The 56174-nt window shown below is 61.3% G+C and carries 54 protein-coding genes and 1 pseudogene (2 of these 55 only partly in view); 35 read left to right on the top strand and 20 right to left on the bottom strand.

The features are described from left to right. The 13 genes from RLEG4DRAFT_RS63340 to RLEG4DRAFT_RS63280 all read left to right on the top strand — a co-directional run. Positions 1-323, top strand: the 3' portion of a protein-coding gene (locus RLEG4DRAFT_RS63340; RefSeq protein WP_003575677.1) for an Hcp family type VI secretion system effector. 154 nt of this gene lie to the left of the window's left edge; only the last 323 of its 477 coding nucleotides appear in the window; its start codon lies off the left edge, out of view; its stop codon occupies positions 321-323. 77 nt (positions 324-400) lie between these two features. Then, positions 401-994, top strand: coding sequence for a hypothetical protein (locus tag RLEG4DRAFT_RS63335; RefSeq protein WP_003575679.1), 594 nt, complete (start codon positions 401-403; stop codon positions 992-994). 13 nt (positions 995-1007) lie between these two features. After that, on the top strand, positions 1008-3479 hold the full coding sequence (gene tssI / locus RLEG4DRAFT_RS63330; protein ID WP_003575680.1) for a type VI secretion system tip protein TssI/VgrG: 2472 nt from the start codon (positions 1008-1010) through the stop codon (positions 3477-3479). After that, positions 3431-4441 (top strand): DUF4123 domain-containing protein, encoded by a 1011-nt coding sequence (locus tag RLEG4DRAFT_RS63325; protein WP_003575681.1) that lies wholly within the window; start codon positions 3431-3433, stop codon positions 4439-4441. Before tssI ends, RLEG4DRAFT_RS63325 begins: the two co-directional genes overlap by 49 nt. Next, positions 4438-5295 carry a polymorphic toxin type 15 domain-containing protein gene (locus tag RLEG4DRAFT_RS63320; RefSeq protein ID WP_003575682.1) on the top strand — a complete coding sequence of 286 codons (858 nt, stop codon included), beginning with the start codon at positions 4438-4440 and terminating at the stop codon, positions 5293-5295. The genes RLEG4DRAFT_RS63325 and RLEG4DRAFT_RS63320 overlap by 4 nt, the downstream gene beginning before the upstream one ends. Positions 5296-5344: 49 nt before the next feature. Then, on the top strand, positions 5345-6010 hold the full coding sequence (locus tag RLEG4DRAFT_RS63315; protein ID WP_003575683.1) for a GAD-like domain-containing protein: 666 nt from the start codon (positions 5345-5347) through the stop codon (positions 6008-6010). An 85-nt stretch (positions 6011-6095) separates the two neighbouring features. Further along, positions 6096-6398: a PAAR domain-containing protein gene (locus tag RLEG4DRAFT_RS63310; protein ID WP_003575684.1), complete on the top strand. Its 303-nt coding sequence runs from the start codon at positions 6096-6098 to the stop codon at positions 6396-6398. A gap of 366 nt (positions 6399-6764) precedes the next feature. Then, positions 6765-7292: a hypothetical protein gene (locus tag RLEG4DRAFT_RS63305; protein WP_125869617.1), complete on the top strand. Its 528-nt coding sequence runs from the start codon at positions 6765-6767 to the stop codon at positions 7290-7292. 40 nt (positions 7293-7332) lie between these two features. After that, positions 7333-7941 (top strand): hypothetical protein, encoded by a 609-nt coding sequence (locus tag RLEG4DRAFT_RS63300; RefSeq protein WP_003575685.1) that lies wholly within the window; start codon positions 7333-7335, stop codon positions 7939-7941. Between the two features lie 255 nt (positions 7942-8196). Continuing rightward, on the top strand, positions 8197-8700 hold the full coding sequence (locus tag RLEG4DRAFT_RS63295) for a hypothetical protein (protein WP_003575686.1): 504 nt from the start codon (positions 8197-8199) through the stop codon (positions 8698-8700). A gap of 69 nt (positions 8701-8769) precedes the next feature. After that, the gene (locus tag RLEG4DRAFT_RS63290) at positions 8770-9012 is read left to right on the top strand and encodes a PAAR domain-containing protein (protein WP_051040880.1); all 243 of its coding nucleotides are present in this window, start codon (positions 8770-8772) and stop codon (positions 9010-9012) included. A 112-nt stretch (positions 9013-9124) separates the two neighbouring features. Further along, positions 9125-9835, top strand: coding sequence for a GAD-like domain-containing protein (locus RLEG4DRAFT_RS63285; protein ID WP_003575688.1), 711 nt, complete (start codon positions 9125-9127; stop codon positions 9833-9835). A 317-nt stretch (positions 9836-10152) separates the two neighbouring features. Further along, the gene (locus RLEG4DRAFT_RS63280) at positions 10153-10728 is read left to right on the top strand and encodes a methyl-accepting chemotaxis protein (protein ID WP_037093255.1); all 576 of its coding nucleotides are present in this window, start codon (positions 10153-10155) and stop codon (positions 10726-10728) included. Between the two features lie 57 nt (positions 10729-10785). Here RLEG4DRAFT_RS63280 and RLEG4DRAFT_RS63275 read toward each other — a convergent pair whose 3' ends face one another. Genes RLEG4DRAFT_RS63275 through RLEG4DRAFT_RS63240 form a run of 8 tightly spaced genes read right to left on the bottom strand, consistent with a single transcriptional unit; the run spans position 10786 to position 19341 of the window. After that, complete coding sequence (locus RLEG4DRAFT_RS63275) at positions 10786-12231, bottom strand: aldehyde dehydrogenase (RefSeq protein ID WP_003575689.1); 1446 nt, start codon at positions 12229-12231, stop codon at positions 10786-10788. Positions 12232-12254: 23 nt separating this feature from the next. Further along, a complete protein-coding gene (locus tag RLEG4DRAFT_RS63270; RefSeq protein ID WP_003575690.1) occupies positions 12255-13040 on the bottom strand; it encodes a coniferyl-alcohol dehydrogenase in 786 nt (261 codons plus the stop codon). 41 nt (positions 13041-13081) lie between these two features. Next, positions 13082-14107 carry a branched-chain amino acid ABC transporter permease gene (locus tag RLEG4DRAFT_RS63265; protein WP_003575691.1) on the bottom strand — a complete coding sequence of 342 codons (1026 nt, stop codon included), beginning with the start codon at positions 14105-14107 and terminating at the stop codon, positions 13082-13084. Next, entirely contained in the window at positions 14104-15018 is a 915-nt protein-coding gene (locus RLEG4DRAFT_RS63260; protein WP_003575693.1) for a branched-chain amino acid ABC transporter permease, read from the bottom strand. Before RLEG4DRAFT_RS63260 ends, RLEG4DRAFT_RS63265 begins: the two co-directional genes overlap by 4 nt. After that, entirely contained in the window at positions 15015-15743 is a 729-nt protein-coding gene (locus tag RLEG4DRAFT_RS63255; protein ID WP_003575695.1) for an ABC transporter ATP-binding protein, read from the bottom strand. Before RLEG4DRAFT_RS63255 ends, RLEG4DRAFT_RS63260 begins: the two co-directional genes overlap by 4 nt. Further along, on the bottom strand, positions 15740-16492 hold the full coding sequence (locus RLEG4DRAFT_RS63250; RefSeq protein WP_003575697.1) for an ABC transporter ATP-binding protein: 753 nt from the start codon (positions 16490-16492) through the stop codon (positions 15740-15742). The genes RLEG4DRAFT_RS63255 and RLEG4DRAFT_RS63250 overlap by 4 nt, the downstream gene beginning before the upstream one ends. Positions 16493-16497: 5 nt before the next feature. Continuing rightward, complete coding sequence (locus RLEG4DRAFT_RS63245) at positions 16498-17817, bottom strand: ABC transporter substrate-binding protein (RefSeq protein WP_003575699.1); 1320 nt, start codon at positions 17815-17817, stop codon at positions 16498-16500. A gap of 60 nt (positions 17818-17877) precedes the next feature. Continuing rightward, entirely contained in the window at positions 17878-19341 is a 1464-nt protein-coding gene (locus tag RLEG4DRAFT_RS63240; protein WP_171898179.1) for an aldehyde dehydrogenase, read from the bottom strand. Between the two features lie 224 nt (positions 19342-19565). Between RLEG4DRAFT_RS63240 and RLEG4DRAFT_RS63235 the strand changes: the two genes are divergently transcribed. The 3 genes from RLEG4DRAFT_RS63235 to RLEG4DRAFT_RS63225 all read left to right on the top strand — a co-directional run bounded on the left by RLEG4DRAFT_RS63235 (position 19566) and on the right by RLEG4DRAFT_RS63225 (position 21492). Further along, positions 19566-20465 carry a helix-turn-helix transcriptional regulator gene (locus RLEG4DRAFT_RS63235; protein WP_003575703.1) on the top strand — a complete coding sequence of 300 codons (900 nt, stop codon included), beginning with the start codon at positions 19566-19568 and terminating at the stop codon, positions 20463-20465. Positions 20466-20648: 183 nt separating this feature from the next. Further along, complete coding sequence (locus RLEG4DRAFT_RS63230; protein WP_037093439.1) at positions 20649-20996, top strand: ArsR/SmtB family transcription factor; 348 nt, start codon at positions 20649-20651, stop codon at positions 20994-20996. Beyond that, positions 20989-21492 (top strand): SRPBCC family protein, encoded by a 504-nt coding sequence (locus RLEG4DRAFT_RS63225; protein WP_003575707.1) that lies wholly within the window; start codon positions 20989-20991, stop codon positions 21490-21492. The genes RLEG4DRAFT_RS63230 and RLEG4DRAFT_RS63225 overlap by 8 nt, the downstream gene beginning before the upstream one ends. 130 nt (positions 21493-21622) lie before the next feature. Here the strand turns inward: RLEG4DRAFT_RS63225 and RLEG4DRAFT_RS63220 are convergent, their stop codons facing one another. Continuing rightward, positions 21623-23029 (bottom strand): adenylate/guanylate cyclase domain-containing protein, encoded by a 1407-nt coding sequence (locus RLEG4DRAFT_RS63220; protein ID WP_003575710.1) that lies wholly within the window; start codon positions 23027-23029, stop codon positions 21623-21625. Between the two features lie 169 nt (positions 23030-23198). After that, on the bottom strand, positions 23199-23684 hold the full coding sequence (locus tag RLEG4DRAFT_RS63215) for a MarR family winged helix-turn-helix transcriptional regulator (RefSeq protein WP_003575713.1): 486 nt from the start codon (positions 23682-23684) through the stop codon (positions 23199-23201). 198 nt (positions 23685-23882) lie between these two features. Here RLEG4DRAFT_RS63215 and RLEG4DRAFT_RS63210 point away from each other — a divergent pair, with 198 nt between their 5' ends. The 7 genes from RLEG4DRAFT_RS63210 (at position 23883) to RLEG4DRAFT_RS63180 (ending at position 33853) form a co-directional block, all read left to right on the top strand. Beyond that, on the top strand, positions 23883-25466 hold the full coding sequence (locus tag RLEG4DRAFT_RS63210; protein ID WP_003575715.1) for an AMP-binding protein: 1584 nt from the start codon (positions 23883-23885) through the stop codon (positions 25464-25466). Positions 25467-25510: 44 nt separating this feature from the next. Beyond that, the gene (locus tag RLEG4DRAFT_RS63205) at positions 25511-26350 is read left to right on the top strand and encodes a p-hydroxycinnamoyl CoA hydratase/lyase (RefSeq protein ID WP_003575716.1); all 840 of its coding nucleotides are present in this window, start codon (positions 25511-25513) and stop codon (positions 26348-26350) included. A 57-nt stretch (positions 26351-26407) separates the two neighbouring features. Next, positions 26408-27514, top strand: a complete 1107-nt coding sequence (locus RLEG4DRAFT_RS63200; RefSeq protein WP_003575719.1) for an NAD(P)-dependent alcohol dehydrogenase — start codon at positions 26408-26410, stop codon at positions 27512-27514. Between the two features lie 21 nt (positions 27515-27535). Beyond that, on the top strand, positions 27536-28978 hold the full coding sequence (locus RLEG4DRAFT_RS63195) for a coniferyl aldehyde dehydrogenase (RefSeq protein WP_003575721.1): 1443 nt from the start codon (positions 27536-27538) through the stop codon (positions 28976-28978). A gap of 281 nt (positions 28979-29259) precedes the next feature. Further along, a complete protein-coding gene (locus RLEG4DRAFT_RS63190; RefSeq protein ID WP_051040881.1) occupies positions 29260-31188 on the top strand; it encodes a diguanylate cyclase in 1929 nt (642 codons plus the stop codon). A gap of 86 nt (positions 31189-31274) precedes the next feature. After that, the gene (locus tag RLEG4DRAFT_RS63185; protein ID WP_003575725.1) at positions 31275-33572 is read left to right on the top strand and encodes an FdhF/YdeP family oxidoreductase; all 2298 of its coding nucleotides are present in this window, start codon (positions 31275-31277) and stop codon (positions 33570-33572) included. Then, a complete protein-coding gene (locus RLEG4DRAFT_RS63180) occupies positions 33569-33853 on the top strand; it encodes a hypothetical protein (RefSeq protein WP_003575728.1) in 285 nt (94 codons plus the stop codon). The genes RLEG4DRAFT_RS63185 and RLEG4DRAFT_RS63180 overlap by 4 nt, the downstream gene beginning before the upstream one ends. A 68-nt stretch (positions 33854-33921) precedes the next feature. On the opposite strand, the gene RLEG4DRAFT_RS63175 is transcribed toward RLEG4DRAFT_RS63180, so the two are convergent. From RLEG4DRAFT_RS63175 to RLEG4DRAFT_RS63150, 6 genes are all read right to left on the bottom strand, one after another. Continuing rightward, positions 33922-34920, bottom strand: coding sequence for an AraC family transcriptional regulator (locus tag RLEG4DRAFT_RS63175; protein ID WP_003575731.1), 999 nt, complete (start codon positions 34918-34920; stop codon positions 33922-33924). A gap of 1146 nt (positions 34921-36066) precedes the next feature. Then, the gene (locus RLEG4DRAFT_RS63170; protein WP_003575733.1) at positions 36067-37146 is read right to left on the bottom strand and encodes a quaternary amine ABC transporter ATP-binding protein; all 1080 of its coding nucleotides are present in this window, start codon (positions 37144-37146) and stop codon (positions 36067-36069) included. Next, complete coding sequence (locus tag RLEG4DRAFT_RS63165; protein ID WP_003575734.1) at positions 37139-38026, bottom strand: ABC transporter permease; 888 nt, start codon at positions 38024-38026, stop codon at positions 37139-37141. Before RLEG4DRAFT_RS63165 ends, RLEG4DRAFT_RS63170 begins: the two co-directional genes overlap by 8 nt. 92 nt (positions 38027-38118) lie before the next feature. Continuing rightward, on the bottom strand, positions 38119-39120 hold the full coding sequence (locus tag RLEG4DRAFT_RS63160; RefSeq protein WP_003575737.1) for an ABC transporter substrate-binding protein: 1002 nt from the start codon (positions 39118-39120) through the stop codon (positions 38119-38121). Between the two features lie 67 nt (positions 39121-39187). Further along, positions 39188-39982: a pyrroline-5-carboxylate reductase family protein gene (locus tag RLEG4DRAFT_RS63155; protein ID WP_003575739.1), complete on the bottom strand. Its 795-nt coding sequence runs from the start codon at positions 39980-39982 to the stop codon at positions 39188-39190. Positions 39983-39994: 12 nt separating this feature from the next. Then, positions 39995-40624 (bottom strand): TetR/AcrR family transcriptional regulator, encoded by a 630-nt coding sequence (locus tag RLEG4DRAFT_RS63150; protein WP_003575741.1) that lies wholly within the window; start codon positions 40622-40624, stop codon positions 39995-39997. Positions 40625-40770: 146 nt separating this feature from the next. Between RLEG4DRAFT_RS63150 and RLEG4DRAFT_RS63145 the strand changes: the two genes are divergently transcribed. The 11 genes and pseudogenes from RLEG4DRAFT_RS63145 (at position 40771) to RLEG4DRAFT_RS63095 (ending at position 50379) form a co-directional block, all read left to right on the top strand. After that, positions 40771-42807: an NADH:flavin oxidoreductase gene (locus RLEG4DRAFT_RS63145; RefSeq protein WP_003575743.1), complete on the top strand. Its 2037-nt coding sequence runs from the start codon at positions 40771-40773 to the stop codon at positions 42805-42807. A gap of 45 nt (positions 42808-42852) precedes the next feature. Next, complete coding sequence (locus RLEG4DRAFT_RS63140; protein WP_003575746.1) at positions 42853-43458, top strand: dimethylsulfoniopropionate lyase; 606 nt, start codon at positions 42853-42855, stop codon at positions 43456-43458. Positions 43459-43492: 34 nt separating this feature from the next. Further along, on the top strand, positions 43493-44242 hold the full coding sequence (locus RLEG4DRAFT_RS63135; protein ID WP_003575748.1) for an electron transfer flavoprotein subunit beta/FixA family protein: 750 nt from the start codon (positions 43493-43495) through the stop codon (positions 44240-44242). 23 nt (positions 44243-44265) lie between these two features. Continuing rightward, on the top strand, positions 44266-45195 hold the full coding sequence (locus tag RLEG4DRAFT_RS63130; protein ID WP_003575751.1) for an electron transfer flavoprotein subunit alpha/FixB family protein: 930 nt from the start codon (positions 44266-44268) through the stop codon (positions 45193-45195). 15 nt (positions 45196-45210) lie between these two features. Continuing rightward, the gene (locus RLEG4DRAFT_RS63125) at positions 45211-45909 is read left to right on the top strand and encodes a dimethylsulfonioproprionate lyase family protein (RefSeq protein WP_003575754.1); all 699 of its coding nucleotides are present in this window, start codon (positions 45211-45213) and stop codon (positions 45907-45909) included. A 98-nt stretch (positions 45910-46007) separates the two neighbouring features. Further along, positions 46008-47135, top strand: coding sequence for an S-(hydroxymethyl)glutathione dehydrogenase/class III alcohol dehydrogenase (locus RLEG4DRAFT_RS63120; protein ID WP_003575755.1), 1128 nt, complete (start codon positions 46008-46010; stop codon positions 47133-47135). Between the two features lie 3 nt (positions 47136-47138). Continuing rightward, a complete protein-coding gene (fghA, locus tag RLEG4DRAFT_RS63115; RefSeq protein WP_003575757.1) occupies positions 47139-47975 on the top strand; it encodes an S-formylglutathione hydrolase in 837 nt (278 codons plus the stop codon). A 55-nt stretch (positions 47976-48030) separates the two neighbouring features. Further along, on the top strand, positions 48031-48600 hold the full coding sequence (gene gfa / locus RLEG4DRAFT_RS63110) for an S-(hydroxymethyl)glutathione synthase (RefSeq protein WP_003575758.1): 570 nt from the start codon (positions 48031-48033) through the stop codon (positions 48598-48600). A gap of 332 nt (positions 48601-48932) precedes the next feature. After that, a complete protein-coding gene (locus tag RLEG4DRAFT_RS63105) occupies positions 48933-49127 on the top strand; it encodes a hypothetical protein (protein WP_037093259.1) in 195 nt (64 codons plus the stop codon). 59 nt (positions 49128-49186) lie between these two features. After that, positions 49187-49329, top strand: a pseudogene (locus tag RLEG4DRAFT_RS63100) (proline racemase family protein); the annotation flags it as partial. A 36-nt stretch (positions 49330-49365) separates the two neighbouring features. Further along, positions 49366-50379 carry a GlxA family transcriptional regulator gene (locus RLEG4DRAFT_RS63095; RefSeq protein WP_003575760.1) on the top strand — a complete coding sequence of 338 codons (1014 nt, stop codon included), beginning with the start codon at positions 49366-49368 and terminating at the stop codon, positions 50377-50379. A 7-nt stretch (positions 50380-50386) separates the two neighbouring features. Here the strand turns inward: RLEG4DRAFT_RS63095 and RLEG4DRAFT_RS63090 are convergent, their stop codons facing one another. From RLEG4DRAFT_RS63090 to RLEG4DRAFT_RS63080, 3 genes are read right to left on the bottom strand one after another with little or no spacing between them, the layout of a single operon-like run. Next, entirely contained in the window at positions 50387-51667 is a 1281-nt protein-coding gene (locus RLEG4DRAFT_RS63090; protein WP_003575763.1) for a M24 family metallopeptidase, read from the bottom strand. A 39-nt stretch (positions 51668-51706) separates the two neighbouring features. Beyond that, positions 51707-52795: a hybrid-cluster NAD(P)-dependent oxidoreductase gene (locus RLEG4DRAFT_RS63085; RefSeq protein ID WP_003575765.1), complete on the bottom strand. Its 1089-nt coding sequence runs from the start codon at positions 52793-52795 to the stop codon at positions 51707-51709. Further along, positions 52785-54038 (bottom strand): aromatic ring-hydroxylating oxygenase subunit alpha, encoded by a 1254-nt coding sequence (locus RLEG4DRAFT_RS63080; RefSeq protein WP_003575767.1) that lies wholly within the window; start codon positions 54036-54038, stop codon positions 52785-52787. Before RLEG4DRAFT_RS63080 ends, RLEG4DRAFT_RS63085 begins: the two co-directional genes overlap by 11 nt. Before the next feature lie 107 nt (positions 54039-54145). On the opposite strand from RLEG4DRAFT_RS63080, the gene RLEG4DRAFT_RS63075 reads away from it, so the two are divergent. After that, complete coding sequence (locus RLEG4DRAFT_RS63075) at positions 54146-55033, top strand: LysR substrate-binding domain-containing protein (protein ID WP_003575769.1); 888 nt, start codon at positions 54146-54148, stop codon at positions 55031-55033. On the opposite strand, the gene RLEG4DRAFT_RS63070 is transcribed toward RLEG4DRAFT_RS63075, so the two are convergent. Further along, positions 55034-56174 carry the 3' portion of an acyltransferase gene (locus RLEG4DRAFT_RS63070; protein ID WP_003575771.1) on the bottom strand. The gene runs 512 nt beyond the window's last position, so only the last 1141 of its 1653 coding nucleotides appear in the window; its start codon lies beyond the right edge, outside the window; the stop codon is at positions 55034-55036. It lies immediately after the preceding gene.

The raw sequence follows: 56174 nt of genomic DNA, 5'->3' as shown, positions 1-56174 counted from the left end.
CCGTTTCGGAGGTGATCCTCACCAAGGTCAGCGACTCCTCGTCGACCAAGCTTTTCCAGGAGGCCTGCTCGGGCCGCACCGGCAAGCGCTCCGTCATCCATCTGGTCACGACGGGCAATCCCGGCGACACCTATATCGAGTATTCGCTAGAGAACACGCTGATCGCCAGCTACTCGATCGATTCCAACGGCGACCGCCCGGTTGAGACGATCAAGCTGAACTTCACCAAGATGGAAGTGAAGTACACGCCTTACGACGACAAGCACTCGCCGCAGTCGCCGATGATCGCCTCTTACGATCTCGCGACCACCAAGGCCGCCTGATATCCGACTGGAACGGGCGCCAATCGGATGGCGCCCGTTCTCTCCATCCTCGTCGCGAGCTGAAGGAAGTCTTTCCCATGGGCGGATTGGCCATCGATAATGTGAAACTGACGAACTACCATCTCATCGTCGAGGAAGTGTTCGACGAAAGCGTTTTCGGCATGGTCGCGCCCAGTATCAAGATCAAGGGCGTCAAAGGGGTCGGAACCAGCCATCTTCAGGTGATGCGCAGCGTCTATACGATCGCCATCGGCGAAGACGTCTATTTCAAAGGCCGCAAACTGCAGGGCTCGCCGGGGGCGCGTGAGCTGCTTTCGGAATTCTTCGAATCGGGGACGCAATTGACGACCCGTCCGAACGGCCGCACGACGGTCATGCACCGCTATCTCGGCAAGAAGAACATCTTCACGGCCAAGGCGCTGGAGCATTACAAGGCCTCCGTGACGCTGAATTTCCTTCCCATCTACGGCGAGGATCCGGCCCCGACCCGTCTGCTCTACGGCAATCCCGCGGTCACCTTCATCCAGAAGACCGGGGAGCGGCCGATGGCCGCCGCTTATTTCAACAGCAACAACAATCGATTGGAACTGCTGCATTATTTTGATCGCCGCACCCTTGTCGATGGCTTTTTGAAGCGCTTCTCGGAAGCATCCGCCGCGGCCGTAGGCTGAGAGGTCCCGATCGATGAACGATATGTCGTCCGCCGCGGACTTCGTCCAGGCGAACCGTATTCTGAAGATCGTCTCGCCGCTCGGCGAGGACCAGCTTCTGCCGGAGCGGGTGACGATCGAGGAAGGTATTTCCTCGCTCTTCGAGATCAAGCTTTCGGCACGCGCCAAGAAACCGTCCGTCAAGCCGGAGGAGTTGATCGGCCGGCTGATGGATGTCTCCGTCGAGGTGCAGCAAGGCGACGGCGAGGGCGGCTTGCGCCGGCCGTTCAACGGCCTGGTGACCGAACTCAACGAGGGGCCGCCGATTACCCGCGGCCTCCGCTCCTATTCCATGGTGCTCAGGCCGCAGATGTGGCTCCTGTCGCGCCGTTCCGACTGCCGCATTTGGATGGACAAGACCTCGGTCGATATCGTCGAGACCCTGTTTTCCGAGCACGGCATCCCGGCGCCGGATACGTCAGGCGTGATCACGCCGCCGCCGCCGCAGCATTATTCGGTGCAGTGGAACGAAACCGACCTTGCCTTCCTCACCCGCCGCTTTGAGGAGGATGGCCTGTTCTATTGGTTCTCGCACGAGGACGGCAAACACAAGCTGCATGTGGCCGATAGCGCCCGGTCCTGGCTCGGCCCGTCGCCCTCGGCGCAGGGCGAGGGCCAGGTCCGCCTGGCGCAGGGCTCGGCCGACCGCAACCATATCACCGAGTGGAGCCGGCGCTATTCCTATGTGCCCGGCCAGCGGGCAGGGGCCGACTGGAATTTCGAGACGCCGCGCATGGTGCCCAGCACCATGACGCCGTCGTTGGTGCAAATGCCTGAGGCGACCAAGCGCGAGCTTTACGAATACCCGGCGCGGATCTCTTCCGTCGCCGAGGCAGAGCGGGCGGAAAAACTCAGGATGCAGGCCTCCGAGGCCGATCACGACCGGGTCTTCGGCGGCTCGACATCCCGCATATTGGAGGCGGGACGCCGCTTCACCCCCTACGAAGTCGCCCATCCCGACCATGCCTATGAGGAGCACGTGGTGGTCAAGGCGGCGCACATCGTCGTCGACCGTTCCTACGAGACCAACAGCAACGAGCCCGAATACACCAACACCTTCGAGGCGGTGCCATCGCGCGTGGCGATGACGCCGCATCGCGAGACCAAGCGGCCGCGCATCGAAGGCACCCAGGTAGCGATCGTCGCCGGCCCTTCCGGCGAGGAGATCCATCCCGATCAATATGGCCGCATCAAGCTGTGGTTCCCGTGGGATCGCAAGGCGAAGAAGGACGGGTCGGATACCTGCTGGGTACGCGTCAGCCAGGTCTGGGGCGGCGGCACCTGGGGCGCCCAGGTCATTCCGCGCATCGGCATGGAGGTGATGGTCGCCTTCGTCGACGGCGATCCCGACCGGCCCCTGGTGACCGGCGTGGTACCGAACCCTGCCAATACGGTCCCTTACGACCTGCCGGCCAACAAGACCCGCATGGTCATGCGCTCGAACACCCATAAAGGCACCGGCTTCAACGAAATGACCTTCGAAGACGAGGCCGGCCAGGAGAACATGTTCTTCCATGCCCAGAAGGATCAGACGACACGGGTGCTGAACGACCGCACCAAGCGCATCGACCGGCACGAAGTCTCGGCCATCGGCGCCAACCGCACGGTGGAAGTGGGCGGCAACCAGAAACACGAAGTCGGCGGCTCGATGAACACCGTCGTCGGCGGTACGGGGCCGATGGCGATGGCGCTGATGGGGAGCGTGCAGGGAATGGCGGGACAGACCGCTGCTCTTCTCGGTCAGGCGGGGCAAATCGCCGGTGGCGGCGGACCTGGTCTTGCGGCCTTCGCCGGCACGCTCGCCTCATCAGCACTCGGCTTCCTCGGCATAGGCGGCCTCGGAAGCCGTGAAGGCGTGGTGTCCGGACCATCGCCCAGAGCGGATGCGGGCACGGCGTTGGCGGGCTCCGGTACGGGCGTCGGCGAGGCGGCCTCGGGCCTCTTTCCTTTGTCCGGCATCATGAATACCATCGTCGGCTCCTTTCAGTCCACCAGCGTCGGTGTCGCGAAGGCTGAACAGATTGGCGTGAGCAAGGTCACGAATATCGGCCAGACGGAGATGATCAACGTCGGCAAACAGCAGAACCTGACGATCGGCAAGGTGCAGAGCGTCACGATCGGCGAGGAACAGAATACCAATATCGGAAAAGCCCAAGGCACGGTCGTCGGCGAAAAAATCACCGTCAATGTCGGCAAGCTTTACGGCCTTGTAGCGGGTGAAAAATATCGCGGAGAATCAAAGGTCTGGGAAGTCTTTGCGGAAGACAAGATATTCCTGTCCGCTCCCGGCGGGTACATCGAGATTAACAAGACCGGCATCCGCCTCTATGCATTGAAGATCGATATCGAAGGTAATCAGATCAATTTCAAGAAAGGCGGTCCCGGCCAGGAGCCGTCTTGCCTGCGGCAGATGTCGAAGTCGTCCACCCCGTTTGTAAGGATGTGATGATGGAAGCAACCCCGATAATCGATCTGCCGGATCTCGCCGAATCCGCTCGAGTCCTGAGACAAACTGTCGACGAGATGAACGGACCTGTCACCGTCGTGCTGGATGGCGGCGCCTTTGACGATCTCCCGGCCGCATTGGCCGCCGAAGCAATTTCCTGCCGTTCGCTGTTTCTTGAGGGAGTGCCCCTCGATTTTCGTCGTGCAGGACCATGGATGGCCGAAGTTTCGTCGGCATCGATGCGGTCGCATGTCGAATGGCTTGATACGCATCACAATTGCGCAGTCTATTGGTCGTGCCCTGTAGGGCCGGACGCGCTCTATCGCCACCTCAGGACGCTGAACGAGGTTATGATTCCGCGTGAAGACGGCGAGGACAGACAGCAGGGTGGGGCGGAAAAACAGCGCTATGAACGCGTTCTCTTCCGCCATTGGGATCCCAATGTCCTCGGCGCGGTGCTGCCGATCCTGACAAGATCGCAGTTCGCCCGTTTTCTGGGGCCGGCAGATGGCATTGTCTTCAATGGTCCGGATTATGGGGGCGTCCGGCGAGCTCGAAAGGCCGACAACATGCCGGATGCGGCCATCGGTCCGCTTCGGCTGGGGCTGGACCAGATGGAAAGGTTGAAGGCCGCCATGCTGCATTCATCGCGGCTGCGGATTGCGCGTTACCTCAAGAAGAACACGCCGCCTCATTTTTCGGGCGTGGATGACGATTTCGTATGGGGAGCCACGCTGGCCTCCGAAAGAACTGCCGATGAGCTTGGAATTCGGACTGAGCGAGGACGTGCGCGTTGGGCATATGTAATGGTCGTGTCGGACGGCAAGGCGGCGGATCTTCCAGACGTGCGAAGCTTCATCCAAGAAAAGGGAGCCTCGCCGGACGCCCGGGTCAAGGAACTGATCGGCCACACGGTTGACGCGCTACGTTTCGGCAACGCCCTCAATGGTGCGGCATCATGACCTCAGCGGTGGCAGGAACCGTAGGCCAGGTCGGTGGTCAAATTGCGGGCGGCGCTTTAGGCGGAGTTATCGGAGGTGTCTTTGGTGGGCCGGTTGGAGCCTGGATCGGTCGTGCGATCGGATCGAGGGTCGGCGGCATTGCAGGCCGCGCTGCAGCGGAAGCCATTGCGAGCTATATGGAGGACGCGAACGAAGCTGCTGAGACTGAGACCAAAGAACAGGAGGCCGCCAAACCCTGCGTGGACTGTGGCGAGATCGATTGCTTCAATCCGCCGGAGGGATCGACGCCCGAGCAGATCGAGGAGTTCAAGCGCCAGCTCAAAGAGCAGCAGGATGCTATCAACGAGATTCCACCGGATACGCTTGTTAAAAATATGGATACTTATGAGGACCTCGGTCGAGGTGCCAAGGATGCAGTGGATCGGGCGAACGCCCGGGAAGCCTGGATTAAGAACAGAGCTGCAGAAATCGTGAAGCAGGATCCTAGCACGACGGCGAAAGCTGCTAGGGAAGCGGCGGCGAATGATATCAAAACGATGGATGTCATTCACACGCCGGATTTGTCCGCCGGCGGTACGGGACGGCTCTCGACGGAAAACGGCGGCATGGGTCCGAGGTCTGCCAATCGGTCGATCGGGTCGCAGTGGTCCAAAACAGGGCCCAATTCCGACAAGACAAGGTTGCAGCAACTCAAGGAGCATGCGCAAAAGGCCAAGGAAAAAGGCGAGCGTACCAATGCCGACTTGAAAATCTGCGAGGATGGCAAATCTTCCAAATCGGGCAAGAAATCCGGGGACTCCAGCGGCGGCTCAGGTAAGGGACAAGGTGGTCCCGGCAATGTTCCAATGTCATAGTCCGCAGCCACTGGATTTTCTGCGTATATCTGTTTTGATTGGAGGTCGCGTGAACAACTATCAGGCAAGGCTCGATTCTATCGTCCAGGACTTCGGCTCCCCAGAAAGTGGGACTGCGGCGCTCGATCTCGGACACTATCGCGGCAAGGTCCCGGAGGCGATGATTGACTTTTGGCAGCAGAATGGCATCGGTGCCGTTCTCGACGGCTACTTTCAATTCTGCGATCCTGGCCAATATAGCGGCATCTTGAAGCTCGTCTTCGGTGGGGACACCGATATCCGTCCCGAGCAAACCCACGCTCTGGGTTTCGGCGCGTTCGGAACGATCATCGCATGGAATGAAGTTCATCAAGACGTGACCATCGATCTGGTGAAGGGGCAGGTATCATGTTCGGCGCTGGTCAACGGCAAAAGATACGACCCCAATCTTGCGGTTACCGGCCAGTTGATGCTGATCGACGATCCGACTCTCGACGAGTACGACGCCAACGCCAAAAAGCTTTTCAAGCGGGCACGTTCCAAACTCGGCAAGCTCGGAGTGGGGCAAATCTACGGGTTCAGACCGATCCTTGCGCTCGGCGGGAACAGGGCTTTGGCCAATCTGACGGTCTATGAAGCGTTGCCGCATATGGCGATCTTGGCGCAGGCACATGAGATGCAATTGATGGACAACGCTCCTTTCCCGCCGCAGCCGGTACGCGCGATCGGAAGCTGATGCCAGACGCCTGTTTGAGCAGGTTAGAAGCCAAAGGCTTGTGTCTCGGTGCCGGTTAGTTGGCACAAAGAAGAGGAGTTGCAGAATGGTCGGCCGTCCGGTCACGCTCAAGGGCCATATGCATGTCTGCCCAATGGTCGATCCCGGTCCGCGGCCGCATGTTGGAGGGCCGGTGTCTTCGGCATCCCAATCTTTCGTCTGCGTGGACGGCGTGCCAATCGCAACGGTGGGCGACAAGTGCACATGCACGGGCGTTCCAACGACAGCCGGCATTACAAGCGGGTCGTCGGTTGCCAAGATCGGCGGCCAGAAGGTTGCCCGCTTCGGCGATGCCTGCGAGCATGGAGGCCGGCTGGTGCAAGGGGTTCCTTGGCTGACATTCGATTAGCCGACCTCGAAAGATAATCAGAATCAAGTTCGAGAGGCGCGGGCCAGGAGAGGGAGCCTCCGTCTCAGGCAGGCTGCGCAGCAATCTCCACATCTGCGAGCGGTGAGACATGGCTAACAATGCGCAACTGAAACAATTAATTCTAGAGACGCAGCAACCTGTTTCGCCGTGTTGGATGGCGCGCAATTCGAGGATTTACCGCGTGCTTTGTTTGACGCCGATTTCGTGTGCAAGTCGCTTTATCTGGGTCGCGGAGATGGTCATCAGACTCACGTCCTCACGGCGCCGCAACTTGTCTGGCTCGATCGTGACTCCTATAGCGTCGACAAAGACGACACAGGTAGATCTCGCCCAAAGGTTTCCCAAATGGTGGATCGTCTGATCGATATTGTGCGCGATCGCCCAGCACTTGTTTTCTGGATGTGCGGTGAAGGTGGCGACGTTCTCTACCGGCACCTTCGGACGATCAACATGATCCTCATTCCTGCGACATCGCAGATCGATCGAGGCAAAAGCTACGAGCAAAACCCGCTTTCGCAAGAGGTTGATCACGCACAACATAGTGGGGATGAACGGGTTTTGTTTCGTCATGCGGATGCCAATGTCATGGCACAGGTCATGCCCAGTCTTTCTTACGCAAACATGTCTCGTGTTCTCGGTCCTGCGGACCAGATCCTCTACTCTGCCGACGCGGATTGGAGTGAAAAGCCTATGAGTATTCGGCGCGCGAATGACATGCCGCTGCCAAATGCGGCGCCGCTGAAATTGAGTTCTGAAGAGGTAGTAAGGATTGAAAACTATCGGCGCCTTGCCGCTCGCAGGCGTCGAGTTTTCTATCTTCAGGATACCTGCCCCGTGGAAACGGAAGGAGCGATTCCGCAATCGCTCAAATGATGCTGTATGCTCGGTGCCTCCAATCGCATGGGATTATTCGATGAGCAATTTCAATACGCCTATCTGGGAACTGAAACCCAAACTCGGTTTAGGCGAGATAATGTTCGGCATGGAACGCGACGCCGTCAACAAGCTCACAGCCTACGGTGAGGTGGCGGTGTCACGAGACAGTGCTCCTATACCTGATGACGAGGCGACCGCCTTCCTGCGGTCGCTCGGCTTTGCCGATGAGAATATCTCGGGTGCTCTTGGTGCGCAGGCGACATTTGCCAGCTCTGACATCATTACTGACAGTCGTAACAATGGGCTGGTTCTTGAATATGAACGATCTGGGCTGACTGAAATACTGGCGGACGTGAATACGGAACACCTGAACTACAGGGGTGTGCTCGTATTTCAGCACGACCCCCTTGCCTTCATAATGCATATGGCAACCTCTCTTGGAGAAACTCCGGTCATAAATGAAAGCGAAGTTGTCTTTACATCTAACTGCATCTACTTGTTCGAGTTCGTCGTCGAGGCCCGGACTTCGCCTTCTAGCGGGCACGAGTATGCTCAGGGTAACCCGAGGGACCGATCGATTATATGGCGATCCACGCCTCGCAGTGCGGGTGCCGATCTATCGCTCTATAAGCCGATGAGCCTTTAAAGCGACCTTAGTGTTAATCGGCCGCGACAAGGTCTCTCACCTCGATTTTCTTGCTTCTCCGACCTGTGACATTTGCTCGATATTCATTGCGTCAGCTGCGACAGGGTGCTGCTCGTCGGTTGTTTCCAGACCCTTCTGGAGCGAGTTGCTTGGCCGGCTTGCGTTGCAGGAGCTGGAGAAGGATGCGATCCAACGCGGCAAGTTCCATGGCGGAGCCCTGGGGCAGGGCGTTACCAGTTTCGGGTTTGCTATGCGATGATGGATATCGTCGCGGACTGGCTGAAGGCGGACGAGGCCGCGACAATGACCGAGTGGCGCGAGAAGGTTTACGACGAATATGCCGGCGGTTATGGCGGCTGGAGCGAGCTTGTCGAGCACTGGCGGGAGCCGGACGCGGTTGCTTTCCACCGCATCCTCGCCAAGGCGGCCGACTACCACGTGGCACAGAGCAGCGACATGACGACCACCGGCGACAAGCGCAACAAGCGCGAGAAGCATTACGAAATCGAGCCGGACGCCTATTGGGCGTTTCCCGTCCTGCTGCTGATGATCCTGCGCATGCGCGAATGGGAGGGCTTGCAGAACCCCGGCTATCTCAATCACGACCTGTTCCAGATGGGGGTCTTCAAGGAGCTTCCGAAACCGGTCCCATGGCCTGCCGATGCCCTTTTTGACGCAGTGGACAGAAAGTTCCGTCAGGAATTTCCAAACACGCCCTCGACGGCAGATCTACCGAGGCTGCGTGCAGAGCAATCCTAGGCAATCTTTGCGAAACGAGGTGAGCCGGTGACGAATGTTTCGCTCAGGGGCCATAACCATGTTTGTCCGATGGTCGAACCTGGGCCGAAGCCGCATGTGGGCGGCCCGATCTCGGAAACGCAGACACTGGTGACGGTGGAAGGGGTTCCTGTTGCGGTTGTCGGCGACAAATGCACCTGCGTAGTCGCCGGGCCCGACACGATTAGCGGCGGCTCGTCGATAGTCTTTATCGAAGGCAACGCGCTTGCCCGCATCGGCGATGGCGGCCGTGTCGTCGAGGGTCTCGGCTGGTTCACATCCGATTATATTTAGCTGCTCGTGGATCGGGTCGCCGAGATAGCGATAGCGGCTGACGTCACGGTTTCTGGATCGAGCATGTTCGGGCTCGGCGCGACTAGCGACGACTAGCATCGAGATACCGTGAATGGCAATGGACAAGAATTTTTCAGACAGAATTGAACGCATCGGCTCTCCGCGGCGCCGCATTCCTCTGACTGCGGAGCGAGATGCCCGGCTTTCCCTTCACCTGCCCGATAGTTTCCTGGAATTCTTACGAACCTTCGGGTTTGGCGATTATTTCGATCGCAAACTGCAATATTGTGATCCCACCGAGTTCTCACCCGTTCTAGCGCTGGTTTTCGGCAACGACCCAGAATTCAGCCATAAGGATTGTTTTGTAGTTGGCCACTCCGCTTTTGGTCGGCTTGTGTGCTGGTCGAAACGACATGACCATTTCGAGATCGATCTTGTCGATATGCGTCTCTCATCCAGTAAACTGGCGCCAACGCAATTGGTCCTGCCGCCACACCTTGCAAATCGGCAAAGGAGCACGGATCCCAATATTCTGGCTCGCTCGCTCTTGCCGTATGAGAGCAAGGATTATGAGGAGTTCGACGCTCGGGATCAGCCTATGTTTGAACGTTGCCGCGCCATGCACGGCAGTCTTGAACGAACAGATTGTTATGGGTACTTCCCTGCACTCGCAACAGTCGGTCTGGACAGCGCAATGCGGCACGTCGAGAACATTAAACGCGTGGCGGCGCTGGAGCATTTTGCCATCCTGGCCCAGTTGGGCACGTTCCGCTTGATGTGGTTGGAGCGGGGGCAATATACGGCGGTACGCGTGATCGGATGAGATGTGCACTCGTTCGATTTGGCGAATCGTGTGTGACGCGCGGAGAGGGCGTCGCTGCGGCGGCGACAACGGGCCGCCCCGGCATAATCAAAATACGTCGAGCTATCCGTTTCGCGCGCAAAAAATCCGACCGGGGCAGCACCGAAGCACTTTCTTAAGCGTTGGCGCCTTGGATGCAACCGCGCTTGTCACTGTGTGTTGGGCAGCGGCACAGGGTCTAAGGGTACGGGGAATACGACATGGCCCATAGCGGTTGTGCACTTGTGAGCCGCCGCTGGTCTTGCGGTGGCGGTGCATTGCGCTAAGGCCCGGTGTGCATGGTCGAGACAACGAACGGCTCGGGGTGGAATGCGGCGTATCGGGATCGAGTTCCTGACGATCTAGACAGCGTCGAAGCGCCAACCGATCTCAACGATCAGAAAGCCAGATTCTCCGCTGAGATCGCGGCATTGGCGACGGCTGTCCTGGGTGGAGATCTGACGCGGCGGATGAAAGCCGACTACGCCGATCCGGATCTTTCCCGTTCGGCCGCCGTCCTCAATGAGCTGATCATGTCGATCGGCGATAATCTGTCCGATTTCAACGACGCGATGGCCGCTCTCGCCCACGGCGATCTCCATAAAGGCATGCGGGACAAACATCGCGGCGCCTTCGGACAATTGCAGAAGAACTTCAATCTCGCCCTGGTGACGATCCGCACGGTGCTGGGAGAACGGGGTTCAGACCAGTTTGAGGATAAGGCGACGAAATTTCGCCGGATGCTGGCCGGCGTTGGGTGGAACGTCGCTGCTTTCGAAATCCGCGTTTCCGACGAAGAATCGCGGCCAATTCCTTCGCCTCCCCATGATCTATGGCTGAAGCTTGCCGATGCGCTGGATGGGTTTTCGGCCTGAGCACCGGACCGCGCCACAACTGCAATGGCCGTTGTGGCGCGCTGACGCGTTTCGTCGTCAGAAGGGGTAATGCTGGGCGGAATCCTCGACGGTGATCCAGCGAAGGTCGGTGAATTCAGCAATCGCCGCCTTGCCGCCGAAGCGGCCGTAGCCGCTGCCCTTGACGCCGCCGAAGGGCATTTGCGCTTCGTCGTGCACGGTCGGGCCATTGATGTGGCAGATGCCGGATTCGATGCGCGCCGCAACCGCCATCGCCCGCTGGACGTTGCGGCTGAAGACGGCGGATGACAGGCCGTATTCGGTGTCATTGGCGATGCGGATCGCTTCCTCCTCGCCCGAGACGCGAATGATCGGCTTGACCGGGCCGAAGGATTCTTCTGCATAGACGCGCATGTCCGATGTGACGTGATCGAGCAGCGTCGCCTCGACCACGGTGCCGGAGCGCTTGCCGCCGGCCACAAGTTTTGCGCCCTTGGCGGTCGCATCGGCGATGAGCTCTTCCATCTTCTTCGCCGCATCGAGGCTGATCAGCGAGCCGAGAACGACGTGGCCGCGTGGATCGCCGGCCGGGAGCTGGCTGGCGCGGGCGGCCAGCCTGGCGACAAACTGATCGGCGATCGTCTCGTCTATGATGATCCGCTCGGTCGACATGCAGATCTGGCCCTGATGCATGAAGGCGCCAAAAATCGCGGCATTGACGGCGCCGTCGATATCGGCGTCGTCGAGAATGACAAGCGGCGCCTTGCCGCCGAGTTCGAGGAGGGCAGGCTTGAGATATTTGCCGCAGGTCTCGGCGATGATCCTGCCGACCTTCGTCGACCCGGTGAAGTTGACGCGCTTGACGGCGGGATGGGCGATCAGCGCGGCGACGATTTCAGGCGCATCCTCCGGTGCGTTGGTGATGACGTTGAGGACGCCGGCCGGCAGGCCGGCTTCGGTGAGCGCTGTTGCGATCAGCCGATGCGTGCCCGGGCATTGCTCGGATGCCTTGAGGATGACGGTGTTGCCGCAGGCGATCGGCATGGCGATGGCGCGGGTCGCGAGGATGACGGGCGCGTTCCAGGGGGCAATCGCCAGGCAGACTCCGGCGGCCTGGCGAACGCCCATGGCGAGCGTGCCGGGTTTGTCGGAAGGGATGATTTCGCCTGAAATCTGCGTCGTCATGGCGCCGGCCTCGCGCAGGATATTGGCGGCGAGCATGACGTTGAAGCCGGCCCAGGGCGCCGTGGCGCCGGTTTCCTCGATCATTAGCCCGGTGAACTCGCCGACTTTGGAATCCATGATGTCGGCGGCCTTCATCAGGATCGCGCGGCGCTGCCCCGGGCCGGTTTTCGACCAGGCGGTAAAGGCGGCGGCTGCGGCGTCGACGGCGGCTGCGGCATCCTCCAGGCTCGCCGCGGCAGCGCGGCTGGCGAGCTTTTCGGTGAAGGGATCGATCCGGTCATAGGTCCGGCCGTCGGAGGCCGGTCGGTCTGCGCCATTGATCAGCAGGGAAATATTCATCGTGGATCTCCTTTGAGAATTGACTAGAAGCCGAGGACGTCAGCATTGATCAATGCTTCGAGGCCGCCGTCGGCGGCAAGATTGGCGCCGTTGATCCAGCGTCCGCCATCCGAGCAGAGGAAGAGCACGGCGGGCGCGATATCGGCGGCGGTGCCGGCGCGGCCGACGCGGGTAATGTCGCTATCGACCCTGGCATCGCCGAGCACGGCGCGGAACTGTTTGAGGATCGGCGTTTCCACCGGCCCGGGGCTGACCGCATTGACGCGGATGCCGCGCGCTTTGAACAATGGCAGGTGAGCCGCGCGCATGGTCCAGAGCAGCAGCAGCTCCTTGGAAAGCGGATAACCCTCCTCTTCCTTGAGGCCGTGTTCGGCGACAACGGCCGCCACATCCGGAAAGCCGTCGATTGATGTCAGCGATTTCGCCCGTTCGATATTGGCGCGCCAGCCGTAGCCGGCGATCGAGGCGACGTTGACGATGGCGCCGCCTTCGCGCAGGCGGGGTGCCACGGCTTCCGACAGGGCGCGAAGACCGTAGAAATTGACGGCGAGCGTCGAGACGACACCGGTACTGCCGGAAAGGCCAGCGACATTGGCGAGCGCGTCGAGGCGCGCCGGCAACTGCGCGACGATCTCGGCGACACCCGATGGTGTCGATAGATCGCCCTTGATGAAGGCGGAACTTCCGCTGGCCGGTTCGCGCACATCGACGCCGATCACCTCGGCGCCCATCTGGCCGGCCAATTCCGCCGTCCGGGCGCCGATGCCGGAAGCCACTCCGGTCACCAGGATTGTTTTACCAAAAAGCATGAACGTCACCTTTCGCTAAAGAGTCCGGCAGGAAAACCGGCTCATTCTGTCCATTTGATCTTGGTCGGGCCGGGCAATTTCAGCCGGTAGCCGACGGGCAGAAGCTGGAAATCGAAGCGGCGCTCGATTTCGCCCCATAGGCCGCGCGGCAGGTAGAGCGAGAAGATCAGGGCGGTGGCGCCGAGGCCGATCAGGTACCAGACGCCGGCTGCACCGAAGAAGGTCTCGATGACGAAGAACAGGATGGCGCCGAGGATCGCGCCCTCGAACTTGCCGATCCCGCCGACGAGCACCATGAAGATCATGTAGGCCGTCCACTGGACGCTGAAATAGGTCTTCGGCTGGAAAGTCGTCGCAGTCGCCAGCCACAGGCCGCCGGCGATGGCGATGCCGAAGGCGGCAAGCACGAAGAGCAGCCGCTTGGTGGCGATCACCCGCACGCCGACCGAGGTCGCCGCCTCCTCATTGTCGCGGATCGCCTGCATGGCCGCACCCGCGCGGCTGCGCATCAGCACGAAGAGGGCGCCGAGCAGGGCCGCCATGGAGGCGAGCGCAAGCCAGTAGATCGCCGCCCGCCGCGTGCCGCTGTCATAGACATTGAGCGAAATTAGCGAGGTCCCCGTTTCCCCCTGGATGAGCCGGTCGAGGTTGACGAGCAGATGGGCGAGTTCGGCCACGACCCACATGCCGATCGCGAACGAGCCGCCCTTCAGCCGCAGCATGAACAGCGAAAGCGGGATCGACAAGACGCCGGTCACGACCGCTGCGGCAAACAGCGAGACGAAGGGATCGAGCCCCGCATCGGCCAGTCGTATGGTGAAATAGGCGCCGAGGCCGAAGAACACCTGCTGGCCGACCGATACCAGTCCGCCGAAGCCGGCGAGTGCATTCCACATGGCGGCCAGGATCACATAGATGAACAGGGCGGTCATCCGGTCGATCGCACCGGCGCCGAGTACGGCGGGGGCGAAGATCAGCAGCGAGAGAACCGCCGCCATGGAGGTGAGCGCCATCCGCGACGATTTCGTCCAGCGCTCGATCGATATTCCGTTGGAGACGAATGTCATGTCGGGCTCCGAAGACGGGCGCGAAAATTGAGGAACGCGCCGAGCTTATCGAGTTGAGGCATCCCGAACCGAGATAGCCGGACGAAAAGCACCAGCAGGAACACCGCATGGCCGCCGATCAGGAAACCTTGCGGATGCAGCTGCGCGCCGAGCGATTGAGCAAGGCCGAGAACGATGCCGCCGGCAAGCGTGCCCCAGAGCGACCCCGCTCCGCCAATGACAGCCGTCTCGAAAGCAAAGAGAAGCTGCGGGCCGCCGGCATAGGGGCTGAAGGTCGCCCGCATGCCGAGAAAGGCGCCGGCGATCCCGATCGTCACCATGGTGATTGCGGTCGCGACGGCATTGACGCGGCGCGCATCGATGCCGACGAGCCCTGCCGTGTCCGGATCTTCGGACGTGGCGCGGATGGCGCGGCCGAGCGCAAAGCGGCTGAGGAAGAATTGCAGCCCGCCGAGAATGAGGATCGCCGTCACCATCATCATCACCGCAAGCTTGCCGACGAAGTTGTGGCCGGGCAGTTGCCAGGAGGCATAGGAGAGGTTGCCGATGAAGGGCGCCAGCGATCGTGTGTCGGCGCCGAACTGTTCGAACAGCAGGTTGTCGATGACGATCGACAGGCCGAAGGTCGTGAGAATCGGCAGCAGTGTGCCGCCGCGGGCGCTGCGTTCGAGAATGAAGCGCTGCAGCAGCCAGCCGATCAACGCCATGACGGGCAGCACGATCAGCAGGCCGGCGAAAGGCGGAATGCCGGCTTTGGCGGCGAGCAGCCACAGGCCGTAGGCGGCAGCGACCGCCAGGCTGCCATGGGCGAGATTGATGATCCGCATGACGGAAAACATGAAGGACAGGCCGCAGGCGATGACGGCGTAATAACCGCCGAGCAGGAGACCCTGGATCAGGGTGTTGATCATGACACGCTCCTTTCGCCGGCTGCCCGGTGCAATCCGAAATAGGCGTTGGTGACATCAGCGCGCGCGACGGCGGCTGCCGGCCTGTCGAGGACGATGCGTCCCTCCAGCATGCAGATGATCCGGCTTGCGACACCCATGGCGCGGGCAAGATCCTGCTCGACGAGCACGATTGTCGTTCCCGAGGTCAGCAATGCCTGCAGCTGGGCGTAGACGCGGTCGACGACCAAAGGCGAAAGCCCGAGCGAGACCTCGTCCAGCAGCAGAATATCCGGGTTGCTCATCAGCGCCCGGCCGATCGCGGTCGCCTGCTGCTCGCCGCCGGAGAGGTGGCCGGTTTTGGCGTGACGGCGGGGTTTGAGGTTGGGGAAGGCGTCAAGCACGCGATCGATGCTCCACTCGCCCTTGCGGCCGCAGCTCTTTCCGAGAAGCAGGTTCTCTTCGACAGTCATCTGCGAAAACAGGCGCCGGCCTTCCGGCACCAGAGCGATGCCCTTGGCGATCCGTTTGTGCGACGGGATGGCAGCCAGATCTTCATCGTTGAGAAGGATCTGGCCGGAGGAGGGAAGGTGGGCTCCGGCGATCGACCTCAGCAGCGTCGTCTTGCCCGCACCGTTGGCGCCGACCAGTGCCAGCACCTCGCCCTTGGCGATATCGAAACTGACCCCGCGCACCGCCTGCAGCAGGCCGTGGCGAACGTCGAGGTTGCGGATGGAGAGAAGGCTCATGCGGGTGTGCCTCCGAGATAGGCCTTGACCACTTCAGCGTCGCTCATGACCGTTTTCGGTTCGCCATCGGCGATGATCCTGCCGGCATCCATGCAGATCAGCCGTTCCGCCACCTGCAGCAGGATATGAACGATATGCTCGATCCAGACGATGCCGATGCCGCGACGGCGCAATTCGAGGATGGTTTCCACCAGTTCGCTCGCCTCGCCATCGGTCAGGCCGCCGCCGATCTCGTCGAGCAGCAGCAGCCTCGGCTGCGTGGCAAGCGCACGCGCAAGCTCCAGACGTTTGCGATCGAGAAGACCGAGTGTGTCGGCCTGGCGGTTGGCGACGCCGAGCATGCCGCAGAGCGAAAGCGAATCCACCACGCGCTCATAGGCCTCGTCGCGGCTTGCCGCATTGCCATGCGATGCGGCGACGAAGACGTTTTCGAAGGTCGTCATGCCGCTGAAGGGTTTGGGAATCTGATGGGTGCGGACGAGCCCCGACCGGCAGCGTTCCGCCGCCGTCCGGCTCGTGACATCGACGCCGTCGAAGGTGATGCTTCCCGCACTCGGCGGGAAGGCGCCGGCAAGCACTGAGAGCAGCGTCGACTTGCCCGCACCGTTCGGCCCAACGATACCGACCGCCTCGCCATCGCCCATGGAGAAATTGAGGTTCTCCAGCACGACGAGGGCGCCGAACTGCTTGTGGATCCCTTTGGCCGAGAGAAAGGCTCCTCCCGGCCGATTTTGAGCTTCCTGCCGCACTTTGGTTATCCGTTGTAAGCGGTAAGCTTGGCGCCGACCGGGACATTGGGATCCGTGGCGTTCTCGGTGACGACGTAGTCGAGCGCGAATTTCGAGCCCTCCGCCGCCTTCACCCATTGCGTGCCGATGATCGGCCCGGGCGAGACATTGGCGACGGGACCGCTGGTGAAGTCGACCTTGCCGGCGATCGTCGTCGTCTTCAGCGTTGCCAAGGCCTTGGCCACCGCCTCCTTGCTCTTGGCGTCGGTGCTGGCTTTCAACACATCGAAGCCGGCGTCGAGGAGCGCAAGGCTGGCGCCGAGCTGCTGCGTCCATTGCTTGCCGCTTGCGGCTTCATAACCGTCGGCGAGTTCGGTTCCGGAGACGCCGGTCAGCGTGGATTTGTAGGGGAAGGCCTTGTGCCAGTAAGCGGCGCTGCCGATGTTCAAGCCAAGATCGCCGAGCGCCTCTATGTCGGAAGGAAACAGGCCGGTCTTCGCCACCTGGCAGATCTTGATCTGCTGGGTGAGGCCCTGCTGTGCCGCTTGACGCCAGAAGGCGGCGAAGTCGGGCGGGATCGGGAAAGAGTTGAAGATCTCGACGCCCTCCTGCCGGAAAAGGGCGATCTGCGCGGTAAAGTCGGTGGTTCCGGTTTCATAGGCGCCGGGATCGACGATGGTGAAGCCCGCCTTGGCAAGTGCGGGCGCCAGATGGGTGCGGATCGCATTGCCGTCGGCATCGTTGGGATACATGACGCCGACCTTCTTGTTGGTCTCGATCAGGTTCCACTGCGAGACATAGGCCTTGTGGAACTCTTCGACCCCGAAGCCGAAATGATAGGTCCACTTGAACGGCGAAGGCGCGCCGGGCTTGGCGCCGCGGCCGAAATACCAGGCTTCCCAGGGCATGACGGTCGACAGGCAGGGGATGCCAGCCGCTTCACAGGCGTCGGCCACCGGATTGATGGTTTCGGGGGTGGAGACGGCGAGCATCAGGTCGATCGCCTGGTTGTTGATCAGGTCCTTGGCCAGCTGGCCGGCGCGCGAGGGGTCGGACTGGGTGTCCTGATCGAGGATCTCGACCTTCCAGGTCTTGCCGCCCGCCTGCAAGCCGTTCGCCAGCGCCTTGCGCGCCAGATCGAGCACGTAGCCGTCGGTCTCGCCGAAGCCGCCTAGGGGGCCGGTGCGCGGGCTGATGAAGCCGACCTTCAACGTATCGCCACCTTGGGCGAAAACCGTGCGGCCGGAAAGCGCCAGCGCCGCGCTGCCTGCGGCCGCCGATGCGATGAAAGAGCGGCGGGTGAGAGACGCCGTCTTGAGTTTTCCATTGCGGAAAAGGCCGTTCATGAAATCAATCCTCCGTTTGGGCCTCCCAGCCCGTTCCCATTATTCTCGGCCGATCCGAATTCAGATCGGGTATTGCCGTTTTCCCGATGCCATGGTGACCCATCTGAGCTCGGTGAATTCATCGATCGCGGCCTTGCCGCCGAAGCGGCCATAACCGCTTGATTTGACCCCGCCGAACGGCATTTGCGGCTCGTCGGAAACCGTGGCTTCATTGATGTGGCAGATGCCGGATTCGAGCCGCATGGCGATGGCCATCGCCGCATTGACATCGGCGCTGAAAACCGCCGCCGACAGCCCGTATTCATTGTCGTTGGCAACCGTCACCGCCTCGTCGACGCTGCCGACCCGGATGATCGCCGCGACCGGCCCGAAGCTCTCCTCGCGGTAGATGCGCATGGCAGGCGTGACGTGATCGATGACCGTCGCATCCATCAGCGTGCCATGGGCTTCGCCGCCGCAGACGAGGGTCGCGCCCTTCTGGAAGGCATCATCGATCAGCGATCTGACACGGCGCACGGCTTCGGCGTTGATCAGCGTGCCGAGCGGCGTGTTGCCGTCGCCGGGGTGGCCCGCTACGAGGGTTTCGGCCTTCGTCCGGAATTTGCCGACGAAGCCGTCGGCGATCTCGTCCATCAGGATGATCCGCTCGGTGGACATGCAGATCTGGCCCTGGTTCATGAAGGCGCCGAACGCGGCGGCACCAACCGCCTCGTCGATATCGGCGTCGGCAAGGACGATGAAGGGTGCCTTGCCGCCGAGCTCGAGCAGGCAGCGCTTCAGGTGCCTTGCCGCCGTTTCGGCGATGATCCTGCCGACGCGGGTGGAGCCGGTGAAATTGATACGGCGCACGGCGGGATGGGCGATCAGCGCATCGACGACTGCAGCGGCTTCACTCGGCGCATTGGAGACGACATTGACGACGCCGCGAGGGAAACCGGCATCCCGCAGGACGTCGCCGATCAGGCCATGGGTCTTCGGGCAGAGTTCGGAGGCCTTGAGGACGACGGTGTTGCCGCAGGCAAGCGGCATGGCGACTGCGCGGGTGCCAAGAATAATCGGCGCATTCCACGGGGCGATGCCGACGCAGACCCCGGCCGGCTGACGCACCGCCATGGCGAGGCTTCCAGGAATGCCTGACGGAATGAGCTCGCCCGATATTTGCGTGGTCATCGCCGCCGCCTCGCGAAGAATATCTGCGCCGAGCCCGCAATTGATCGCTGCCCATTGTGCCGTGGCGCCGGTTTCGCCGGTCATGGCGGCGATGAGTTCGGGGGTCCTGATATCGAGAATATCGGCGGCGGCGTTCAGCAGTCTGCGCCTTTCGCCCGGGCCGGTCTGCGACCAGCCGGGAAAAGCCGCCGCGGCCGCATTGGCCGCCCGCCTCATGTCGGCTACGGATCCTGCCGAAGCGATCGTTGCGACATCGCCGGTCAGCGGATCGATGCGTTCGAAGGTGGCCCCCTCGGAAGCATCCATCGCCTCGTTGTTGATCATCAGTTTTGCCGAAAACACTGTTTTACCCACTCGCCATTTACCGGCGTTTGCATTGTTGCCATGGGAGAAAACGAGCCGACGCCACGGCCCAAAGGCCGCCTGAGCGTTCCTGCGTCTGTCGGAGTGCCTCCTCCCAAAGGCTGATGAAGGTAAGGTTACGCCGATCGATTTCGGATGGAATGCGATTTACTGGGTTAATATTGTAATTATCCGGTGATTGCCGCAATATTTGGCAGGCGAACGGAGGAGAGGCCTTGGCGACGGACGGAGGCATTCATCACTATGCCAGGGGCGAGTGGCACGCACCGCCGCTGTCGCACCGGCGCATCCGTTTCCAAAAAGGGTTGTATGCCGATTTCCACCATTTCCTGCTGCTCGGCGAAGGGGCGGCCGAGCTTCATTTCGACAATGGCGAAGATAGGCCCTTGCAGGGGCCGCTGCTTGCCTTCCTGCCGCCACAGGCGCGCTGCGACCTGTCGATCGGAGCCGGAACCGCGGCCCATTTGGTCGGGGTGTCGACGCAGATCATGGTCGATGCGATCGGCGACAAGGTGGAATCCTATTCGCTGCGCATCTTCACCGAACAGCGCAAGCTGGTCGAGGCAGTGGATCCCGCGCTGGTGGCCGAAATCAGCCCGCTGATTTCGGGCTTCGTGCGGGAGCTCGGTGATCCCTCCCGCTCCTCCTGGATGGTCGCATCGGCCTATATCAGGCTGATCCTGATGACGCTGTGGCGCGGTTCCGACGGCGAGAGAAACGAGCCGCGCGGGCAGGGCGAAACCGGATCGATCCTGCAGCGCTATCGCCAGCTGGTCGAGGCCGGCTTCCGCCGGCACCGGCCGATCAGCGATTATGCCGCGGAATTGGGCGTCACTGCCGACCGGCTGCATTCGATCTGCCAAAGGACGCTCGGCCGCTCGCCGATCCAACTTCTGCACGAGCGCGTGGTCCAGGAGGCCAAGCTAAGACTGGAGCGCTCGGCCCGCAATATCCAGGAAATCTCCGACAGCCTCGGCTTCCGCGACCCGACCTATTTCAGCCATTTCTTCAAGCGCAAGACCGGCCTCTCCCCCGCCGGCTATCGCGAAATAGCCCGGGCGTCGGCTGGGTCGGGAAATAGTATGCTGTCTTCGGGCTATGCGGATTGGCCTTAAGCTCTGGCATCATCAAAGCAATAGCTTGCGCAATCTTGAGTCACAAATCATGCAGCTGTCGGCCCGCGCTAGGCGATTTTTTGCTGCCGGCGCCGCGGCGCATGACCTCGGATGACCGATCCACGGCAGGGAAAGTTCCGGACGCTTGCGCTTCCTGCGCGAGCAGGTTATACACTGAACTATATGGTTCAGTATGGAAGTCCTCCCCTCGATCTCTCGTTCGCGGCGCTGTCCGATGCGACCCGCCGCGGGATCATCGATCAGCTTGGGCAAGGGAACGCGTCGATCACCAGTCTCGCGGATAAGTTCCAGATGACGCTGACCGGCATGAAGAAGCATGTCCAGGTTCTCGAGCGAGCGGGGCTCGTCGTCACGCAGAAGGTCGGACGGGTGAGAACCTGCAGGCTTGGGAAACGCGGCCTCGAGGCGGAGGCCGAGTGGATCGAGGCGCACCGCAAGCTCTTCGAGGCCCGTTTCGAAGCATTGGACGAAATCATCAGTGAAATGAAACAGGAGGGAAGCGATGACTGAGCAAGTTAACAGAACAGGTGGTCCGCAGAACCGCACGTCAGTCGAGCGCAGAGGGGATCGCGAACTCGTGGTAACCCGGACATTCAATGCGCCGCCGAGCACAGTTTACAAGGCTTGGAGCCAGCCCGAGCTGTTCCAGCGCTGGTGGGTGCCAAAATCCGTATCCGGCGTTTCGCTCGTATCATGCGATATGGACGTCCGTACCGGCGGCAAATATCGGCTGGAATTCGGCGCCGTCGATTCCGACACCATGGCCTTCTATGGCAAATATCTCGAGGTGGTGCCGAACGAGCGCATCGTCTGGACCAACGACGAGGGCGAAGAGGGCGCGATCACGACCGTGACCTTCGAGGACCAAGGCGGGAGGACCCTACTGACTTTCCGCGAAGTCTATCCATCCAAGGAGGCGCTAGAGGAAGCACTGCAGGGTTCGGCGGCCGCATTGCCGGAGCAGTTGGAGCAGCTCGACGAATTGGTTTCCAGCCTGGGCGAATAGGGAAGTGATTCCACCGGCCTTTCTGGCCGGAAGGAGTGCGCAAAGCAGTCTATCCTTCGACAACGAAAAAGTTCGCTTCGGCCCCTTAGCAGAAACCGCGAAGGCTGGCTTGACGTTGACGAGCAGACGGTCACGAGAGGGCGAAGATTCTGACCTCTCTCCCGATGCCTTGAAGTTCCGCCATCCGGGAGGCGGAGGTGATGCCGCTGTCACGCAGGATGTCCGAAACCTGGGCATCCCCAACGATCGCCTCCGTCGTCATGATCACATTGGGATCGGCAAGGCCCTGGACGCGGGAGGCGATGTTGACGGTCTGGCCGAAATAGTCCTGCCGGTCGTTCAGGTTGACTGCGAGGCATGGTCCCTCATGGATGCCGATCTTCAGGAGAAGATCGTCGCTGCCATGTTCGGCATTCAGCCGAAGCATCGCTTCGCGCATCTTGAGCGCGGCCGCCACCGCGCGGTCCGGGCTCGGAAAGGTCGCCATCACGGCATCGCCTATGGTCTTGACGACGGCTCCGGCCTCTGTGGCGACGATCTCGTGAAGAACCCTGAAATGCGCCCGCACCAGATCGAAGGCAGCGAGATCTCCGACGCGCTCGTAAAGCGCGGTCGAGCCCCTCAAGTCGGTGAAGAGGAACGTCAGGCTGGTGATCTTGAGGCGCTGGTCGACGTCGAGCGTGTCTGTCCGATAGATGTCGCGGAAGCTCTGGTTCGTCAGCAGGCGCTTGGCCGTCAGGAAGGCGCGTCTGCGGCCCAGTATGTCGTGCAGTTCGTCTCCGGCGACACAGACGTTCGGCACCACTCTGCGATCGGTGTGGTTTTCGAGCGTGAGCCGCAGCGAGCCCGGACGCAGGGTTAGCGTTTCGTTCAGCGCATGCCCGTGACGAATGACCATCGAGAGGGTTTGACGTTCGTCGGTGGGCTCACCCTGCACGTCGATGAATTGCGCCGCGTGCGTCACCGCATCGAAGATGATGACAAATTGCGCCGGCAATTGCAGCGAGACAAAAGCCTTTTCGCCCGGATCCAGCTCGATCATCTCCAGCTGGATGCGTTTAAACCGCGCTTCGAGATCGTCAGGCAGGTCGACTCCGGAGCTGAAGAAGATCTGGCGGTAATATTCGAGCGGCGGCAACCGATCGGGATCGTGGGCGGCGATCCTGCGCACTCTCGGACTGACCGTGAACGTCACCTCGACCATCTCGTCGAGGGTCGGCTGGTATCCGGCCGCGCAGAGCGCGCAATGATAGGTGTCCTGGTCGACGGTTTTCAGGGTCGCACCGCTGTCGAGGACGCCGCCGCATCCCGGGCAAAGCACATTCCAGGTCATCTCGAACGCGCCTATGCGGGCTGCATGCAGAAACGCTGCGATGGTTTTTTCCTGATCGAGATGATGCGCATCGGCGAAGGCGAGCACATTGATGCGATTGAGATCGCGATCCGAGCCATGCAGGACGACATTTTCGATGCACTCGACCGTCTGCGGGTCAGCCGCCTGTCTCAGGGAGGCAAAAAGCACGTCCAGTTCGCTCATAACAAGTCTCCGTGCGCATAACCCACGGCGGACGACGCCAGGGCCGGGATCATAACACGGGAATTTCCGAATAGAAATCTATGGATGCTGCCCGCTTCCCGACTACCTGATTGTCCATATTGAGCGCCGACGATATCTCGGCCGCTTCGGGCCGGAGCGAAGGCGGGTTTCACTTCGCCTTATATATCCGCTTCAGTGCGACCAGCAGGCCATCCATTTCGTCGGGCGAAAACAGATCGATGAAACGCTGTTCGTGCCTGTCGATCAGTTCGCGCGCTTGCGCGAGCATCGCGCGTCCGGCCTCCGTCAGATGCAGTTCCTGGCGCCGGCGGTCTGCGGCTGAAGGCCGGCGCTCGATCAGGTTGCGGGCTGCCAGCCGGTTGACGAGGGCCATCATCGTCGCCCGGTCGGTGCCGAGCGTGTTGGCAAGGTCGATCTGCGATGCGCCAGGATTGCCGGCGGCGAGTTCCATCACCGCGAGCTGCTTCTGCGTCAGCGCCAGCTCCTCCATGGTTTCGGCGAAGTCGCGATAGATAGCGACATGCGCCATGCGCAGATGAAAGCCGAGGAGATCGCCGAGCCGGCCGATGTCGAGCGGCGGCGTTGCGGCGGCCTCCTCGTCCTCCAAATCGTCCTGGGGTGCTTTCCTGGTCATCGTTCGTCTCGCCTCGCTCAGGCGCCATAACCATCAAAATCAGCGGGTTAGTCAATATCGGCGGTGGCAATATTTCCCGCGCCCGTTCGAATGATCGGATCGCCGTAAACGGCTCTTGCATATCCGGGAAAAGATATTAGTATGTGTTACATACAAATTTGATGCCTGCTGTGGGAGCGGTGGGCATGGGAGGAGAATATGGCACAATCCTTTTCCGGGATGGCTTCGCCGGCGGATTGCGGGCTGGTGACGGATGATCCGATCCTTTACCGCGCCCGCCTCGCGCCGGATCGTCTGGCGCTGTTCGAGATCGCCACCGGCCGCCAACTCACCTACGCCGAGCTCGATGCCCGGATCGCCCGTTGCGCCGGCCTCCTGAGCGATATGTTGGGGGCGCGGCGGGACGGAGCGCGGGTCGCCATGCTGGCGCGCAACTCGATGGATGCGATCGTGCTGGCCTTTGCCTGCCAGCGTGCCGGCGCCATCTACGTGCCGCTCAACTGGCGCCTCAACGCCGCCGAGCTTCGGCCGATCCTTGCCGATTGTGCCCCGGCGCTCCTGGTCCACGACGAGGAGTTTTCGGCTGATGTGGCGAGCCTTGCGGACGCCCATCCCAATATGGCGGCGATCTCGACGGCCGATGGTCCGGCCGGCCTCGCTGCGCGGATCGAAGCGAGCCTTCCGGCTGCTCCGTTGCCGGCCGATGCAGATGGACCTTGCGTGCTTCTCTACACCTCGGGCACAACGGGACAGCCGAAGGGCGTCGTCATCACCCGCCGCAACGCCCTCTTCGCCGCCATCAATTTTTCCTTTGTCGGGGAGATCGGGCCTGAAACCGTCGCTCTGTGCGACCTGCCGTTCTTCCACACCATCGGCCTGATTGCGGTGGCGCGCACCACATTGATGCTGGGCGGCACGCTTGTCGTCTCCGACCGCTTCACCCCAGCGCGAACGCTCGCAGCCCTTGCAGACCGGCAGCGCGCCATCAGCCATTATTTCGCGGTGCCGCAGATCGCACTCGCCTTGCGCAGCGACCCCGCCTATAGCGCCGCGGCTCTTTCCGGCCTGCACGCGCTTTTTGTCGGCGGTGCTCCGCTGACGCAGGTGCTGATCGAAAGCTATCTCGCCGATGGCGTCGCGCTGGTCAACGGTTACGGCATGAGCGAGGCAGGAACAGTGCTGCACGTGCCGATCGACCGGCGCGCAGTGCAGGACAATCCCGGCAGCGTCGGTCTCCCGGCGCCCCTGCTCGACATCCGCATCGTCGACGAAGAGGGCCGTGACGTCGGAGAAGGCGGGATCGGCGAACTCTGGCTGCGCGGGCCGGCGGTGACGCCGGGCTACTGGAACAAGCCGCTTGAAACCGCCGCCGCCTTCACCGACGGCTGGTATCGCACCGGCGATCTCGGAAGGCGCGAAGCCAACGGTTTCTATCGCATCGTCGACCGGCTGAAGGACATGTATATCAGTGGCGGCGAGAATGTTTATCCCGCCGAGGTCGAAGCCGCGCTCGCAAGTCATCCCGATATTCTCGACGTCGCAGTCGTCGGAATTCCCGATGCCAGGTGGGGCGAATGCGGAATCGCCTATGTCGTGCTGCGGCCGGGTGCTGCGGCAACGGGCGAGGCGATCGCTGGCCATTGCGCCGCAAGGCTTGCCGCCTTCAAGCGCCCGGCGCGCATCTTCTTCGTCGAAACCATTCCCCGCACAGCCTCCGGAAAGGTGCAGAAACATGTTCTGCGCCAGCTGCATTCCGAAGAAACCTTTCAACAAAAGGCCTGATCAAGCGGCCCCGGCATTCATGCCGAAACCAATGGAGTGACCCCATGACTGAAAAGAACGAGACTGAAAACCAATCGGCGGTTCTTGTCGACTTCGACAACGGCATCGCCTTCGTGACCCTCAACCGTCCTGAAAAGCGCAATGCGATGAACCCGGCTCTCAATGCCCGGATGCTCGAGGTGCTCGACGAACTCGAGGGTGACGCGCGCTGCGGTGTGCTCGTCCTGCGCGGTGCCGGGCAATCCTGGTCGGCCGGCATGGATCTCAAGGAATATTTTCGCGACAATGACGGCAAGCCGCGCGATGCCACCCTGAAGGCGCGGCGCCAGTCCGGCAACTGGTGGAGCCGGCTGATGTATTTCGAAAAGCCGACGATCGCCATGGTCAACGGCTGGTGCTTCGGCGGCGCCTTCACGCCGCTGGTTTCCTGCGATCTTGCAATCGCCGCCGAGGAGGCGAATTTCGGCCTCTCCGAGATCAACTGGGGAATCCTGCCGGGCGGCAATGTCACCCGCGCGGTCGCCGAGGTGATGCGCCATCGCGATGCCCTCTACTACATCATGACCGGTGAACTGTTCGGCGGGCGCAAGGCGGCGGAAATGGGTCTCGTCAACGAGGCCGTGCCGCTCGCCGATCTCGAAACCCGCGTCCGCAAGATCTGCGCGAGCCTGCTCGAAAAGAACCCGGTGACGCTGAAGGCCGCCAAGGACACCTACAAGCGCGTGCGCAACCTGCCATGGGATCTCGCCGACGATTACATCTACGCCAAGCTAGAACAGATGCTGTTTCTCGACAAAACCAAGGGGCGCGACGAGGGGCTGAAACAGTTCCTCGACGACAAGACCTATCAGCCGGGGCTCGGCGCCTACAAGCGCGGCAGTTGAAGGTATGGCCCGGCACGCCGGGCCGTTTGAGGGCTGATCATCGGGAGGAGGAAAACAATGAAAATCCATGCCGCAGTGGCGCGTGCGCCGCATATGCCGCTTTCGCTGGAAAGTCTGGATCTGGAGGAGCCGCGCGAGGGGGAAATCCTGGTGCGCGTCGTTGCCACCGGGGTTTGCCACACCGATATCGTCATGCGCGACCAGCACCTGCCGGTGCCGCAGCCGGTGGTGCTCGGCCATGAAGGTGCTGGTATCGTCGAGCGCGTCGGGCCGGGCGTTGCCAAGGTGAAGCCTGGCGATCACGTGGTCATGACCTTCAATTCCTGCGGTCATTGCCCGAGCTGCAACGATCACGAGGAGACCTATTGCCACGAATTCTTCCCGCGCAATTTCTTCGGTGCGCGCGCAGATGGTTCGAGCGGGCTCTCCTATCGAGGGGAACGCGTTCACGGCAATATTTTCGGACAGTCCTCTTTCGCCAGCCACGCGCTCTGCCATGAGCGCAATATCGTGAAAGTGCCGAGCGATGCCGATCTCACGCTGCTCGGGCCGCTCGCCTGCGGCATCCAGACCGGCGCGGGTGCTGTGATGAATGCGCTCAAGGTTGAACCGGGAAAGATGATCGCGGTCTTCGGCATGGGTTCGGTCGGTCTTGCCGCCGTCATGGCGGCAAGGATCGTCGGCGCCTCCAAAATCATCGCCGTCGACATCAACGAGACGCGGCTGGCGCTTGCCGCCGAACTCGGCGCGACCGATATCGTCAACGGCAAGTCGGGCGACGCGGTTGTCGCGATCATGGCGCTGACCGTCGCCGGCGTCGATTATGCGATCGATGCCTCCGGCGTGCCTGCCGTGATCGATCAATGCGTACGGGTGCTCGCGCCGCGCGGCACCTGCGGCATCGTCGGCGCTTCGCCTCACGGGGCGACGCTGACGCTCGACCTCACCCATATCCTGTCTGGCGGACGCCGGGTGCGCGGCATCGTCGAGGGCGATTCCAATCCCGATGTGCTGATCCCTCTGCTGATCGACCTTCACAGACAGGGCCGCTTTCCCTTCGACAGGCTCGTTACCTTCTACGATTTCGCCGACATCAACCGGGCGGTGGAGGATTCGGAAAAAGGCATCGTGCTGAAACCGGTCGTGCGCCAGCCGGCCGCCTGACACCGTTCAAGGGAGGAAACAATGAACACCGTCACCCCGATCACCGCCACCGATACCAGCGCCGATGCCATGAAGGCTCTGCTTAGCCGGCAAAGAATGTCTTTCCTTACGGAAGGGCCGCCAAGCATTGAAACCCGCATCGATCGCATCGACCGCGTCATCGCCCTTCTCGTCGACAACAAGGACGCGATTGCCGCGGCGCTCTCGGAGGATTTCGGCAGCCGCAGTGTCGAGGCGAGCCTGCTTCTCGACGTCTTCACCTGCGTCGGTTCGCTCAAATATGCCAAGGCCCATCTCGCCGAATGGCTGAAGCCGGAAGAACACGAGGCACGGTTCCCCGATGCGGTCGCCAAAGTGGTCTATCAGCCGAAAGGCGTTGTCGGAATCCTCAGCCCCTGGAATTTCCCCTATCAGCTCGCCCTTGCGCCGCTTGCCGGCATTCTCGCCGCCGGCAATCGGGCCATGATCAAACCGTCGGAGGTGACACCGGCTTCATCAGCGCTGATGGCGGAACTCATCGCTCGCGCCTTCGACGAAGCGGAGATCGCGGTTGTGCAGGGCGGACCGGCCACTGGCACGGCCTTCACATCACTTGCTTTCGACCACCTGATCTTCACCGGCGGCACCGCGGTCGCCCATCACGTCATGCGCGCGGCGGCGGAAAACCTGACGCCGCTGACGCTCGAGCTCGGCGGCAAGTCGCCTGTTATCGTCGGCCGCTCGGCCGATCTGGCAGATGCGGCGCGGCGCGTCATGACGGTCAAGACGCTGAACGCCGGCCAGATCTGCCTGGCGCCGGATCATGTCTACGTGCCGGCGGAAAGCGTCGAAGCCTTTGCCGAACATGCGGTGGCGGCGGTCGCCGCAATGTATCCGACGCTGAAGGAAAATCCGGATTACACTTCGATCGTCAATGGCCGCCATCATGCCCGCGTCCAGGGCCTGGTCGACGACGCCAGGGCCAAGGGCGCCCGTATCGTCGAGATCAATCCGGCGGGAGAGAGTTTTTCGCAGCAACCGACCCATCGCATGCCGCCGATCCTGATCCTCGATCCCACCGAAGATATGCGTGCGCTGCAGGAGGAAATCTTCGGGCCGGTGCTGCCGGTTCTTGCCTATCGCGATATCGCCGACGTCATCGATCGCATCAACGCCCGGCCGCGGCCGCTCGCTCTCTATTATTTCAGCCAGGATGGCGAAGAGGAGCGCCGCGTTCTCGACAATACGACGTCCGGCGGGGTGACGGTCAACGACTGCATGAGCCACGTCACGGCCGAAGGCCTGCCTTTCGGCGGCGTCGGCCACTCCGGCATGGGCGCCTATCACGGCAAGTTCGGTTTCCTCACCTTCTCGCATCCGCGCGCCGTCTATCGCCAGAGCAAGATGGTGGAGGCGGAATATATGATGCGGCCGCCCTTTGGCGAGGCGATGCGCGGCTTTCTGGCCGGGGCGATCTGCAAGTAACGCAGGCCCGGCGGGCCATGCCGGCATTGGCCTGGGGCAGCGGAACGCGCTGCAACCATCGGCATCTGTGAGCCTTTTGGTCGCGCAATAATGGTCCGATTGCGCAGGCCTATCCGAATAGCGCAATATTGCGCCGTCGCAACCATGTCCGGACGAAGAGCAGGGCGTTTGTTGAGCATGCATTATGGCCGGCGTGCCAGACCTTGGCTGGTCGATACTCCATGCCGCCCCATGAGATCGGAAAATGCAGCCGTTTAACCAAGCTCAAACCAGTTTCGCCTATGGTGAGTTCGTTACATGAAATGGAAGGTGGATCCAGCGCGGTGAATGGCAATTGGACGCAATTCGGTGGCAACCTTTCTTTCGTGTGCCTGGCAATTTCGCTCTGGGCGCTTTTTTCGATCGAGTTTCAGCGCCGGTCCTTCAGGCAGGAAAAAATTGCTTTCGGAATCATAGCCGGCGGCGCCTCCATCGGATCCATATTGCTGGCCATTGAATTCCATCCCGGCATCTATATCGACCTGCGTTTTTCGCCGCTTGCATTGGCCGGCATGTTCGGGGGGCCGATCGCGGCGGCTTTTGCCGCGGCGCTGGCGATGGCCTTTCGTTTTGCCGTCGGCGGCACAGCGATGGTCGACGGTATCATCACAATGGCCGTCGCGGTCGGCATCGGTTTGGCCGGTCATTTCTGGACCCGCAAGAGATCACCAGGGCTTAAGGACGTTGCGCTGCTCAGCCTTGCCCTTGGCGCTGCATTGGTCCTGTCGATGGCCGTGCTTCCCACCTTGGTGAATGCCCATGTGCTGGCCGGCGTCGGTTTTCCCCTGATCGCACTGAATTGCCTCGCGACTGTTCTCGGCGGTTTCGTTCTGCTGAAGACGCAGCAATGGGAGCTGGAGCGAAGCATATTGGTGACCGCATTTTCGCAGTCGCCCGATTATCTCTATGTGAAGGACCGAAACAGCCGGTTCATCACCGTCAATGAAAACATGACCCGTCTCTTCCGTTTCAGGACGACGGCGGAGATGACCGGATTATCGGATTTCAATCTGATGTCGCGGCCGCTCGCCGAGGAATTATATTATCTCGAGCAGCAGGTCATGGACACCGGAGCGCCGCTGATCGATTCCACCGAGTATATCGAAGGCAGATTCCTGCTCGCTTCCAAGGTGCCGCTGCGTGACAAGCAGGGGCGGGTGATCGGCCTTGCCGGGGTAACGCGCGATGTTACCGAGCGCACCGCCCTGGAGCGGGAATTGCGTGAAAGCAAGAACCTACTTTCGCATGCGATGGCCGGCATGTCCGATGGCATCGCCATGTACGACCGCAATGGTTTTATCCTCTTTTGCAATGAGCAGTATCGCAATGCCTTCCCGCTCTCCGGAGAGGCCCGTGTGGTCGGGGCCCATATTAGCGACATCCTGCGCCGCGTCGCCGAAACCGGCGAGCGGCCCGGTATCCCCGAGGATGTGGACGGGTGGATCAAGGCCGCCAGTGCCTCGCTGCACAGCAACAAGGACGAAGAGGTTCAGCTTCATAACGGCGACTGGCGCAGCATCCGGACAAGGCTTGCCGAGGATGGCACGGCCATGGCCGTCGTCTCCGACATCACGGCGACGAAACAGGCGGAAATCGCGCTCAGGCTGTCGGCGGAGCAGTTGAAGAGCCTTGCCGAAACCGATGGCCTCACCGGCATGGTCAACCGCCGCGCCTTCGACGAAGCTTTCGCCCGCGAGACCGCAGGCAGCGCCAGAAAGAACACGCCGTTCAGCCTGCTGATGGTCGATATCGACCGCTTCAAGGCCTATAACGACACTTATGGTCATCCCGCCGGAGACCAATGCCTGCGTGACGTCAGCAAGTGCCTGCGCCAATCGGTCAGCCGGCCGGCAGACATCGTCGCCCGTTACGGCGGTGAGGAATTCGTGGTGTTCCTCCCCGACACCAGCGCCAAAGGCGCAATGATCGTCGCCGAGCAATTCGCCCGTCGCCTGGCCCAGGAGAATATCGCTCATTCCGGCAGCGAATTCGCCCGGGTGACGGCGAGCATCGGCATCTCCTGCGCGACCGGAGCCGTTCTTCGAACCAACCCGAACCGTCTTCTGACCGAAGCCGACGCCGCGCTCTATGAGGCTAAGACCCAGGGCCGCAACCGCATTCTGGCCCATTCGCCCAATGGCGAACGGCATGCCGTGAAGGAAGCCGGTTAACCGGATCCTGCTTCGATAGATTTTTTCTATCGAACCATCATTTCTGTGGCCTTGATGTTTCTAGCGCTTCGACAATACAGAGGCGCATGGATACAAAATTCATCGGCAAAAAATCGGCGGCAGCCGGCGGTTGGGGCGCTCTAAAGAGCTGCGGCAAGCAATTGCTGCAAAGCGGCATGCCCATTTCAGGCGCACGCACCATGCTGAAAGCGAACCAGCCCGATGGGTTCGATTGCCCGGGCTGCGCCTGGGGCGATCCGGAACACGGATCGTCGTTCGAGTTTTGCGAAAACGGCGTCAAGGCGGTCGCCTGGGAGGCGACGGAAAAGCGGGCAACGCCGGCCTTCTTCGCTGACAATACGGTGTCTGAGCTTCGCCGGCGGTCAGATTATGAACTGGAACTCAACGGCCGCCTCACGCATCCGATGCGCTATGATGCGGCGAGCGACCGTTATCTGCCGGTTTCGTGGGAGGATGCCTTTGCCGAGATCGGCAGCATCCTGAAGGGCCTCGATACCCCCAACCGGGCGGAATTCTACACCTCGGGCCGGGCCAGCAACGAAGCCGCCTTCCTGTACCAGCTGTTCGTGCGCGTCTACGGCACCAACAATTTTCCCGATTGCTCCAACATGTGCCACGAAGCAAGCGGCATCGCCATGCACCAAGCCGTCGGCGTCGGCAAGGGCACGGTGCTGCTGGAGGATTTCGAAGAGGCGGACGCGATCTTCGTCATCGGGCAGAACCCGGGCACCAACCATCCGCGAATGCTCGGCGACCTGCGCCGGGCGGCGATCCGCGGCGCGCGTGTCGTCGTCTTCAACCCCATCCGCGAGCGCGGCCTGGAGCGTTTTTCCGATCCGCAGGACAAGATCGAGATGCTGCGGGGCGGTTCGACCGAGATCGCCAGCCTATACCTGCAGCCGGATCTCGGCGGCGACATGGCCGCGGTTCGGGGGATGGCGAAGGCTGTGCTCGCCGCGGAAGACAAAGCGGTCGCCGCCGGTCTTCCCTCCGTTCTCGACCATGCATTTCTCACCGAACACTGCGTGGATTTTCAGGCGTATCAGGTAGCGGTCGAGGCGACGAGCTGGGCTGAGATCGAGGACCAATCGGGACTGAGCCGGGAAGAGATCGAACGGGCAGCCGATGTCTATATCAACGCCGAACGCGTCATCTGCACCTGGGCGATGGGTGTCACCCAGCATCTTCATTCGGTCGCGACGATCCGCGAGATCGCCAATTTCATGTTCCTGCGCGGCAATATCGGCAAGCCGGGCGCCGGTCTTTGCCCGGTGCGCGGCCATTCCAACGTGCAGGGCGACCGCACCGTCGGCATCAACGAAAAGCCGGCGGACGATTTCCTCGATGCGCTGGAGAAACACTTCCGTTTCACCGTTCCCCGCGAACATGGCCACAATGTCCTTGCCGCGATCGGCGCGATGCTCGACGGCTCGGCCGAAGCCTTCATCGGGCTTGGCGGCAATTTCGCGCGCGCCACGCCCGACAGCGCCCTGGTTGAAAAGGCGCTTCGGCAGCTGAAGCTGACGGTGCACATCGCGACCAAACCCAACCATTCGCATCTCATGCCGGGCGAGGCGGCCTTCATCCTGCCCTGCCTCGGACGCACCGAGATGGACCTCAACGAAGCCGGCAAGTCCCAGCTCATCAGCGTTGAGGATTCGATGAGCATGGTGCACGGCTCCGCCGGCATCAATCGTCCGGCCTCGCCGCACCTGCTGTCGGAAGTCGCCATCATTGCCGGCATTGCGGAAGCGACGGTCGGTTCCGCCGTGGTCGACTGGGCGGAGCTCGCCGAGGATTACGACCTTATCCGCGATCATATCGAGGCGACCATTCCGGGCTTCGAAAACTACAATCAGCGCCTGCGCAAGCCGCGCGGTTTCCACCTGCGCAATGCGGCGGCCCATCGCGAGTGGGATACGCCGGCGGGCAAGGCCTCATTCTCCTCCGAGGCGCTTCCCGAGGAGACGGTGCATCAGCGTGCGCGAAAGGGTGAGGGGCATCGTTTTGCCCTGCAGACTTTCCGGTCGCATGATCAATACAATACGACGGTCTACGGTCTCGATGACCGATATCGTGGCGTCTACGGAGAACGGCAGGTCATTTTCATTCATCCCGCCGACCTGAAGGCGATGAATGCCGAGGCCGGTGACCGGGTCGACGTGATCGGCGAGCATGATGATGGCATCGAGCGCATCGCTGAGGATTTCCGCCTGGTGCCCTATGACATTCCGCGGGGCAGCATCGCCGGTTATTATCCCGAGCTGAACGTGCTGGTGCCGCTCGGCAGCGCCGGCAAGGAAAGCGATACGCCGACCTCGAAGTCGATCATGGTGTCCTTCCGCGGGCGAAACGCCTCGTGAGTGAAGAGCCGGCCGACGTCGATCGGTTTCTCGCCCTCGTCGCTTCAGCGCAAGAGGGCGATATCAGGCTGACATCCATCCAGGCCGGTCTCCTCGTTGCCGCCGAACTCGGGATCGCGCGCGACAGCCGCGTCTTTGCGCGCAAGCTGGGGATCGCCCATTCCCTCGTACTGCGTGAACTCAATGCGCTGGCGGAGAGCCAAGACGTGCTTGAGATCGTCAAGCGGGATCCGCGGACGATGAGAGTGCACTATATGTTGCCGCCGTCTACGTCGCCGTAAGCGAGGGCTTTCGCTCCTTGTTTTTATGCATTGTCCCGGACCCCCCGCACACTTCCTGACAATATGCTTTATCGACGGCCGACGCGCTTCCTGGTGTCGGAAGGATATTCCCCATAGGTCGATTTATAGACCGCGGAAAACCGGCCGAAGTGGAAGAAGCCCCATTTGAGACAGATCGTCTTCATGGTTTCGGTGCTCTCCGGATCGAGCAAGTCCTGGCGCGCCGCGCGCAGACGAAGTGTCAGCAGATAGACGGCGGGAGAGGTGCCCCTGAAGGCACGGAAGCCGGTTTCGAGCGCCCGGCTGGAGACGCCGGCCGCTTCGGCGACCTTCGGCATGGTGATCGGCTGGTCGATATTGGCCTGCATGAATTCGATCGCCTTGCGCACATGGCGGGGAGCGATGAGGGCAGGCCCCTTGTCGAGGAAATGCGACAGTCGGTTAGGCACCATGCGCACGACAAGATCGGCCAGCGCCTGCGTCATATGCGCCATGGCGATCGGCGACTGCAGCAAGGGGCCGTCGTCGCGCATGCCGATGGCGATCGTTTCGGTCAAATTGCCGATCGTCCGGCCGACCGGCGTCGACAGATCCAACTCGGGCAGCAGATCGAGAGAGCCGCTGAACGGTATTTCGAACGTCTGGCCGATCGTCTGCAGGATCACCGACCAGTTGATCAGCAATTCGTCGATGACATTCGACTGGCCGTACATGATGACGCTGTCTGGTTCGAAATTATTATAAAGAAGCAGTTTTCCTTCTCCCGCCTCGGCGACGCGGGATCCATATGCCACCCCCATGCCGCCGCTGCGCGGCACGACGATCGACAGATACTCCGCCGTATCGACGGTTGGCTCGATATTGAACTGAAACTCCGCCTCGTGATATCCGGTCAGCAGGACAGCGCTGTCACTGGCGGAAAAATCCAACCCCCAGTGGAAGTCCTGGGCGCGTCCGACAGGCGCGGCATCGAATGCGCCGAAGGCGCCGCCGAGCGTTTCGACCATGTTGTCGAACGAAGAACCGCGAAACCGAAACGAGAATGGCGCATGGCTAGTTTCGGACATGCTGCTCCCCTTGTTCAGTGTGGCTGCGTTGCTCTGCTCTTCTCAACTGCCCGCACATCCCCGCGAGAGGCGCGATCGCTGCCGATGGATTGATGCGGATGGGCGAGACTTGGCAATATCCTAGCCGATCGGGGCGTGGAGTGCAGCACACTTCAGCGGGGCAGGAGGATCTCCGCGCGGTATCGGCAGCGGGATCAGCGATTTGCTCAAGCCGATAAAGGCCGAATTCGGACGTGGCAGGCGTCAAAAAACCAACCCGTTGAATGCATTGTCGACATCTTCCATCCGATCAGTTTCTTAGCCCGACGGCAGGAACTGGCAGAACTCGGAATAATAGGCAAGTCTTCGGGCCGCCGGCTGTCGGTGATGAAACGATTACGCAGAAGGGCAAATTTAAGGGGTGTATCCGTGAGGCCACGAAAGGCTCAAACGCGGCGGTCTTGCCGAGAGGCTGGAGTTATGGAGAACGCCCCACTTCGCGATCTGCGCAGTCGCCTGCCGAAGGTTCTATAGTGGACCGCTTATAGCCTTCGGCAGGCAGACAGGCATGCACGCATACGCACGGGATGGGGTGCGTATGTACGATCCCTTCCATCCGTTTGGGGGTGATGGATGAACGGGGTTGGGCTTGAGGACCGCAACCATCATGGCCTTGGTCGAAAACCATCTTATTGCACCGTGGCCATCGAGCAATTGTCGGCCCCCGATAAAGTCGGTCAAGCGGCTTTTCGCGACGCAGTCTGGACTGGTTTTGCGCAAAATGTATAGGTTAACGCTGGCTGGAGGCATGTTCGCGCCGCGGCTTGCGCAAAGCGGATGACGACCGTGAATGTCTCATTTGCCACTTGGAAGAGCTTGCTCAGGAAGCAGCGGGAGCGCTCCGGCGTCACAGCTCCAAGGCCGCTCGCGTGGCCTCACAGAAGGCATAGGCGCTTGGCGCGGCGCGGTCTCCGATCTCTATGACATCGACACGCTGCGGGCGCAATTCCTCACCCAGACAGTGTTGTAATCGGGCAGGTCTGAAGAAGCCATTTGACCTCAAGCATCTTCACGGTCCGGCGGCGGCCGGCTTCCCATTTCCCGAAATGGCAACATGCGAGATATCGGTGTCGCCAGCGAAACGGAAAGACGGCCGCATTCGGAGCTTCAGAGGGCGACCGACAGGGCGCTGTCGCGCTCCGGAGCAACCTCGTGTGAGTTCACCATCGCACTTGCGAGCTGGCGGAAGGTGACGAGCCCTAAGGTTTCCCCGGAAGGCGAAACCACCCTGGCGTCGCCCTCTGGCGCCGATGACAGCATGCGGACGGCTTCTTCGACGGTCGTTCCCGCCACTATCGCCAGTCCAACCGGCGCCGCACCTGAGTGCAGCGGCGTCATCACGGCTTCGACTTGAATGACCCGGCCGCGATTAACCTCCTTGACGAAGTTGGCGATGTAGTCGTCGGCTGGCCGCAGGACGATGTCCTGGCTGGTGCCCTGCTGGATGACTTCGCCGTCGCGCAGGATCACAATCTGGTCGCCCAGGCGAAGGGCTTCATCAAGATCGTGGGTGATGAAGACGATGGTTTTCTTGATCTCCTTCTGAATGTTGAGAAGGACCGTCTGCATATCCATGCGGATCAAAGGGTCGAGCGCCGAATAGGCTTCGTCCATCAAAAGGACCGGCGCATCGTTGGAAAGGGCGCGCGCAAGGCCGACACGCTGCTGCATGCCGCCGGAGAGCTGGTTGGGATATTTCTGCTCGAAGCCCTTGAGCCCGACACGCTCCAGCCAGCGCATCGCGACGTCGATGGCTTTCGGGCGCTCCATGCCCTGGACTTCAAGGCCGAAGATGGTGTTGTCGAGAACGTTCCGGTGCGGCAGAAGCGCGAACTTCTGAAACACCATTGCGGTCTGGTGCCGGCGAAAAGTTCGCAATTCCGTCTCATTCATCTTCACGACATCAACGCCGTCGACGAGCACCTCGCCGGCCGTCGGGTCTATAAGACGGTTGATGTGGCGGATGAGCGTCGACTTGCCCGACCCCGAAAGACCCATGATCACCTGGATCCGGCCGGAGGGTATCTCGACATTGATATCCTTGAGGCCGAGCACGTGACCGTACCTTGCGTTGAGCTCGGTCTTCGATAATCCCTTCTGGACCGCGTCGACATGCGCGGCCGGGTTGGGACCGAAGATCTTGTAGAGATGGCGGATCTTGATGCCGCCGAAACGTTGATCAGCCATGGACGATCTCCCGATGCTTCTGGAGCCTCTTGCCATACGCCTGGCTGACCCGGTCGAAGATGATGGCGATGCCGACGATGGCGAGGCCGTTGAAAATACCTAGGGTGAAGTACTGGTTGGCAATCGCCTTCAGCACCGGCTGTCCTAGTCCCTGGACGCCGATCATCGAGGCGACGACCACCATGGCGAGCGCCATCATGATGGTCTGGTTGATGCCGGCCATGATGGTCGGCAGTGCCAGCGGCAGCTGTACCTTGAACAGCTTCTGCGCACTCGACGTTCCGAAAGCGTCGGCCGCTTCCAGCACGTCCTTGTCGACAAGTCGAATGCCGAGATCGGTAAGACGGATCATCGGCGGAATGGCGTAGATGACGACGGCGATCAGTCCCGGCACCTTGCCAATGCCGAGCAGCATGACGACAGGGATGAGATAGACGAAGCTCGGCATCGTCTGCATGACGTCAAGGATCGGATTGATGATGCGCTGCAGCCGGTCGGAGCGTGCCATGAATATTCCCATCGGAATACCGATGGCGATGGAGAGCACGGTGCAGACGAAGATCATCGAGACCGTCCGCATCGTATCGTCCCACATGTCGAAATAGCCGATCAGCAGCAGCGTCACGAGACAGCCGAGAACAATCTTCAGGTTGCGGCTCGCAAACCATGCGATGACTAGGATGATGAGGGTGATGATTGGCCACGGCGTCTGCGTCATGAAGCGGTCGGCGGCGATGAGGAAATGCTGCAGCGGCGTGAAGAGGCTTTCGATCGCGTCGCCGTAGCTGCGGGTAAACGTGCGAAAACCGTCATCGATCGCCTTCTTCAGATTGCGAAGCGCGTCGTCATCCATATGCGGGAATTTATAAAACCATTCCATTCTGTTCCCCTTATCTTTAAAGAGCCGTGGCAGTCTTTTTCATTTTATCGGCAGCGAGAGGCGGTGCACTTTTCGCGCACCGCCATTTGGCTTTAGAGAGCAGCTTCGATTTTCGTGGCTGCCTCAGGCGAGACCCACTTGGTCCAGAGGTCCTTGTTTTCTTTCAGGAAGTGCTTGGCGCCGTCTTCGCCGGTCGCCTGGTTGTCGGTCATCCAGGCCATCAGCTTGTTGACCGTGTCATTGCTCCAGGAGCGCTTCTTCAGGTAGTCCATGACATCAGGTCCGACCTTTTCCGCGAAAGGTTTGGCAACCAGTGTGACGACGTGATCGACCGGCCATGCATTCGGCTTCGGGTCGGGGCAGTCGGCAACGGTGTTGCAGCGCTTCCATTCGGCAGCGTCGTTCGGCACGCCGGCTTCGAGCTTAACCATCTGATACTTGCCGAGCAGCGCGGTCGGCGCCCAGTAGTAGCCGGCCCAGCCTTCCTTGCGCTCGTAAGCCTTGGCGATCGAACCGTCGAGACCGGCGGCGGAGCCGGTATCAACGAGGGTGAAGCCCGCCTTCTCGGCGTCAAAAGCCTTATAGAGCTGCGAGGTTACCACGGTGCCGCCCCAGCCCTGCGGGCCGTTGTAGATGGCGCCCTTCTTCGCATCTTCCGGATCGGGGAAGAGTTCCGGGTGCTTCAGCACGTCGCCGATCGTCTTGATATCCGGATGGGCATCAGCGAGATATTTGGGAATCCACCAGCCCTGCACACCACCGTCCGGCAGCGGCGAGCCGACCTGGACGATGCGGCCTTCATCCGTGCCCTTCTTGACGACGTCGGGCAACAGGTCGATCCAGGCTTCCGGCGCGATATCCGGCTGGCCCTTTTCGGCCATGGAGGTGATCGTCGGGACGGTGTCGCCGACGGTGATGTCAGCACTGCAGCCATAGCCTTCGTTCAGGATGAACTTGTCTAGGTTGGAGAGAACTTCGGCGCTCTGCCAGTTCATGCTGGCGATGGTCACGCTGCCGCATTCGGCGGCGCTGGCGAATGACGCGCCGCCGATCAGGCCGAACGTCAAACACGTCGATGCAAGTAATTTCTTCATTCTCGTTCCCTCTGTTTAGCGGCTTGTCTTGCCGAACGGGGTGCCGCAGTGCCCGCCCCAACGGTCGTCAGGAAAGCTTTCCCATACTCACCGATTTTTGAAATGCTGCCGACAATCCCTTGGCGACCGAAGCGTCGAACCCCGCAGCGCGCATGCCTTCGATAGCTGCCGCTGTGGTGCCGCGATAGTCAAGAAAGGTTTGTACGACGTTATCCGGGCTCTCGTCACGGCGCTCCAAAAGGCGGCCGGCGCCTGATATCACCGTATTGACGGCGCGGCGCGCAATCTCGGCTGGCAGGCCGCGGGCGACGGCGTCGCCCATCATGGCGGCCGCAAGCAGCGCCGGGAACGCCGGTCCGGAACCGGAAAGGCCTGTGAGGTAATCGATGTCGCTTTCTCTGGCGACCTCGTCTTGCGATCCGCACGCCTCGAAAATGGCGCGGACGACGGCGCGGTCGCCTTCCGTGATCTCGTCCGCAGCAATCCAGGGCGTATAGGACTTAGCAACTTCGGCACCAGCATTCGGTAGGGCACGGACGACACGGCCGGTCTTATAGCGTTGCGAAAGGGCGGCGAGACCGATGCCGGCCATGACCGATATGACCAGTTTGCCGCCGGCATCGACGTCAAGGGCGCGCCAGTCATCGGGCCGGACGGAGAGAACGATCACGTCCGAGCGGTCGGCAAGCGCCTGATTGTCGGAAGTCCAGAAAGAATTCGGCAAGCGATCCGGCTGTTGGCTGCGATAGGAGAGTGAGAGATTCTGGGGCTCGACCAGGCGGGCGTCGACAATCGAGCCGGCGATTGCTCCGCCCAGCCAGCCGCCGCCGCCAATTATGCCGATCCTCAAGGAAACGCTCATCCGGGCCTCCTTTTAACCGGGCCGATAGCTATGCCGGGAGAAGAAGCGATCAAGCTCCCTCTGCTGCGGCACTTCGCCCGTGTAGATCGCGATATATTCCGGAATCCGTTTCATGCGAACGGCAAGTTCCTCCCTCGATTGCATGGAGATATATCCGATCTGAACGAGGTAAGTTGTCCGCGCTCTGACATCCGATGTCGTTTCTGGTAACCCGAACCGCATGAACATGCGTTTCAGCGACTCCAGCCGGATCTGATCGGCCTGCTGGACCTCTGCGAGAAGCTCGTCGGATTGCAGCGCCCAGCTGCGCACGGCAAACTCGAATTTTGCGTCGAACAGATCGTTGTCGAGCCAGCAATCGAAGACGTTGAGCATCGCTTCGGCCAGGGATTCCGCATAGGCTTCCGACCGCTTGACGATATTGCCGGTGTTTTTGTCGCGCCATAGCGCCACGAGCGCGCTCAGCAGCTCCTCCCGATCCTTGAAGAACCAGTAGAAGCTGGTGCGCGAGAGATTGAGCTTCTTCGCCAGCGGCAGAATTTTCACCGAATCCACGCCGGATTCCAGCAGGGAGTGGTAAGCTGCTTCCAGCCATCCCTCCTGCGATCCGCGCCAGCCGGTGTCGTTCAAAGCCTGATCCATGCACTATCTCCTATCAAATTATGAAGCCGCGCACAAGGAAAATGTACATCAGTGTCGAATGTGACGACTTTACTGTTTTCATCGTTGACACATATGTACATTGCGCTTAGCGTTCCCCTCGATGTTTTAATCCGGAACCACGGCCCATGTCGAATGATCCCCTTCTGCAGCCCTATCAGCTCAAGCATTTGAAGTTGCGCAACCGTATCATCGTGACGTCTCATGAGCCGGCCTATCCGGAAGACGGCATGCCGAAGGAGAAGTATCGCGCCTATACGGTGGAGCGCGCAAAGGGCGGGGTGGCTGTGACGATGACGGCGGGCTCGGCGGCCGTTTCCAAGGATAGTCCGCCTGTTTTCAACAATCTGCTTGCCTATAAGGACGAGATCGTTCCGTGGATCAGGGAGATGACTGACGCCGTACACGAAGAGGGTGCGGCAATCATGATCCAGCTGACCCATCTTGGCCGGCGCACGCGCTGGGACAAGGGCGACTGGCTGCCGGTCGTCGCCCCCTCGCATCATCGCGAGGCTTCGCACCGCGCCTTCCCGAAGAAGTTGGAAGATTGGGATATCGAGCGCATCATCAAGGATTTCGCCGACGCGGCCGAACGCATGAAGGCGGGCGGCATGGACGGCGTCGAGTTGGAGGCTTACGGCCACCTGATCGACCAGTTCGTATCTCCGCTCACCAACGAACTCGACGGCCCCTATGGCGGCTCGCTCGATAACCGCCTGCGTTTCTGTTTCGACGTGTTCAAGGCGATCCGCAAAAGAGTGGGCGACGATTTCATTCTCGGCCTGCGCTATACCGCCGATGAATGTCTTCCCGGCGGTACCGGCAAGGCCGAAGGCATCGAAATTTCCAAGCGCCTGAAGGAAAGCGGCCTCATCGATTACCTGAACGTGATCCGCGGCCACATCGATACCGATGCGGGTCTCACCGACGTGATCCCGATCCAGGGGATGGCGAATTCGCCGCATCTCGACTTCGCCGGCGAGATCCGCGCCGCGACCAACTTCCCGACCTTCCATGCGGCGAAGATTCCCGATGTCGCCACCGCCCGCCACGCGATCGCGGCCGGCAAGGTCGACATGGTCGGCATGACCCGCGCCCACATGACCGACCCGCACATCGTCCGCAAGATCATCGAAAAGCGGGAAGAGGATATCCGTCCCTGCGTCGGCGCCAATTATTGTCTCGATCGCATCTATCAGGGCGGAGCCGCCTATTGCATCCATAATGCCGCGACCGGCCGCGAACTGACCATGCCGCATATCGTAGCGAAGGCCGAGGCCAGGAAAAAGGTCGTCATCGTCGGCGCCGGCCCGGCCGGTCTGGAAGCGGCGCGCGTCGCCGGAGAGCGCGGCCATCAGGTCGTCGTCTTCGAAGCGGCGAACAATGCCGGCGGACAGGTCCGGCTCACTGCCCAGAGCGAGCGCCGCAGGGAAATGATCAGCATTATCGACTGGCGCATGAGCCAGTGCGAGAAATACGACGTCACCTTCCACTTCAACACATGGGCGGAAGCCGACACGATCGAAGCCGAGCGCCCCGACGTCGTCATCATCGCGACCGGCGGCTTGCCGCATACCGAGGTTCTCTCTCGCGGCAACGAGCTGGTGGTCTCCTCCTGGGACATCATCTCCGGTGATGTGAAGCCTGGCACCAACGTGCTGATCTTCGACGATGCCGGCGACCATGCCGGTCTTCAGGCGGCGGAGTTTCTTGCCAAGGCGGGCGCCAAGGTTGAGATCATGACGCCGGACCGGTCCTTTGCGCCCGAGGTCATGGCGATGAACCTGGTGCCCTATATGCGCTCTCTCCAGAAGCATGACGTGACCTTCACGGTTACCTATCGCCTGGAGGCGGTCGAGAAGAGCGGCAACCAGCTCGTCGCCCATGTCGGCAGCGATTACGGTGGGATTGCCAAACAGAGCAGCTTCGACCAGATCGTCGTCAATCACGGGACCATCCCGCTCGACGAACTCTATTTCGAGCTGAAGCCCAGCTCGAGCAATCTCGGCGAGATGTCGCACGACCAGCTTCTTTCGGGAGAGCCGCAGTCCATCATGCGCAATCCCGAGGGCAGGTTCCAGCTGTTTAGGATCGGCGATGCTGTCGCTGCGCGCAATACGCATGCCGCCATTTATGACGGTCTGCGCATCGCCAAGGATATATGATCGCAGCAGCGACCGCTCGTCGGCCGGTCATTTCGGGGGGGTGATATGAGTTTACGTGAACAAAGCCTCCAGTCTTTCGTGGATGCCGCGTCTCTGGCTTTTGATCGGTTCGCGAAGGCCCCGGAGGCCCGGCGGTCGATCCGTCAATTTTTTGCGGCGCTGGAGCAGCCGGGGGTCGCGCGTGCGGGGGAGGGAAGCCGGTTGCCCGTCTGCGCTCAGCTTGATGTGGCGCTTGCGGTTGATCCCTCCTATGATCCTTTGCTGGTGCGATTGATCGAGGCGTTCAAAGGCATCGAGCCGATGCTTGAATGGCGCCGACGCACCAAGTATGACCACACCGCCGGCGACAATTTCGTCGATGGGCATGCCAATGCCATGCTCATCGGCCCAGGAGGATTGGAGGAGCGGAGCGACCTTTGGCTGGGTGTGACATTGCTGGCGCCGCACGTGCGCTATCCCGATCACGACCACGCGCCGGAGGAAGTTTATCTCGTGCTTTCCGAGGGGGAGTTTCAGCAGGGGGAGGGAGACTGGTTTTCGCCTGGTATCGGCGGATCATTCTACAATATCCCCGGGATCAAACATGCCATGAGGTCGGTGGATACACCGCTCTTCGCCTTCTGGGCGCTGCTTGCCGAACGGCCGCACTGACGGCCGGCAGTCTAGAAATAAAGGGGTTTTGCAAATGAAGATTCTCGTGCCCGTCAAACGGGTTGTCGACTACAACGTGAAGATCCGGGTGAAGCCGGACGGTTCCGGTGTCGAGCTTGCCAATGTGAAGATGTCGATGAACCCGTTCGACGAGATCTCGGTGGAAGAGGCGCTGCGGCTGAAGGAAGCCGGTAAGGCCGAGGAAGTGGTGGTGGTCTCGATCGGCCCTGCCAAGGCCGAGGAGACGCTGAGAACCGCGCTTGCGATGGGCGCCGACCGGGCGATCCTGGTCGAGACCGACGATGCGGTCGAGCCGCTCGCCGTCGCCAAGATCCTCAGGGGTGTCGCCGATGCCGAACAGCCGGGCCTTGTTATCGTCGGCAAACAGGCGATCGACGACGACAGCAACCAGACCGGCCAGATGCTGGCGGCTCTCTTGGGCTATGCCCAGGCGACCTTCGCCTCGAAGATCGAGATCGGTGACGGCAAGGCGCAGGTCACCCGTGAGGTCGATGGCGGCCTGCAGACGATCGAGATCAAGCTGCCGGCGGTGGTCACCTCGGACCTCAGGCTGAACGAACCGCGTTATGCCTCGCTGCCGAATATCATGAAGGCGAAGAAGAAGCCGCTCGACAAGAAGTCGCCTGCCGATTTCGGTGTCGATACGACGCCGCGGCTGAAGGTGCTGAAGACCGAGGAGCCGTCCGGCCGCAAGGCCGGCGTCAAGGTCAAGTCGGTCGCCGAACTTGTCGACAAGCTGAAGAACGAAGCCGGCGTGCTTTAAGGCAGGAAAGAGAGAACACCATCATGACCATTCTTCTTCTGGCCGACCACGACAATGTCAGCCTTTCCGATCAGACCGCCAAGGCGCTGACGGCCGCTTCCCAGATCGGCGGCGACGTGCATGTGCTCGTCGCCGGCAAGGGCGCCAAGGCTGCGGCCGATGCGGCTGCCAAACTCTCCGGCGTCTCCAAGGTGCTGCTTGCCGAAAGCGACGAACTTGCCAACAATCTGGCCGAACCGCTGGCCGACCTGATCGTCTCGCTGGCAGGCAGCTATGACGCCATCCTCTCGGCCGCCACCTCGGTCGGCAAGAACGTGCTGCCGCGGGTGGCGGCGCTCCTCGATGTCGCCCAGGTCTCGGAGATCATCGAAGTGATTTCCGCCGATACCTTCAAGCGCCCGATCTATGCCGGCAATGCCATTCAGACGGTGCAGGCAAGCGATGCCAGACGAGTGATCACCGTGCGCACCGCCTCCTTTGCCTCGGCACCGACAAGCGGCTCGGCCAGCGTCGAGGCGATCCCGGCGGTCTCCGACCCGGGTCTGTCGCGTTTCGTCGGCGATGCGCTGTCGGCCTCCGACCGTCCGGAGCTGACCTCGGCGAAGATCATCCTGTCCGGCGGCCGGGCACTCGGCTCGGCCGAGAAGTTCAAGGAAGTCATCCTGCCGCTTGCCGACAAGCTCGGAGCCGCCGTCGGCGCATCCCGCGCCGCCGTCGATGCCGGTTATGCGCCGAACGATTGGCAAGTCGGTCAGACCGGCAAGGTGGTGGCGCCCGATCTCTATATCGCCTGCGGCATCTCCGGGGCCATCCAGCATCTGGCCGGCATGAAGGACAGCAAGGTGATCGTCGCCATCAACAAGGACGAGGAGGCGCCGATCTTCCAGGTTGCCGATTACGGCCTGGTCGCCGATCTGTTCGAGGCCCTGCCGGAATTGGAAAAGGCGCTCTAAGCGAGGGGACTGAACGTGGCGCGCGCGGTGGGACGTCCAATCAAACGTGGGGCCGACCTTCTTCTGAACGATGAGGAAAAGCCGGCCTATATCAGACTGCACGACATCGGCAGGGAAAGGCGTCCTCGGCCGCTGCAGGAATTCCTCAACGACGTCGGCGGCCTGATGTTGTCGGCCGACGCCCCTGCCGTCGCCAGTTTCGTCGCGGGCAAGGTTCTGCAGAGGCTGCTCAAAACAGGCAAGGTGCGCCCGCTGGAGAGTGGGCCTCTTGCCGGTGCACCCGAGGGGCTCGATGACGCCATTGGCCATCTTGCCAAATCAGGACGGAAATATGAGGCGATTGCCAGCCAATTCAGAAGTCTTGCCGACAGCCTGCTCTGGCGACGCGGCCGCTCAGGCCCGTTTGCAAGCCTGAATTTCGGCAACACGCATTCTCATGCTGTTGTGGTCGGTCCCGGCGGCATGGAGGAGCGCGCCGATCTCAGGGTCGGCGTGATCTATATGGACCGCTATACCCGTTTTCCCGATCATGTTCAGACGCAGCCTCGGGCCTTCATTCTGCTTTCGCCCGCAGAAATCTGCCTTGGCAATTCGCAGTGGTTTTCTGCCGCGACTGGCACAGTCTTCGCGAACGATGCGGGGCAATCATTCGCGATAAGATGCACGGCAAAGCCGCTTCTCGCGGTCTGGTGCCAGGTTGAGCCGGAGACGTGACGAGGTTGGTCTTCGCGGCGATCGGCGAGGGCCGGTGGAGGGGCCCAGTCTGTCCGAATATATAGCAGTCAGAATTGAATTTAAGGAAGGATATCAAAATGGACGTTCGCGCCGCCGTAGCCGTTCAGGCCGGAAAACCGCTCGAAGTGATGACCGTGCAGCTGGAAGGCCCGCGGGCCGGTGAAGTGCTGGTCGAGGTCAAGGCGACCGGCATCTGCCACACCGACGATTTCACCCTGTCCGGCGCCGATCCGGAAGGCCTGTTCCCGGCGATCCTCGGCCATGAGGGTGCCGGCATCGTCGTCGATGTCGGTCCCGGCGTCACCTCGGTCAAGAAGGGCGACCACGTCATTCCGCTCTACACGCCGGAATGCCGCGAATGTTATTCCTGCCTTTCCCGCAAGACCAATCTCTGCACGGCGATCCGCTCGACCCAGGGCCAGGGTGTGATGCCGGACGGCACCTCGCGATTCTCGATCGGCAAGGACAAGATCCATCACTATATGGGCTGCTCGACCTTCGCCAATTTCACCGTGCTGCCGGAGATTGCCCTTGCCAAGGTCAATCCCGACGCGCCCTTCGACAAGATCTGCTATATCGGCTGCGGCGTCACCACCGGCATCGGCGCGGTGATCAACACCGCCAAGGTCGAGATCGGTTCGACCGCGATCGTCTTCGGTCTCGGCGGCATCGGCCTCAACGTGCTGCAGGGCCTGCGGCTGGCCGGCGCCGACATGATCATCGGGGTCGACATCAATAATGACCGCAAGGAATGGGGCGAGAAGTTCGGCATGACGCATTTCGTCAATCCGAAGGAGGTCGGCGACGACATCGTGCCCCATCTCGTCAATATGACCAAGCGTAAAGGCGACCTGATCGGCGGCGCCGACTACACCTTCGACTGCACCGGCAACACCAAGGTGATGCGCCAGGCGCTGGAATCCTCCCACCGCGGCTGGGGCAAGTCGATCATCATCGGCGTTGCCGGCGCCGGCCAGGAGATCTCGACGCGTCCGTTCCAGCTGGTCACCGGCCGCAACTGGATGGGCACCGCCTTCGGCGGCGCGCGCGGCCGTACCGACGTGCCGAAGATCGTCGACTGGTACATGCAGGGCAAGATCCAGATCGATCCGATGATCACCCATACGATGCCGCTCGACGACATCAACAAGGGCTTCGACATGATGCACAAGGGCGAAAGCATCCGCGGCGTGGTGGTGTACTAAGCCATGAAAACCATCTCGATCGACAAGTCTTACGGCGGCACTCAAGGGGTTTATGTCCATCGCTCGGAGGCCTGCGACTGCGACATGACCTTTGCGGTATTCGTGCCGCCGCAGGCAGATAAGGGCAATTGCCCAGTGCTGTGGTACCTGTCCGGCCTGACCTGCACGCATGCCAATGTCATGGACAAAGGCGAATATCGGCGGCTTGCCGCCGAGCTCGGACTGATCGTCGTCTGCCCGGACACCAGCCCTCGCGGCGACCACGTGCCGGATGAACCCGACAATTGGCAATTCGGAAAGGGCGCCGGTTTTTACCTCGATGCCACCGAGCCGCCGTTTTCGGCGAATTATCGCATGTACAGCTACATCACCGACGAGTTGCCGCGCCTGCTTGCCGCGGAATTTCCCGTCGATATGGGCCGCCAGGGAATTTTCGGCCACTCGATGGGCGGACATGGCGCGATCACCATCGCGCTGAAGAATTCCGACCGCTTCCGGAGCTGCTCGGCGTTCGCGCCGATCAGCCATCCCTCGGTCTCCGGCTGGTCGAAACCGGCATTGCGTAAATATCTCGGAGCCGACGAGGCGACCTGGCGGGCCTATGATTCCTGCTCGCTGATCGAAGACGGGCATCGGTTCCCGGAACTGTTCGTCGATCAGGGGACGGCCGACAGCTTCCTGGAGGACGGCTTACGACCCGACGAGCTCAGGCAAGCCTGCGAGGCGGCGGGCATTCCCCTGCAGCTTCGCATGCAGGAAGGCTACGGCCACTCCTACTTTTTCATTTCGACATTCATGGAGGACCATCTGCGCTGGCACGCGCAGAGGTTGGGGAGTTGATTGCAGAGCTCGGCCGGGCATAACGCAAACGGCCAGGGAGGGAAGGAGAGAAGCAATGAGCATAGCCATTCATCCGGCATTGGATTCAGGCTTTCGAGCAACTGACGCCGCCTTTGCCGGCGGGACGCTGGTGTGCAAATGCACGAGCAATCCCGTCAAGGTGAGGATCAAGGGCGATATCGCCCATAACCACGCCTGCGGCTGCACCAAATGCTGGAAGCCCGAGGGGGCCGCCTTTTCGGTCGTGGCAGTTGCGCCGACCGAGAGCGTCGAAGTCCTCGAGAACGGCGACAAGCTCGCCGTCGTCGATGCGGCTGCCTTGATTCAGCGGCACGCCTGCAAGGAATGCGGCGTGCACATGTATGGGCCCGTCGAGCGCGAACATGCGTTCCAGGGATTGTCGTTCGTCCATCCGGAGCGCTTCCAGGAAGGCGGCTGGGCGAAGCCCGGTTTTGCGGCCTTCGTGTCGTCGATCATCGAAAGCGGCTTCGATCCTTCGAAGATGGACGCGGTCAGAGCGCAGCTGAAGGCATCGGGCCTCGAGCCCTATGATTGCCTGTCACCCGGCTTGATGGACTACATCGCAACCTGGACCGCCAAGAAGAGCGGCGTGCTCGCCTCGTAAACGCACGGGGAGCGCCGATCTCTGCGCTCCCCGACAAAGCCGCTGTTCGGATATCGGGATATCGCGCCGTGGTTTTGGTAGTAGCGACCCGGGATCGCCTTGGCGATCGGCGTCCCGGTTGTTATCTCCTACTGTCTATTGACGACCTTGATCGGCTTAGTGGACTGGCCTCGATTTGATCCAACGTGTCCGCCATACGTCCACCCGCTGCTGCGGTCGCCATGCTTAGGCTTTGGATAGGCGAGGGCTGATCGTAGCGATGCCGCCCGCATCCGCCTTATCCCCTCGATATCCGCACCGCCAAAGAGCTCATCGAAGAGACGCTCGGGACCATGCCGTCTCAAGATTTGGCTTGGCTTTGCGCTGCCGAGCATCTTGGCAGGCATTGGGGAGACATCTACGGCGCAATTAGGACACTCGACATCGCCACGCCGATCGGTGGAGCGATCGGCATCATGGTACTGATGCTTGACCGGATAACCAGAGTCTCGCTCGGCTGGAACATGGAGGAACTCGTGAATCCGTAAGCCTTTCATTTTCGCCTGGCGCCTTCCTTCCTGGTGCTGGCCGTCGATTGGCTCAACACACAACCTTCACAGGCCGCGTTGACGCAGACGCAGGTACACGACCTTAAGCCGGCATTATCGAAGGCTGGGCGCATGTCGTCGGCCACAAAACCATTTTGTTGACGACCGTGATCCGCTCGCGCACGGTTTTCAGATTCGATGATCGCGGCTTGTGAGCAGAGGCGGCAAGGAGATGACTATGCGACCGGAGCAGCATCGGCAGGGAGACGGCGCCGCGAAATCCGGTGCCCGGCTCAAGGTGGGGTTCGTGCTGTCGCGGTCGTTTACGCTGTCGGCCTTCGCACTCTTCATCGACACGCTGCGGCTTGCCAGTGATGAGCAGGATCGGTCCGGAAGGGTGCTTGCCGACTGGCAGGTGATCGGCAGCACGCGGCATCTGATCACCTCGAGCTGCGGCGTCCAGGTTGCTCCGACCTCCGATTTCGTCGATCCGTTGAAATTCGACTACATCGTCGTCGTTGGTGGGCTTCTGACGGTGGAAAACCCCGTCGACCAGCAGACCATCACCTTTCTCAAGCAGGCGGATGCCAAGAAGGTGCCGTTGATCGGCGTCTGCACCGGGTCGTTCATTCTTGCGGCCGCGGACCTGATGAAGCGGCACGAGTCCTGCGTGAGCTGGCTGCATTACAAGGAGTTTCGCGAGCGGTTTCCCGACCTCGGCGTTCGGTCCGACCGGCTCTTCAATCTCGATCGCCAGCGCGGATCCTGCGCCGGCGGCAGCAGCGCGGCCGACATGGCGGCGTTGCTGGTCAGGAAATATATCAGCCGGGATGCCGAGCGAAATGCGCTTGAGGTGCTTCAGATCGAAAAGGCCCGGGCGCCGGCGGACATACAGCCCCGCCGTCCGCTGTATGACGATTATGACGACGCCCGCGTCAAGGCGGCGATGATTACGATGGAACAGTTCGTCGACGGCAGCATATCGATCCAGAAGCTTGCCGCGATGGTTGGCCTGTCACGGCGGCAGTTGGAGAGAATTTTCATCGACAAGACGGGAATGTCTCCTGCCAAGGCCTATAATCGGGTCCGCATGGAGCGGGCAAAATCGATCCTGGTCCAGTCGAAGGCGCCGCTGATCGAGATCGCGCTTGACGTCGGCTTCGAAAATGCCTCGCAGTTCACGCGAACTTTCAAGCGGACCTTCGGGCAGACCCCGTCGCAGCATCGCGCGGCGGCTTCAAGAGCGCACTGAGCAGGCTTCAGATGTCTTCCCACGGGAAGCTGTCCAGCCGCTCCGCGCCCTCGGCCGTGATCAGGGCCTGGGTTTCCAGTTTGATGCTCTCGGACCCGGCCTCGGCGATCAGGCTTTCGACGTTGAGCACCATGTTCTCCTCGATGATGCCGCTGAAATCGGCATCGAAATCCGGGTGCAGCGGCACCCCCGGCCATTCGTCGGCCATGCCGGTGCCGTGCAGGGCCAGGGTGTAGCGATAAGGCTGATATTTCTCCGGGATTTGCCACGACAGTTCGTTGAACTCCCGAAACGTCATGCCGGGCCTGATGACTGACAGATTATGTTCGATCTGGTCCCTGGCTGCCGCGTAAAGCTCCTTCTGCTTGGAATTCATCGCCACATGTCCACACGTCCACGAGCGCGAGAGGTCGGCGCAATAGCCGTAGGGGCCGATCATATCGGTGTCGAAGGAGATCATCTCGCCGCGCTCGATCACGTAGTCCGAACATTCCTGATACCAGGGATTGGTTCTGGTGCCCGCGGTCAGCAGTTTGGTTTCCAGCCACTCGCCGCCGCTACGCGCATTTTCGAAGTGCAGCTCGGCCCAGATCTCCCGCTCGGTGCGGCCTGGCTCCGATACCTCGTACATCCGCGCCATGCCGGCTTCGCAGATGCGGATCGTCCAGCGCATCAGCTCGATTTCCTCGGGGCTCTTGATCGATCGCGCCCGTTCGGCCAGCTCCTGGCCGTCGAGAAGGGTAAATCCGCGTTCGGTAAGTTCGAACGCGCCTGAAGGCTCGAGCCTGTCGACGGCGATGCGTCTGTTGGCGGCATTCCCCTTCACGATGTCGGAGATCTCGTCCGCCCAGGCCTTCAGGCGGGGTTCCACGAGGTTGCCCGCGGTGAAGAAGATCCAGGATTTCGATGGCCGGATTTCGTCGATGCCGGACAGCCCGTCATTGACGTGTTCGGCGCCTTCGAATTCGAAAATGATCGCCGGGCCGTCGGCCAGGATCAATGCATAACGTGAGGGATTATGCATCGTCCAGATGCTCATATTCGAGGAGTCGAAGGCATAGCGGATGTTGACGGGATCATAGAGCAGCAGGGCGCCGCAATCCCATTCGCGCATCTTCATGCGCAGCCGCTCCAGCCGGTAGCGACGCGCCTGGTCAAGCGTCGCGGGGGGCACCGGACTGATGAGAGGCCGGTCCGCTCCATCGGGATTGAGGTAGGCCTGCTTGCGCTCGTCCTTGAAGACGGCCGAGCCGGTCAGCTCGACGGAATCGTTTTCGTCTCGCAACATCGGCATGATCCCTGTTGTCGGTGAGTATTGCGGTGTCGCTCAGCGTTCGATGACGAGATCGCTGAGCGGCTTCGAGCAGCAGGGCAGGAAAAAGCCGGCGTCGATCTCGCGTTGCCGGATACCGCCATTATGGTTCATCTCCACCGAGCCGGAGACAAGCTTCGACTTGCAGGTTCCACAGACCCCGTTCGAGCACGAGGAGGGCAGGCGGACGCTGCCCTTCTTTGCCGCTGAAAGCACGGTCTGGTCCGACGGGACTTCCAACGTCTTATTCTGTTTCGAGAATTCGACCTGGAAAGCCCTCGTCGTCGGCCGTGCTTCGACTTCGAGGCCTGGCTCGTCGATGACCGCGGCGTCGAAGCTCTCTTCGATATAATTTTCTGCCGGGACGCCGAGAGCAGCCGTTATCGATCGCGCCGCCGCCATGAACGGGGCGGGACCGCAGCACATGACGACGCGTTCGGCGATGTCGGGAACGGCAAGCTTGAGGAATTCCGGCGAGATCCGGCCGGTCAGCCCTGGCCATGATAATTCGCCGGCGACCGTCTCGGGAAGAAACTGGAGACGCAGTCCCTTCATCCTCGCTGCGAGCCCCGAAAGGTCATGGCGAAAGATCAGATCGGCAGGCGTTCTCGCCGCGTGCAGGAAGACGATGTCCGACGCTTCGTAGCGGTCTGCCAGATCCCGCGTGATCGACATGACGGGCGTGATGCCCGAACCTCCGGAGAGTAGCAGAAGCTTGATCTTCTTGCCGTTGGGCCGGACGAAATGACCAAGCGGTCCCTGACCCTTGACGGTCATGCCTGGCGCCATGTGGTCATGGAGCCAGTTTGATATCCTGCCGCCGGGCACGCGCTTGACCGTCACCGTAAAGGCGTTGCTTCGATGGGGCGACGACGAGATGCTGTAGCATCGTGCCTCGCCATCCGAACCCGTCGGGAAGTCGAACAGAAAATACTGGCCGGCATCGAAGTGGAAATGCTTGCCTTCGGGCGACGCGAACGTGAAGCTTTTCACGTCATGCGTCTCCTGATGGACGTCGAGACAGACGAGGGTCTCGTCCGTCTCCGGATCCCAGACCTGCTGCGCGCTCTGACCTAGACGCATGGATGTGAGATCAATACCCATGAGCGCGCATCCGGTCGATGTACCAGGTAGCGAACTTGTCGAGGTTCGTCTCGGAGAAGCGGGAATAGGGGCCCGGCTGATAGGCGGGATCCGTTGCGCCGGCGTGAGAGCGGGCGACGAGATCGGCGTCCTGATCCGTCGTTGCGACCCAGACATCCGTCAGCTTGTCGAGATCGTAGTCGACCCCTTCGACGGCGTCCTTGTGGACCAGCCACTTGGTACGGACCAGCGTCTTGCCCGCCGAGAGCGGGATGACGGTTGCGACCACCGCATGGTCGCCCATGAAGTGGTTCCAGCTGTTATGACCCCAGAGATGGGTGTCGCCGAGATCCTTGCGGGTCATTTGTCCGAGAAGTTTAGACGATGCGGCGGTGGCGTCGTGGGTCTGGGATTCGCCGGCGCCTGCGATGATCAGCCGCTGCGTGCGGAAGTTGGTGGCGCAGTCGGCGAGCTGTTCGACGGCAGCCGAGGGAAAGCCGTCGGCTTCCCATGCCTTGGTCCGCTCTTCATACATCCTGAAATGCTCTTCGGCCTGTTCGCGATCCTCCGGGCTCAGCGTCTCAGGGTCGAAACCGAAGTCGAGATCGACGAAGGAGACGCAGAGTTCCGGATGGTTGGCGGAGCAGTGATAGCACTCGCGATTGTTCTCCATCGTCAGCTTCCAGTTGCCGTCCTCGATGACATCGGTCTGGTGCGCGATCTTGGTATTGCGGATATCGTAGGGCGCGAGGCGCTCGACCATCGCCTGTTCGAGGCCGGCAATGTCCTCGGGCGGATTGTCGGAGAGGCAGACGTAGATCAGGCCGCCGATCGATTTGAAGGTAACCGGCTTGAGACCATGGCAGTCCTTGTCGAAATCCTTGCCCATATGGGGCGCGTAGCTGAGCTCGCCCGTCAGCTCATAGGTCCAGGTGTGATAGGGACAGACGAGCTTCGAAACGATCGTGTTGCCGGGGTTGAGAAGACGGGAGCCGCGATGGCGGCAGACATTGTGCAGCACCCGAATTTCACCGTCGTCGTCGCGCAGCAGGATCAGGCTCGTCTTGCCGATATCGATCACCGTGGCGTCGCCGGGTTCGGGGACATCACAGTCGAGGCCGACACAAATCCAGTGCTTGTGGAAGAAGACGTCGATATCAGCTTCGAAAACGTCTTCTCTGACATAGAGGCCGGCCGGAAGCGAATGACCTTCAGAGCGGGAGTCGAGCAGTGCTGAAATGGAAGATGGGAGCCTGTTTAGCATCAGAACCTCTTATGTGAGAGTTTCCCTAGATTGCGCTTGCAGTGCTGGGCTTTCAACGGCATAAAAAATCACGCTCGCATAAGTTTTTCTCATGTGAAGAGGCCGAGATGCAATTTCGAAGACGGCTTCCGTCGCTGACCGCATTGGTGACCCTGGAGGCGGTGCTGCGCAGGAAAAGCTTCACCCTGGCAGCAAGCGAACTCGGGGTCACCCAAGCCGCGGTCAGCCGGCAGATCGCGTTGCTGGAGGAGGAGTTCGGCCTGGCCTTATTCGTGCGCAAGCATCGCGCGATCGAGCCGACGGCGGCGTGCATCAGCCTTGGCGCGACACTGGCGAAGAGTTTCGCCGATATCGCCGAGAGTGTGGAAGCGCTTCAGTCGCGCAGTCAGGACGTGGTGACGATCGGCGCAACCGTTGCATTCTCTTCCTTCTGGTTGCTGCCGCGGCTGGCTGAATTCCGCCGCGCCAATCCTGGCATTCTGGTGCGGGTGATATCCCAGGACAGCCCGATTGCGCTGGACGGCGGGGAGGTCGACGTGGCGATTCGCTACGGCCTGCCTCCCTTCAGCGATGGAACGGTCATCGCCTCGCGCGGCGATGTCATTTCCCCCGTCTGCTCTCCCGACTATCTCCGGCGTCGAGGAGATGGTCCGCTCGGCTCGGCGGACGAATTCATCGAAACGGATGTTGTCGATCGTTCCTGGTATAGCTGGTCGCAATGGGTTTCGTTCACCGGCGCCAATATCGAGGTCAAGCCGTCGCTTCGGTTCAGCCATTATACCGAGACCATCGCCGCCGCACGCGCCGGGCAGGGCATTGCCTTGGGATGGCGCATGCTGATCGGCACTTTTCTCGATGACGGAACCCTGGTGCGCGCCGAAGAAAGCGAGCTTGCCGCGGAAGATCGCTATAACGTGATAGTGCCTGTCAAAGCCAAGCGCAGTAATGCCCGCGACCTCGCCGCCGCCTGGCTGACCGCATCGCTGCACGGTTGATCATAAGCCGAGCCCGGACGTTGCCGTCCGGTGCACACCTTGCGGGACGAAGGTGAACCGATCCGACAGACCCAGAAAATCCGCGGCCAGATGAACGACGGAAAGCCACATTTCCGTTCCCTGCAGGCTCGGTTCACCGCCGTCGGCGAATGGAAAGCCCTCGCCATCCCGCCATCGACCCAAGGCTCTTGAGATGAGATTGCGGGCGATCACCTCGCCATCGGCTCGCCTGTAATCGGTTTGCCGGGCAATCAGCAGCAGCGGATGGATCGTATCGAGCAGGTTACACGCATTGTATTGCGCGCCAACAAAACCCTTGTGATTGCGATAATTGAGGTGAACCGTTTCGAGCGAAGCCTGCGGGTGGGGAAGCGGAAGGCCGAATTGCGCGTAGGTGCCGCGCGTCAGGCGATAAAAGCCGTTCACCGGCTGCAGCCATCCTTCCAGCGCCGTCGGCTCGCCCCATAGGCCGGAGACGGTATTGGCATTGCGGCCCAGCCACTCGAAGAGCGCCTGGCGGGGACCTCTGATGCCGAAATGCCTGGCATTGAAGTACATGGCGGTGCCGATGGCATCGACCACGCTGCCGGCGTGCCATGCCCGGCTCGACCAGGGCAAGGCGCTCAGCCATTGCTCCAGCTCGTCAGCGCCGAGCTGTACCGCCTGGATGGGGTGTCGTGGCCCAGAGCCAAGCAGCTCAAGTGCATAGCCGACCGAAAGGATGTTGTAGAGTGCCTTCGGATCTTCCCTCAACGCCCGGTCATTCACACGGGAATGCTCTTCCGGGAAAAGGCCGGTCTCGCGATCCTGAAGCCCTTGGAGAAGCGCGACGGTCTCCGACGGAACGAGGCCCGCCGGCAAGTGGCCGAAACCGGCGGCGATCTCGATTGCATCGCATAGATGCCGGATCGCCGGTCTCCTGACGCCGTCCGCCTCCAGCGATTCATAGGATTCCGACGTTTTCCAGCGTGCGAGAATATCCGGCCATTGCTCTTTGGCTTTCTGGCCAAGCCTGACCAGTTGATCTTCGACGTCTGCAGAGCCGGATTTCTTCGCCGCCGAGCCCCGGCTTCGAAGCACCCTTGCCGGAACGCCGCCGGCAATCGACAAAGCGGGAATGTCCTGCGTGACCACGGCCCCG

It is taken from the genome of Rhizobium leguminosarum bv. trifolii WSM2297 (assembly GCF_000271845.1).
Note: the sequence above shows the minus strand (reverse complement) of the source record. Positions and strands in the feature narration are given on the sequence as shown.

Excerpts from the sequence above, each read along its gene's own strand:
- RLEG4DRAFT_RS63335 (WP_003575679.1), top strand. The coding sequence starts at position 401 with ATGGGCGGATTGGCCATCGATAATGTGAAACTGACGAACTACCATCTC.
- tssI (WP_003575680.1), top strand. The coding sequence starts at position 1,008 with ATGAACGATATGTCGTCCGCCGCGGACTTCGTCCAGGCGAACCGTATT.
- RLEG4DRAFT_RS63320 (WP_003575682.1), top strand. The coding sequence starts at position 4,438 with ATGACCTCAGCGGTGGCAGGAACCGTAGGCCAGGTCGGTGGTCAAATT.
- RLEG4DRAFT_RS63310 (WP_003575684.1), top strand. The coding sequence starts at position 6,096 with ATGGTCGGCCGTCCGGTCACGCTCAAGGGCCATATGCATGTCTGCCCA.
- RLEG4DRAFT_RS63305 (WP_125869617.1), top strand. The coding sequence starts at position 6,765 with ATGGTGGATCGTCTGATCGATATTGTGCGCGATCGCCCAGCACTTGTT.
- RLEG4DRAFT_RS63300 (WP_003575685.1), top strand. The coding sequence starts at position 7,333 with ATGAGCAATTTCAATACGCCTATCTGGGAACTGAAACCCAAACTCGGT.
- RLEG4DRAFT_RS63295 (WP_003575686.1), top strand. The coding sequence starts at position 8,197 with ATGATGGATATCGTCGCGGACTGGCTGAAGGCGGACGAGGCCGCGACA.
- RLEG4DRAFT_RS63290 (WP_051040880.1), top strand. The coding sequence starts at position 8,770 with ATGGTCGAACCTGGGCCGAAGCCGCATGTGGGCGGCCCGATCTCGGAA.
- RLEG4DRAFT_RS63285 (WP_003575688.1), top strand. The coding sequence starts at position 9,125 with ATGGCAATGGACAAGAATTTTTCAGACAGAATTGAACGCATCGGCTCT.
- RLEG4DRAFT_RS63280 (WP_037093255.1), top strand. The coding sequence starts at position 10,153 with ATGGTCGAGACAACGAACGGCTCGGGGTGGAATGCGGCGTATCGGGAT.
- RLEG4DRAFT_RS63275 (WP_003575689.1), bottom strand. The coding sequence starts at position 12,231 with ATGAATATTTCCCTGCTGATCAATGGCGCAGACCGACCGGCCTCCGAC.
- RLEG4DRAFT_RS63270 (WP_003575690.1), bottom strand. The coding sequence starts at position 13,040 with ATGCTTTTTGGTAAAACAATCCTGGTGACCGGAGTGGCTTCCGGCATC.
- RLEG4DRAFT_RS63265 (WP_003575691.1), bottom strand. The coding sequence starts at position 14,107 with ATGACATTCGTCTCCAACGGAATATCGATCGAGCGCTGGACGAAATCG.
- RLEG4DRAFT_RS63260 (WP_003575693.1), bottom strand. The coding sequence starts at position 15,018 with ATGATCAACACCCTGATCCAGGGTCTCCTGCTCGGCGGTTATTACGCC.
- RLEG4DRAFT_RS63255 (WP_003575695.1), bottom strand. The coding sequence starts at position 15,743 with ATGAGCCTTCTCTCCATCCGCAACCTCGACGTTCGCCACGGCCTGCTG.
- RLEG4DRAFT_RS63245 (WP_003575699.1), bottom strand. The coding sequence starts at position 17,817 with ATGAACGGCCTTTTCCGCAATGGAAAACTCAAGACGGCGTCTCTCACC.
- RLEG4DRAFT_RS63230 (WP_037093439.1), top strand. The coding sequence starts at position 20,649 with ATGGTTCAGTATGGAAGTCCTCCCCTCGATCTCTCGTTCGCGGCGCTG.
- RLEG4DRAFT_RS63225 (WP_003575707.1), top strand. The coding sequence starts at position 20,989 with ATGACTGAGCAAGTTAACAGAACAGGTGGTCCGCAGAACCGCACGTCA.
- RLEG4DRAFT_RS63220 (WP_003575710.1), bottom strand. The coding sequence starts at position 23,029 with ATGAGCGAACTGGACGTGCTTTTTGCCTCCCTGAGACAGGCGGCTGAC.
- RLEG4DRAFT_RS63215 (WP_003575713.1), bottom strand. The coding sequence starts at position 23,684 with ATGACCAGGAAAGCACCCCAGGACGATTTGGAGGACGAGGAGGCCGCC.
- RLEG4DRAFT_RS63210 (WP_003575715.1), top strand. The coding sequence starts at position 23,883 with ATGGCACAATCCTTTTCCGGGATGGCTTCGCCGGCGGATTGCGGGCTG.
- RLEG4DRAFT_RS63205 (WP_003575716.1), top strand. The coding sequence starts at position 25,511 with ATGACTGAAAAGAACGAGACTGAAAACCAATCGGCGGTTCTTGTCGAC.
- RLEG4DRAFT_RS63200 (WP_003575719.1), top strand. The coding sequence starts at position 26,408 with ATGAAAATCCATGCCGCAGTGGCGCGTGCGCCGCATATGCCGCTTTCG.
- RLEG4DRAFT_RS63195 (WP_003575721.1), top strand. The coding sequence starts at position 27,536 with ATGAACACCGTCACCCCGATCACCGCCACCGATACCAGCGCCGATGCC.
- RLEG4DRAFT_RS63190 (WP_051040881.1), top strand. The coding sequence starts at position 29,260 with ATGGTGAGTTCGTTACATGAAATGGAAGGTGGATCCAGCGCGGTGAAT.
- RLEG4DRAFT_RS63185 (WP_003575725.1), top strand. The coding sequence starts at position 31,275 with ATGGATACAAAATTCATCGGCAAAAAATCGGCGGCAGCCGGCGGTTGG.
- RLEG4DRAFT_RS63175 (WP_003575731.1), bottom strand. The coding sequence starts at position 34,920 with ATGTCCGAAACTAGCCATGCGCCATTCTCGTTTCGGTTTCGCGGTTCT.
- RLEG4DRAFT_RS63170 (WP_003575733.1), bottom strand. The coding sequence starts at position 37,146 with ATGGCTGATCAACGTTTCGGCGGCATCAAGATCCGCCATCTCTACAAG.
- RLEG4DRAFT_RS63165 (WP_003575734.1), bottom strand. The coding sequence starts at position 38,026 with ATGGAATGGTTTTATAAATTCCCGCATATGGATGACGACGCGCTTCGC.
- RLEG4DRAFT_RS63160 (WP_003575737.1), bottom strand. The coding sequence starts at position 39,120 with ATGAAGAAATTACTTGCATCGACGTGTTTGACGTTCGGCCTGATCGGC.
- RLEG4DRAFT_RS63155 (WP_003575739.1), bottom strand. The coding sequence starts at position 39,982 with ATGAGCGTTTCCTTGAGGATCGGCATAATTGGCGGCGGCGGCTGGCTG.
- RLEG4DRAFT_RS63150 (WP_003575741.1), bottom strand. The coding sequence starts at position 40,624 with ATGGATCAGGCTTTGAACGACACCGGCTGGCGCGGATCGCAGGAGGGA.
- RLEG4DRAFT_RS63145 (WP_003575743.1), top strand. The coding sequence starts at position 40,771 with ATGTCGAATGATCCCCTTCTGCAGCCCTATCAGCTCAAGCATTTGAAG.
- RLEG4DRAFT_RS63140 (WP_003575746.1), top strand. The coding sequence starts at position 42,853 with ATGAGTTTACGTGAACAAAGCCTCCAGTCTTTCGTGGATGCCGCGTCT.
- RLEG4DRAFT_RS63135 (WP_003575748.1), top strand. The coding sequence starts at position 43,493 with ATGAAGATTCTCGTGCCCGTCAAACGGGTTGTCGACTACAACGTGAAG.
- RLEG4DRAFT_RS63130 (WP_003575751.1), top strand. The coding sequence starts at position 44,266 with ATGACCATTCTTCTTCTGGCCGACCACGACAATGTCAGCCTTTCCGAT.
- RLEG4DRAFT_RS63120 (WP_003575755.1), top strand. The coding sequence starts at position 46,008 with ATGGACGTTCGCGCCGCCGTAGCCGTTCAGGCCGGAAAACCGCTCGAA.
- fghA (WP_003575757.1), top strand. The coding sequence starts at position 47,139 with ATGAAAACCATCTCGATCGACAAGTCTTACGGCGGCACTCAAGGGGTT.
- gfa (WP_003575758.1), top strand. The coding sequence starts at position 48,031 with ATGAGCATAGCCATTCATCCGGCATTGGATTCAGGCTTTCGAGCAACT.
- RLEG4DRAFT_RS63105 (WP_037093259.1), top strand. The coding sequence starts at position 48,933 with ATGCCGTCTCAAGATTTGGCTTGGCTTTGCGCTGCCGAGCATCTTGGC.
- RLEG4DRAFT_RS63095 (WP_003575760.1), top strand. The coding sequence starts at position 49,366 with ATGCGACCGGAGCAGCATCGGCAGGGAGACGGCGCCGCGAAATCCGGT.
- RLEG4DRAFT_RS63090 (WP_003575763.1), bottom strand. The coding sequence starts at position 51,667 with ATGTTGCGAGACGAAAACGATTCCGTCGAGCTGACCGGCTCGGCCGTC.
- RLEG4DRAFT_RS63085 (WP_003575765.1), bottom strand. The coding sequence starts at position 52,795 with ATGGGTATTGATCTCACATCCATGCGTCTAGGTCAGAGCGCGCAGCAG.
- RLEG4DRAFT_RS63080 (WP_003575767.1), bottom strand. The coding sequence starts at position 54,038 with ATGCTAAACAGGCTCCCATCTTCCATTTCAGCACTGCTCGACTCCCGC.
- RLEG4DRAFT_RS63075 (WP_003575769.1), top strand. The coding sequence starts at position 54,146 with ATGCAATTTCGAAGACGGCTTCCGTCGCTGACCGCATTGGTGACCCTG.